48 protein-coding genes and 1 riboswitch (1 of these 49 running past the window's edge) are annotated in these 57,671 nt (G+C 68.1%); of the genes, 28 read left to right on the plus strand and 20 right to left on the minus strand.

Annotation, left to right across the window (positions count from 1 at the left end):
• A partial coding sequence (locus DB30_RS42850; protein WP_165703961.1) for an FHA domain-containing protein occupies window positions 1-1,342 on the minus strand: 1,342 nt, incomplete at its 3' end.
• A 531-nt stretch (window positions 1,343-1,873) separates the two neighbouring features.
• Here DB30_RS42850 and DB30_RS26550 point away from each other — a divergent pair.
• Together DB30_RS26550 and priA are read left to right on the plus strand one after the other, a co-directional pair.
• Window positions 1,874-2,464 (plus strand): hypothetical protein, encoded by a 591-nt coding sequence (locus DB30_RS26550; RefSeq protein ID WP_146660740.1) that lies wholly within the window; start codon window positions 1,874-1,876, stop codon window positions 2,462-2,464.
• A gap of 43 nt (window positions 2,465-2,507) precedes the next feature.
• Window positions 2,508-5,042, plus strand: a complete 2,535-nt coding sequence (gene priA, locus DB30_RS26555) for a replication restart helicase PriA (RefSeq protein WP_052553985.1) — start codon at window positions 2,508-2,510, stop codon at window positions 5,040-5,042.
• Between the two features lie 17 nt (window positions 5,043-5,059).
• On the opposite strand, the gene DB30_RS26560 is transcribed toward priA, so the two are convergent.
• Window positions 5,060-5,656 carry a hypothetical protein gene (locus DB30_RS26560; protein WP_052553987.1) on the minus strand — a complete coding sequence of 199 codons (597 nt, stop codon included), beginning with the start codon at window positions 5,654-5,656 and terminating at the stop codon, window positions 5,060-5,062.
• 502 nt (window positions 5,657-6,158) lie between these two features.
• On the opposite strand from DB30_RS26560, the gene DB30_RS26565 reads away from it, so the two are divergent.
• From DB30_RS26565 to DB30_RS26615, 11 genes are all read left to right on the plus strand, one after another.
• A complete protein-coding gene (locus DB30_RS26565) occupies window positions 6,159-8,828 on the plus strand; it encodes a DUF4388 domain-containing protein (protein ID WP_052553989.1) in 2,670 nt (889 codons plus the stop codon).
• Window positions 8,829-8,851: 23 nt separating this feature from the next.
• Window positions 8,852-9,778 (plus strand): methionyl-tRNA formyltransferase, encoded by a 927-nt coding sequence (fmt, locus tag DB30_RS26570; RefSeq protein WP_205633069.1) that lies wholly within the window; start codon window positions 8,852-8,854, stop codon window positions 9,776-9,778.
• A 98-nt stretch (window positions 9,779-9,876) separates the two neighbouring features.
• Complete coding sequence (locus DB30_RS26575) at window positions 9,877-11,877, plus strand: methyl-accepting chemotaxis protein (RefSeq protein WP_052553994.1); 2,001 nt, start codon at window positions 9,877-9,879, stop codon at window positions 11,875-11,877.
• A gap of 4 nt (window positions 11,878-11,881) precedes the next feature.
• Window positions 11,882-12,343 carry a chemotaxis protein CheW gene (locus DB30_RS26580; RefSeq protein WP_052553997.1) on the plus strand — a complete coding sequence of 154 codons (462 nt, stop codon included), beginning with the start codon at window positions 11,882-11,884 and terminating at the stop codon, window positions 12,341-12,343.
• Window positions 12,313-12,726 carry a hypothetical protein gene (locus DB30_RS26585; protein WP_052553999.1) on the plus strand — a complete coding sequence of 138 codons (414 nt, stop codon included), beginning with the start codon at window positions 12,313-12,315 and terminating at the stop codon, window positions 12,724-12,726. Before DB30_RS26580 ends, DB30_RS26585 begins: the two co-directional genes overlap by 31 nt.
• Window positions 12,723-14,666 (plus strand): hybrid sensor histidine kinase/response regulator, encoded by a 1,944-nt coding sequence (locus DB30_RS26590; RefSeq protein WP_052554001.1) that lies wholly within the window; start codon window positions 12,723-12,725, stop codon window positions 14,664-14,666. Before DB30_RS26585 ends, DB30_RS26590 begins: the two co-directional genes overlap by 4 nt.
• The gene (locus tag DB30_RS26595; protein WP_052554003.1) at window positions 14,663-15,727 is read left to right on the plus strand and encodes a chemotaxis protein CheB; all 1,065 of its coding nucleotides are present in this window, start codon (window positions 14,663-14,665) and stop codon (window positions 15,725-15,727) included. Before DB30_RS26590 ends, DB30_RS26595 begins: the two co-directional genes overlap by 4 nt.
• A complete protein-coding gene (locus DB30_RS26600) occupies window positions 15,724-17,067 on the plus strand; it encodes a CheR family methyltransferase (protein WP_052554005.1) in 1,344 nt (447 codons plus the stop codon). Before DB30_RS26595 ends, DB30_RS26600 begins: the two co-directional genes overlap by 4 nt.
• Complete coding sequence (locus tag DB30_RS26605) at window positions 17,057-17,458, plus strand: response regulator (RefSeq protein WP_052554007.1); 402 nt, start codon at window positions 17,057-17,059, stop codon at window positions 17,456-17,458. The genes DB30_RS26600 and DB30_RS26605 overlap by 11 nt, the downstream gene beginning before the upstream one ends.
• A gap of 242 nt (window positions 17,459-17,700) precedes the next feature.
• Window positions 17,701-18,597: a sensor histidine kinase gene (locus tag DB30_RS26610; protein ID WP_165703962.1), complete on the plus strand. Its 897-nt coding sequence runs from the start codon at window positions 17,701-17,703 to the stop codon at window positions 18,595-18,597.
• A 118-nt stretch (window positions 18,598-18,715) separates the two neighbouring features.
• Window positions 18,716-19,159 carry a hypothetical protein gene (locus DB30_RS26615; RefSeq protein ID WP_052554012.1) on the plus strand — a complete coding sequence of 148 codons (444 nt, stop codon included), beginning with the start codon at window positions 18,716-18,718 and terminating at the stop codon, window positions 19,157-19,159.
• Window positions 19,160-19,912: 753 nt separating this feature from the next.
• On the opposite strand, the gene DB30_RS26620 is transcribed toward DB30_RS26615, so the two are convergent.
• From DB30_RS26620 to DB30_RS26630, 3 genes are read right to left on the minus strand one after another with little or no spacing between them, the layout of a single operon-like run.
• On the minus strand, window positions 19,913-20,680 hold the full coding sequence (locus tag DB30_RS26620) for an ABC transporter ATP-binding protein (RefSeq protein ID WP_165703963.1): 768 nt from the start codon (window positions 20,678-20,680) through the stop codon (window positions 19,913-19,915).
• Window positions 20,677-21,723 (minus strand): FecCD family ABC transporter permease, encoded by a 1,047-nt coding sequence (locus tag DB30_RS26625; RefSeq protein WP_052554017.1) that lies wholly within the window; start codon window positions 21,721-21,723, stop codon window positions 20,677-20,679. The genes DB30_RS26620 and DB30_RS26625 overlap by 4 nt, the downstream gene beginning before the upstream one ends.
• A complete protein-coding gene (locus DB30_RS26630) occupies window positions 21,713-22,660 on the minus strand; it encodes an ABC transporter substrate-binding protein (RefSeq protein ID WP_052554020.1) in 948 nt (315 codons plus the stop codon). The genes DB30_RS26625 and DB30_RS26630 overlap by 11 nt, the downstream gene beginning before the upstream one ends.
• A gap of 63 nt (window positions 22,661-22,723) precedes the next feature.
• Window positions 22,724-22,948, minus strand: a riboswitch (cobalamin riboswitch).
• 209 nt (window positions 22,949-23,157) lie between these two features.
• Here DB30_RS26630 and DB30_RS26635 point away from each other — a divergent pair.
• Both DB30_RS26635 and DB30_RS26640 read left to right on the plus strand, forming a co-directional pair.
• Window positions 23,158-26,424, plus strand: coding sequence for a DNA-directed RNA polymerase subunit alpha C-terminal domain-containing protein (locus tag DB30_RS26635; protein WP_052554022.1), 3,267 nt, complete (start codon window positions 23,158-23,160; stop codon window positions 26,422-26,424).
• A gap of 31 nt (window positions 26,425-26,455) precedes the next feature.
• Window positions 26,456-26,683 (plus strand): hypothetical protein, encoded by a 228-nt coding sequence (locus DB30_RS26640; protein WP_146660744.1) that lies wholly within the window; start codon window positions 26,456-26,458, stop codon window positions 26,681-26,683.
• Window positions 26,684-26,839: 156 nt separating this feature from the next.
• Here DB30_RS26640 and DB30_RS26645 read toward each other — a convergent pair whose 3' ends face one another.
• Complete coding sequence (locus tag DB30_RS26645; protein WP_052554024.1) at window positions 26,840-27,682, minus strand: hypothetical protein; 843 nt, start codon at window positions 27,680-27,682, stop codon at window positions 26,840-26,842.
• A 313-nt stretch (window positions 27,683-27,995) separates the two neighbouring features.
• Between DB30_RS26645 and DB30_RS26650 the strand changes: the two genes are divergently transcribed.
• Complete coding sequence (locus DB30_RS26650; RefSeq protein WP_052554027.1) at window positions 27,996-28,196, plus strand: hypothetical protein; 201 nt, start codon at window positions 27,996-27,998, stop codon at window positions 28,194-28,196.
• Between the two features lie 186 nt (window positions 28,197-28,382).
• Here the strand turns inward: DB30_RS26650 and DB30_RS26655 are convergent, their stop codons facing one another.
• From DB30_RS26655 to DB30_RS26675, 5 genes are all read right to left on the minus strand, one after another.
• Entirely contained in the window at window positions 28,383-29,492 is a 1,110-nt protein-coding gene (locus tag DB30_RS26655) for a hypothetical protein (protein WP_052554029.1), read from the minus strand.
• A gap of 254 nt (window positions 29,493-29,746) precedes the next feature.
• Window positions 29,747-30,856: a hypothetical protein gene (locus DB30_RS26660; protein WP_052554031.1), complete on the minus strand. Its 1,110-nt coding sequence runs from the start codon at window positions 30,854-30,856 to the stop codon at window positions 29,747-29,749.
• 626 nt (window positions 30,857-31,482) lie between these two features.
• The gene (locus tag DB30_RS26665) at window positions 31,483-32,166 is read right to left on the minus strand and encodes a hypothetical protein (RefSeq protein WP_146660746.1); all 684 of its coding nucleotides are present in this window, start codon (window positions 32,164-32,166) and stop codon (window positions 31,483-31,485) included.
• A gap of 162 nt (window positions 32,167-32,328) precedes the next feature.
• Complete coding sequence (locus tag DB30_RS26670) at window positions 32,329-32,532, minus strand: hypothetical protein (protein ID WP_052554035.1); 204 nt, start codon at window positions 32,530-32,532, stop codon at window positions 32,329-32,331.
• Window positions 32,533-32,578: 46 nt separating this feature from the next.
• A complete protein-coding gene (locus DB30_RS26675; RefSeq protein WP_153258414.1) occupies window positions 32,579-32,728 on the minus strand; it encodes a hypothetical protein in 150 nt (49 codons plus the stop codon).
• Between the two features lie 141 nt (window positions 32,729-32,869).
• Here DB30_RS26675 and DB30_RS42855 point away from each other — a divergent pair, with 141 nt between their 5' ends.
• The 4 genes from DB30_RS42855 to DB30_RS41680 all read left to right on the plus strand — a co-directional run bounded on the left by DB30_RS42855 (window position 32,870) and on the right by DB30_RS41680 (window position 35,026).
• Window positions 32,870-33,004 carry a hypothetical protein gene (locus DB30_RS42855; protein ID WP_276204385.1) on the plus strand — a complete coding sequence of 45 codons (135 nt, stop codon included), beginning with the start codon at window positions 32,870-32,872 and terminating at the stop codon, window positions 33,002-33,004.
• A gap of 77 nt (window positions 33,005-33,081) precedes the next feature.
• Window positions 33,082-33,447 (plus strand): hypothetical protein, encoded by a 366-nt coding sequence (locus DB30_RS26680; protein ID WP_146660748.1) that lies wholly within the window; start codon window positions 33,082-33,084, stop codon window positions 33,445-33,447.
• A gap of 82 nt (window positions 33,448-33,529) precedes the next feature.
• A complete protein-coding gene (locus DB30_RS26685) occupies window positions 33,530-34,036 on the plus strand; it encodes a SpoIIAA family protein (RefSeq protein ID WP_052554040.1) in 507 nt (168 codons plus the stop codon).
• Between the two features lie 138 nt (window positions 34,037-34,174).
• Window positions 34,175-35,026, plus strand: a complete 852-nt coding sequence (locus tag DB30_RS41680) for a LamG domain-containing protein (protein WP_205633070.1) — start codon at window positions 34,175-34,177, stop codon at window positions 35,024-35,026.
• Between the two features lie 5 nt (window positions 35,027-35,031).
• Here DB30_RS41680 and DB30_RS26700 read toward each other — a convergent pair whose 3' ends face one another.
• Window positions 35,032-37,725, minus strand: coding sequence for a lytic transglycosylase domain-containing protein (locus DB30_RS26700; RefSeq protein ID WP_052554044.1), 2,694 nt, complete (start codon window positions 37,723-37,725; stop codon window positions 35,032-35,034).
• 477 nt (window positions 37,726-38,202) lie between these two features.
• Here DB30_RS26700 and DB30_RS26705 point away from each other — a divergent pair, with 477 nt between their 5' ends.
• From DB30_RS26705 to DB30_RS26715, 3 genes are all read left to right on the plus strand, one after another.
• Window positions 38,203-40,617 (plus strand): 3-hydroxyacyl-CoA dehydrogenase/enoyl-CoA hydratase family protein, encoded by a 2,415-nt coding sequence (locus DB30_RS26705; RefSeq protein WP_146660754.1) that lies wholly within the window; start codon window positions 38,203-38,205, stop codon window positions 40,615-40,617.
• Between the two features lie 40 nt (window positions 40,618-40,657).
• Window positions 40,658-41,803 carry a thiolase family protein gene (locus DB30_RS26710; protein WP_052554131.1) on the plus strand — a complete coding sequence of 382 codons (1,146 nt, stop codon included), beginning with the start codon at window positions 40,658-40,660 and terminating at the stop codon, window positions 41,801-41,803.
• Window positions 41,804-41,919: 116 nt separating this feature from the next.
• Window positions 41,920-43,116: a serine hydrolase domain-containing protein gene (locus DB30_RS26715; protein ID WP_165703964.1), complete on the plus strand. Its 1,197-nt coding sequence runs from the start codon at window positions 41,920-41,922 to the stop codon at window positions 43,114-43,116.
• 233 nt (window positions 43,117-43,349) lie between these two features.
• Here DB30_RS26715 and DB30_RS26720 read toward each other — a convergent pair whose 3' ends face one another.
• Window positions 43,350-44,039, minus strand: a complete 690-nt coding sequence (locus DB30_RS26720) for a histidine phosphatase family protein (protein ID WP_146660758.1) — start codon at window positions 44,037-44,039, stop codon at window positions 43,350-43,352.
• Between the two features lie 265 nt (window positions 44,040-44,304).
• On the opposite strand from DB30_RS26720, the gene DB30_RS26725 reads away from it, so the two are divergent.
• On the plus strand, window positions 44,305-44,781 hold the full coding sequence (locus DB30_RS26725) for a hypothetical protein (RefSeq protein WP_052554052.1): 477 nt from the start codon (window positions 44,305-44,307) through the stop codon (window positions 44,779-44,781).
• A gap of 15 nt (window positions 44,782-44,796) precedes the next feature.
• Here the strand turns inward: DB30_RS26725 and DB30_RS26730 are convergent, their stop codons facing one another.
• Complete coding sequence (locus tag DB30_RS26730; protein WP_052554054.1) at window positions 44,797-45,915, minus strand: c-type cytochrome; 1,119 nt, start codon at window positions 45,913-45,915, stop codon at window positions 44,797-44,799.
• Between the two features lies 1 nt (window position 45,916).
• Window positions 45,917-46,720 carry a peroxiredoxin family protein gene (locus DB30_RS26735; RefSeq protein WP_052554057.1) on the minus strand — a complete coding sequence of 268 codons (804 nt, stop codon included), beginning with the start codon at window positions 46,718-46,720 and terminating at the stop codon, window positions 45,917-45,919.
• Between the two features lie 238 nt (window positions 46,721-46,958).
• On the opposite strand from DB30_RS26735, the gene DB30_RS26740 reads away from it, so the two are divergent.
• From DB30_RS26740 to DB30_RS26750, 3 genes are read left to right on the plus strand one after another with little or no spacing between them, the layout of a single operon-like run.
• Window positions 46,959-48,059 carry a type IV pilus twitching motility protein PilT gene (locus tag DB30_RS26740; RefSeq protein WP_052554133.1) on the plus strand — a complete coding sequence of 367 codons (1,101 nt, stop codon included), beginning with the start codon at window positions 46,959-46,961 and terminating at the stop codon, window positions 48,057-48,059.
• Window positions 48,059-49,264 (plus strand): type II secretion system F family protein, encoded by a 1,206-nt coding sequence (locus DB30_RS26745; protein ID WP_052554059.1) that lies wholly within the window; start codon window positions 48,059-48,061, stop codon window positions 49,262-49,264. Before DB30_RS26740 ends, DB30_RS26745 begins: the two co-directional genes overlap by 1 nt.
• Before the next feature lie 2 nt (window positions 49,265-49,266).
• A complete protein-coding gene (locus DB30_RS26750; protein ID WP_052554061.1) occupies window positions 49,267-51,006 on the plus strand; it encodes a two-component system sensor histidine kinase NtrB in 1,740 nt (579 codons plus the stop codon).
• A 108-nt stretch (window positions 51,007-51,114) separates the two neighbouring features.
• Here DB30_RS26750 and DB30_RS26755 read toward each other — a convergent pair whose 3' ends face one another.
• From DB30_RS26755 to DB30_RS26770, 4 genes are all read right to left on the minus strand, one after another.
• Complete coding sequence (locus DB30_RS26755; protein WP_240480336.1) at window positions 51,115-52,131, minus strand: hypothetical protein; 1,017 nt, start codon at window positions 52,129-52,131, stop codon at window positions 51,115-51,117.
• 61 nt (window positions 52,132-52,192) lie between these two features.
• Window positions 52,193-53,107 carry a hypothetical protein gene (locus DB30_RS26760; protein ID WP_165703965.1) on the minus strand — a complete coding sequence of 305 codons (915 nt, stop codon included), beginning with the start codon at window positions 53,105-53,107 and terminating at the stop codon, window positions 52,193-52,195.
• A 43-nt stretch (window positions 53,108-53,150) separates the two neighbouring features.
• Entirely contained in the window at window positions 53,151-54,179 is a 1,029-nt protein-coding gene (locus DB30_RS26765) for a hypothetical protein (protein WP_052554067.1), read from the minus strand.
• Between the two features lie 77 nt (window positions 54,180-54,256).
• Entirely contained in the window at window positions 54,257-55,552 is a 1,296-nt protein-coding gene (locus DB30_RS26770) for a hypothetical protein (RefSeq protein WP_052554071.1), read from the minus strand.
• A 129-nt stretch (window positions 55,553-55,681) separates the two neighbouring features.
• Between DB30_RS26770 and DB30_RS26775 the strand changes: the two genes are divergently transcribed.
• On the plus strand, window positions 55,682-56,845 hold the full coding sequence (locus tag DB30_RS26775) for a hypothetical protein (RefSeq protein ID WP_052554072.1): 1,164 nt from the start codon (window positions 55,682-55,684) through the stop codon (window positions 56,843-56,845).
• A 51-nt stretch (window positions 56,846-56,896) separates the two neighbouring features.
• Here the strand turns inward: DB30_RS26775 and DB30_RS26780 are convergent, their stop codons facing one another.
• Window positions 56,897-57,671: the 3' portion of a hypothetical protein gene (locus DB30_RS26780; RefSeq protein WP_052554073.1), read on the minus strand. It continues 185 nt past the right edge of the window; only the last 775 of its 960 coding nucleotides appear in the window; its start codon lies beyond the right edge, outside the window — the gene reads right to left on this strand; its stop codon occupies window positions 56,897-56,899.

Genomic DNA, 57,671 nt, shown 5'->3' on the forward strand with positions numbered 1-57,671 from the left:
TGAGCGACGGGGCGCCGCCGTGGGCAGCTCCCAGCGAGGGCCCGCCGCTGAGCGAGGGCCCACCGCTGAGCGAGGGCCCGCCGCTGAGCGAGGGCCCGCCACCACCAAACGAAGGTGGACCACCCAGCGAGGGCCCGCCGCCGCCAAACGAAGGCGGACCGCCGAGTCCGGGCGGACCATCGAGACCGGGCGGCCCCGCTTGGATCCCAAACGCGGGCGGAGGCTCGACGCTGTCCAACCCCGGAGGCCCGTCGAACGAAGGCGGGCCATCGAACGAGGGTGGACCGTCAAACGAAGGCGGGCCGTCGAGCCCCGGAGGTCCACCAAACGAGGGTGGGCCGCCCATTCCAGGTGGCCCACCGCCGCGAAGCTTGGGCGCCGATCCGCCGAGCGAGGGCGGCATGGTGTGGCCAGCGTCGATCGGCGGTCCGCCCATGCCACCGCCGCCGCCACCACCGCCACCGCCACCCATCATGGGAGGCAACGTCTGACCACCCTGGCGAGCGGGCGGGCCTTCGGCGAAGCCCTGCAGGCTCGGCGGTCCGCCCATTCCGGGTGGCCCGCCCATCCCAGGAGGCCCGCCCATCCCGGGGGGTCCGCCCATTCCGGGTGGTCCGCCCATCCCGGGTGGTCCGCCCATTCCGGGTGGTCCGCCCATCCCGGGGGGTCCGCCCATCCCGGGTGGTCCGCCCATCCCAGGAGGCCCGCCCATCCCAGGAGGCCCGCCCATCCCGGGGGGCCCGCCCATCCCGGGGGGTCCACCAGGCCCGCGCATGTTCGGCGGTCCACCAGGCCCGCGCATGTTCGGCGGTCCACCCGGTCCGCGCATGTTCGGCGGCCCACCCATCCCGGGAGGTCCACCCGGACCGCGCATGTTCGGCGGTCCGCCAGGTCCGCCAGGTCCGCCAGGTCGCGGCGGTCCACCGGGTCCGCCAGGTCCACGCATGTTCGGCGGCCCACCAGGCCCACCAGGCCCACCAGGTCGCGGCGGCCCACCAGGCCCACGGTTCACGACCGGCTGAGCCAACCCAGGCTGCGGACCCGCTGCCTGCTGGTCCGCGACGACCTTCATGGTCCAGCGTGCGACGACGATCTCGTCGCCGGGGTTGACGGGGCTGGGCTGGACGACCTTGCGGCGGTTCAGGTAGGTGCCGTTGGTCGAACCAAGGTCCTCGACCTGAAAGCCGTTGCCGACCCGACTGATCTTGCAGTGCATCCCAGAGATGCCGGCGGTTTGGAGGCGTAGGTCGTTACCTTCACGGCGTCCGATCGTCACGGCTGGCCGATCGAAGGTCAGCAGCCGCGGGGGCTTGCCCTCTTCGCTGAGCGAAATGCGAATCATGGCGATGGCTCGGTGCAGGAGACTAACCCGCCGCCTGCCCATAGATCCACGGGGGTCACGGGGTTGTTTTTGACCCCCCCGGGGCACTTTGGACTTCGCCGACGGCAGCCGCTTCGCGTCTGGTCGCTTCGCTCCTCGGGGCCGTTTGTCCGCTGACGCATGTTTGGCCCCCTAGAAGGGGGCTCAGCTCGCTTCGGCGTGCATCTTCGACTTCGCCTTCTGCGGTCGCTTCGCTCCTCGGGGTTGTCTGTCCGCTAGAAGGGGGCTCAGGTCGCTTCGCTCCTCGGGGCTGTTTGTCCGCTAGAAGGGGGCTCAGGGGGCTCAGCTCGCTTCGGCGTGCATCTTCGCCGATGTTCCGTCGTTTCGCTGCTTGGGCCGTCTCATGCACGGGCCGGGCCGTCCGATGGGAGGGCCTCGTGGGCAGGTGCTGCGCCCATGGAGATCACCCGGAGCGGGCGGTTTAATTGCGTTGGGCGGGCGGGGCTGCGAGACCGAGGAGTGTCGGCCAGCGTCCCACCTAGCTCACAGCGCATGCGAGATGCGCGAGCCGCAGGGCTGCGTCCACGATCACCTTCGCTGGCGCTGGCCCTCGCCGCGCTGGTGTGCTTGGCGATCCTCGCGGGGCTGAGGGCGCGGGCGCCTGGTTGGATCGGGGCCGCGCTCGAGCGCGCGTTCACCCAGACCGAACCGGCGCTGCCTGATCCCAGCCTCGCCGCGGCGGCGCTCTTGGGTGTACTGGCCACGCTCGCCAGCGCGGCGATGCTGTTCCACGGTCGCCGGGCGAGCCGCCGCCGGCTCGGCGTGGTCGTCGAGGTTGGCGAGATCCCGCCATGGGTCGCGCTTGGCTCGTGTGTGACCGCGCTCGTGCTCACGCTCGTCTGGCTCCGGCCGGCGGTGGCTGGCGCCGCGCGCTGTGTCGACACGCCGGGGCTCGCCGGTCTGTGGTCGGTGTGGTCCGGGTGGCTTGGCCGCGGTCTGCTCGCCCTGGCGCTGGTGGCCGCCAGCGTCGGGGTCTTCGAGCGCCTGGTCAGCGCGCGCCGGCTGTGGCAGGGGTTGCACCTGACGCGAACGCAGCAGCGCGAGCGTGCGCGGGCGAGCGGCGCGCGAGCACGGCAGCGCTGACCCGAACAGGGCCGAACACAGGGCACGAACACAGGGCACGAGCTTGGCAGACCCGGATCGCAGCGAGCAGCAACCTTCGCGGCTGGTATCGATCGCGGTCCCGGTCGCGCTGGATCAGGCGTTCACGTACGCGGTCCCGGCGGAGCTGCCGATGCCGCAGCCAGGCTCGCGCGTGGTCGTGCCGTTTGGCGCGCGCGCGCTGATCGGTGTGGTCCGTCCGGGCGCCGCGGAGCTGCCAGACAAAGGAGCGCTGCGCGAGCTGCTCGAGCTGCTCGATCCGCCCGAGCAGCCCTCGCTGAGCGCCGACTTGGTCGCCCTGTGCGAGTGGATCTCCGACTACTACCTGGCCCCGCTCGGCGAGACCTATCGGCTGGCGCTGCCGGGCTCGGCGATGGGCGTTGACGCTCGCCGGGCGCGGCTGACCGAGGCCGGGTTGGCGGCGATCAACTCGGAGCCCGAGCTGCACGAGCACGATCGGCGGCTGCTCATGCGGCTGCGCGACGCGGGGCCGGGCTGGACCGTGGTCGCGAGCTTGACCAAGCAGCCCAAGGCGCGGCCGATCCCGGCGCCGCTGATGCGCGTCTCGGCGCTGGCGGCTCGCGGGCTGGTCGAGATCGACACCGGAGAAGCGGAGCGTCGGCGCGCGCGCACGGAGCCGCACTACCGTCGCACGGATCGGCTGCGCAGCGGCAGCGCCGACGAGCCCGCGATCGCCCAGGTCGTTGGCCGCAGCAAGCAACGTCGCGCCCTGCTCGACTATCTCGACCTGCAGCCGCCCGCGAGCTGGACCTCGGTGTCGGAGCTGCGCGGGCCCTACCCGCGGGTGCGTCAGCTGATCGGGCCGTTGCTGGACGCAGGCTTGGTCGTCGAGTCCGAGCGCCTGCGCGAGCTCGATCCCTTCGCGTCGCCGCCGATCGCCAGCACGGTGCCCCCTGCCCTCACCGCGGATCAACACGCCGCGCTCGAGCACCTGCTCGCGGCCCTGACCGCCGAGCAATTTAAAGCCGCGCTCCTGCATGGGATCACGGGCAGCGGCAAGACGGAGGTCTACCTGCACCTGATCGCACAAGCCCGCGCGCGTGGTGAGGGCGCGATCGTGTTGGTCCCCGAGATCGCCTTGACCCCGCAGCTCGCCGACCGGTTTCGGGCGCGGTTTGGCGACGAGGTCGCGGTCCTGCACAGCGGCCTGACCCCGCAGCAGCGCCTGGACGTGCAGGGCCACATCCGCGCGGGTCAACGGCCGATCGTGATCGGGGCCCGCTCGGCCGTGTTCGCGCCGGTCCCCAAGCTGCGCGTGATCGTGGTCGACGAAGAGCACGACGCGTCGTTCAAGCAAGACGAAGGGGTCCGCTACAACGCCCGCGACGTCGCGCTGGTCCGCGGTCGCAAGCTGGGTGCGGTGGTCGTGCTCGGCTCGGCGACGCCCTCGCTCGAGAGCTGGCACGGGACCCGCGAGCAGCGGTTGACGCTGTTGTCTCTGCGAACCCGACCGACCCCGCGCCCGCTGCCCGAGGTCGAGATCGTCAACCTCAAAGAGCACCTGCCCGATCCCGACACGCTGCTGTCGGCCAAGCTGCGCGCGAGCCTGATCGAGACGGCCAAGGCGGGCGAGCAGGCGATCGTGTTTCTCAACCGCCGCGGGTTCACGACCGCGCTGTCGTGCACCACCTGCGGCTCGTTTCAGCAGTGCCCCGACTGCTCGGCCCCGTCGATGACCTACCACCTCAAGCGCAACCGCTTGATGTGTCACCTGTGCGGGCACATCGAGGGCGCGCCCGAGCGGTGCCGCAGCTGCGGGGGCACCGAGCTCGAGCACGGCGCGGCGGGGACCGAGCGGGTCGAGGTTGCGATCCAGGCTGCGCTGCCCGGGGTCCGGGTCGCGCGCTTGGATCGCGACACCTCGCGCGGCAAGGCGCTGACCGAGCTGCTCGATCAATTTCGGCGGCGCGAGGCCGACGTGCTGATCGGCACCCAGATGTTGTCCAAGGGTCACGACTTCCCGGGGGTGACCTTGGTCGGGGTCCTGCGCGCGGATCAGGGCTTGGCGCTGCCGGACTTTCGCGCGACCGAGCGCGTGTTTCAGCTGCTCACCCAGGTCGCCGGCCGGGCGGGGCGGGGGGATCGCCCTGGCCGCGTGGTGCTGCAGACCTGGGCGCCGGATCACCCCGCGATCCAGCACGCCCGCACCCACGACTTCGAGGGCTTCGCCAAGCTCGAGCTCGAGCGCCGGGCCAAGCTGGGCAATCCACCGCTGGGCTACGTGGCGCTGGTGCGGATCAGCGGCGAAGATCGCTCACAGGTCAACGCCCGCGCCCGCGAGCTTGGCCGCTCGGTCGCCGGGCTCGCGGCCCGCGTCGCGCAGGCCAGCGGCGAGGCGCGGATCGAGGTGCTGGGCCCGATCGACTCGCCGATCGAGCGCATCAACCGGCGGCTGCGAATGCAGATCCTGCTGCGGACCGGCCAACGCGACGCGCTGCGCTGGGTGCTCCGGCATCTTCGCCATGAGCTCGGCGCCCACGGGCGCGGGCGGATCGGCACCGTCGCCCGGGTCGACGTCGACCCCTACACGCTGATGTAGCGCCCCGCGAACCCTGCTCAGTCGTTGTCGTCGCCGCCGCTCGCCTTGACGAGCGGGTGATCTTCCACGTGGAAGCCCAACACCAAGATGAGATCCGACAAGGTGCTCTGCAGCATCAAGATCGTCGACACCGCGAGCCCGCTCATCACCGCTGTCAGGCCCGCGGTCACGTAGAATTGGAGCACGACGACTCGTTCGGCGTCGTCGAGCGAGTCCGCCTCGATGACTGGCACCGCGAGGGTCAGCAGCAGCAGCAACGAGCCAAAGAACATCGCGCTCGCCTGCCGGCCAATCCACAGGATTCGACGGTAGAACAGCTCGGTCAGGGTCGCCTTCGAGGTCCGGCTGATGCCGAGCAAGGTGAGCATCAGGGCCAAGATCGACGCGCTCGCGCCCATGCTCGACGAGCCCAGAAATGGCAACACCGATCGCAGCGCGTCGACGAGGCGGCCGGCCTGGAAGTAGCTGCCAGAGCCCATCAGCCCGGCGGCCCCAAACGCGATCACCAAGGTCAGTACCCCGCCGACCGCCGCACGGGTGACGTCGTGGTTCCAACGTTGCTGGTGCGAGCGTTCCTTGGCGTTGTTGGTGGCGCTTGCTGGGTCTGGCGACATCACGGGCTCCGCTCGGGACGACTCGTGGCGGCCCTCCCCGCCCGGCGCGTCGCCGCGACTTGCCTTTGCATATCGCGTCCCTCGCTCAGCGCTCGCGCCGTTCGTACGGCTGCAGCGAGCTCCAGGCCGCAAACAGTTCGCTTCCCAGTTTTCGAAGGTGCCCGCCCGAGCTGACATCAGCCCGCTGCCCAGGGTGGACCAATCTACCGAGGCGTCCGCAAGCGGGCGAGAAGCCCTCGCCCGAGCTGATATCAGCCCGCTGCCCAGGGTGAACCAATCTACCGAGGCGTCCGCAAGCGGGCGAGAAGCCCTCGCCCGAGCTGATATCAGCTCGCTGCCCAGGGTGAACCGAGCTGACAACAGCCCGCTGGCGGATCTCTGAACACATTTACCGTGATCCCAGCTCGCGCTTGGCGCGGTGGCGCGCTCCCACGCCCATCCGGGGCGCGATCAGCCGACACACACTGGGTGCGACGTGCCCGGTTTGGTAATCTCTGGCCGCGTGACGCCGGAGATCCTGATCGTCGGCGACCCGGCGGGACGCCGGCAGCTCGCCGACCTGATCGCCGCGAGCGGCTACGGCGTGGTGCTCTGCTCACCGCGCGAGCTCAACCGTCGGGTCCGGGTCAGCTCGCCTCCGGCCGCGATCATCGCGTGCATCGGAGACCTCGACGCCGACGTTGTGCTCGCTGGGCTGCGGCGGACTCGAGCGGGGGCCTCGATCCCCGTGGTGCTGTACGGCCGGCTTGGGGGCAACTTGCGGGATCTTGCCGACGTGCTGGACATCGGCGCGGACCACTTCGTCGAGGAGCCGGCGACCGAGGCCGAGCTTCACGATGCGCTGGCCCAGTTTGTTCGTCCGCCAACGCGAGACTCGCGATCGCAGGGGCATGGGCCGTCTCGTGGAAGCGAGGATCGAGATCGAGATCGAGATCGGGATCCCGATCCCCGCCCGCGAGGTGCCGCGCTCGGCGAGCTGCATCGGACCCTCGATCGCCTGGAAGCCTCGCTGCGGACCGATGACCCCCGGTCTGATCCAGAGCTCGCGGAGATGGGCCTCGACCGGATCCCCAACGTGGATCCGCCCAGTGACGCGATGCTCGACAGCGATCCGCTGGTCAACGACGAGCGCGGCCACACCCGGGGTCGCCACCGAGACCGCACCCGGGACAACGTTCGGGATCAGGTTCGCGGCGATGGGGTGACGTTCCCGGCAGATCTCGTCGACGACGGACCCCCGAGCACCCCCCGCCCAGCGCTCGCGTCGTCGGCTCGGGATGGTCGGGATGGTCGGGACAGCCGGGACACCCGGGACACCCGGCCCGAGCGCGCCCGGCCGACCCGACGCGACGGTACCGATCAGCTAGTTCGCGAGCGGCGACCGCTCGACCCCGATGAGGACACGGGCTCCGCGCGGCACAGCTGGCGAGACGAGCCCCGGTATCCCTCGTCGAAGCGCGATCTCGGGTCCGAGAGCGAAGGCCAACGCACCCGCGCGTGGGAGCGACCCGAGCACGAGGGCCCGCTCCGACGTGGCCGCGAGCGCCCGGACACCACCCGCTCGAGCGCGGTGCTGCTGGGTCGTCGACCCGACCGCGACTTCGTGCGGACCGAGCCGGTCCGGTCCGAACCCGGGCGACCCGAGCGCGCGCCGCCCGAGAACACCTCGCGCTTCGATACGCACGGGCGCGACAGCCCGTGGCCAGAGGACGACTTCGACCCGAGCGAGTCCACGATGATCCGGCGCGAGCGCAGCAGCGCGACCACGCGTCGGCGCAGCTCCGAGAGCTGGGCAAGTCGCGACGGTGGCGCGGGGTCTCGACGCGGCGGTGACCTTGGTGACGGGCGTGACGCCGCCCGCCCAACCTCGCGCCTGGGTCGGCCGCCGCCACGGCGAGAGCCCAGCCCCAGCCCCAACCCCAGTCGCGAGTCGGGCGTGGATCCCGGCAGGGATTGGCCGTCGAGCTCCGCGCGCGCGCGCGAGCCCGAGCTCGGCCGCGACCGTGGTCCAAGCCGGGACGACCCGCCCAGTCCCCGCGCTCGATCGCGGGCCACCCGAGGCCGCGCCGCCCCAGCGCCCACTGGCTCGGCGCCCAGCTTGCGCATCGATCCCAGCTTGCGCGAGTCGGGCAAGCTGACCGCCGACACCGACGTGGCCACGGTCTTGTGGGCTCTGCACGAGCAGCGCTTCACCGGCAAGCTCCGGCTCAACCGCGCGCGCGTGGAGAAACAACTTTGGCTGCACGACGGCGAGGCCGTGTTCGCCCGCAGCACGGCCACCAGCGATCGCCTGGTCGACGGGCTGCTGCGTCGCGGGGTGCTCACGCGACCGCAGTACGAGACCGCCCGACGGCTCGCGGCCAAAGAGCCGCGCCGTGCCGGTCAGCTGTTGGTCGACGCGGGTTTCCTCAAAGCCCGCGAGCTCGACGTGCAGCTGCGCGACCACCTCGCGCGGGTCATCGACGCGACCTTCGTGTGGTCAGACGGCACGTGGAGCACCGAGCCGGGCGATCGCACGGACGAGCCCATCCAGCTCGAGGTCCCGATGGCCGCGCTGATCCTCGACGGCGTTCGCTACCGCTGTGACGCCAGCGATCTCGAAGATCGCCTGACCCGACGCGTCGGCGGTCGGGGGCCGCTGGTGCCCCGGCTGCGCGTAGATGGCGGGCTCGATGGCCTGGTCACCGAGATCGCCGAGAGCTTTCGGCTGCTGCCCGAGGAAGAGTCGTGGCTGCGCCGCTTCGATGGTCGTCACGGGGTCGCGGCGCTGCTGGCCGACGGCGCGGACGAGCAGGCTCTGTTTGCGCTGCTGTTCACCCTGGATCTCGCGGGCCACGTGGATCTGCGCGAGCAGCCCGAGCCGCAGGCACACAGCGATCGAGATCCAGCCCAGGTCGACAGCGATCGGATCCTCGAGCGCCTGCGTCTGGCGCGGGAGGCCGACTACTTCGATCTGCTGGGGCTCGGCCGCGACGCCTCGCGCAGTGAGGTTCGCCAGGCCCACCTCGAGCTCAGCGCCACGTTCTCGGACGACGCGCTCGAGCACGACAGCCGCCGCCGCCACGCGCGTGAGCTTCGTGAGCTGCGCGCCGCGATCGAGGAAGCCCGCGACATCCTGGCCGACGACTCGATGCGCTCGGCCTACCTCGCGCACTTGGGGGAAGGCATATGAGCAAGCAACTGCGGACGGTTTTCATGGGTTCACCGGACTTCGCGGTCTCGTCGCTGCGGGCGGTCGCGCGCCGCTGTGATCTGGTCGCCGTCGTCACCCAGCCCGATCGTCCCTCGGGGCGCGGGCGCAAGCTCAAGCCGCCGGCCGTCAAGGTCGAGGCCGCCGCGCTCGGGGTCCCCGTGCTGCAGCCCACCCAAGTTCGCAAGGGCCGGCTGCGGGCGCTGCTCGAGCCCTATGCGCCCGAGCTGATCGTGGTGACCGCGTACGGGCGGATCCTGGGCGCTGACGTGCTCGAGCTGCCGGCCCACGGCTGCGTCAACGTTCATGCCTCGCTGCTGCCACGCTGGCGGGGCGCCGCGCCGATCCAGCGCGCGGTCCTAGCTGGCGACGCGCAGACCGGGGTTGCGATCATGCGCATGGACATTGGCTGCGACACCGGGCCGGTCTATCGCATGCAGGCGACGCCGATCGGCGCCGAGGAGACCTCCGGCGAATTGTTCGAGCGGCTCGCGGTGCTTGGCGGCGAGGTGCTCGACGCGTTCTTGCTCGAGTTTCCCGACGTGCCCCCGGCCCAGGACCAATCCCAGCTCCCAGGCGAGCCCGTGCACGCGGCCAAGCTCGAGAAGGCCGAGGGCCAGGTCAGCTGGGATCGCCCCACGGCGCAGGTCGTCGACCACATCCGCGGCATGGATCCCTGGCCGGCGGCGTTCAGCTCCCACGCCGGCGCGCCGATCAAGCTCTTCGTCGCCGGGGTCAGCAGCTGGCCGCGACCAGAGGCTGCGGCGGCGGCCGGGACCGTGCTCGGCGTCGACGATCACGGCCTGCACGTTTGTTGCGCTGACGCCGTCGTCCGCGTGGGCCAGCTGCAGGCGCCGGGCAAGCGGCGGATGTCCGCACGCGAGTACGCAGCCGGGCACCCGTTCGCGGACCACGAGCGACTCGGCGCGTGACGGCTGCCAGCTGAGCCCAAACGGCCGATCATCCGAGTTGCCGGAAACCTCGCACGAAAGTGCGGGTGGCACGCCACGATCGCGTAGAATACGCAGCAATGGATGCCAACAAGAACGTGCTCACGCGTTCATTCGCGCTCATTGGCAGCATCGACCTCGTGGTCTCGGTCCAGCTGGTGTTTGTCCTTGGGTCGATCGATCTCGTCTCGGTCCCGATCCTGATCGGGCTCATGGCCGTCCGCATGCTGGCGTGGATCGTCGACTTGTTCTTCATCCTCAGATCCGTCCGCGCGTGGCAGCAAGACCCCGACACGCTCGAAGAGACGGAGCTTCGCAAGGCCGATCACGCGCTGGGCACGGTCGGGCGCCGGTTCATCATGGGCTACGCGGCGGGGTGGACCGTTGGCATGCCGCTGGCGATCGTCACCGGCACCCAGGGCATGGGCGGCTTGGCGCTGCTGGGCGCCGGACTGTTCGTCGGCGGGCTGGTCCCGATCGTCTCCGCCATCATTCACCCGTTGTTGGCGTTCTCGCTGCTGCAGCTTCGGCTCGAGCTCACCGGGCAATTGCGCGACCGCCAGATCCTGGTTCATCGGGTGCCAGGCTCGTTCACTCGACGCCAAATAATGGTTGGCTTGGCGCTGTCGTGGGGGGTGGTGGTCACCATGCTTGGGCTTGGTCTGATGGTCCACGCCGACGCGCTGCAGGCCGAGGCCAGCGCCGAGCTTCGCGGTGACGTGGCGCTGGCCGCCGCCCACCTCGAAGCTGGCCGCGACCCGTCACGACCACCGGACAACTTCGCGGTCGTGACCACCGATCAGCTTCCGTCGGTACTCGCCGAGACCGTGCTGACGCACGACCCGACCGAGCCGGCGCCCGTCGTCGCCGCTGACCCCAGCAGCGGCCAGATCCTCGCCGCCGCCCCGCTGCCAGATGGCCGCTGGGCGTTCGGCACGCAGACCGTGGATGAGCAGCTCCACCTGGTCGTGCTGTTCGTCGTCCTGTTCGTGGCAGCCACCCCATTCGCAGGCGGCGTGGCCCATTGGGCCCTCGCCAGGCTGACGAGCCTGCCGCTGGCGCGGCTCTCTGACGCCGCGAAGAGCTTGGCCACGGACGGCAAGGTCCGATCGCTGCGTCGGCTCGGGGCGCTCCACGACGATGAGCTTGGCGATCTGGTCGTGAATTTCAACAAGGTCCTGGATGTGTTCGACGAGCTCGCTACCGCCGCAACCACCGTCGCGAAGGGCGACCTGCGCGTGCAGATCGATCAGCCGGGCGATCTTCAAGACGCGTTCCGGGCCATGCTCGCGCAGCTCAACGAGGTCGTCGCGCGGATCCGCGAGACCTCGCTCGAGCTCGCGTCGGCGGCCATGGAGATCCAGGCCCTCACGATCCAACAAGACGAGGCCGCGCAAGAGCAGGCCGCGTCGGTCCGTCAGGTCAGCGCGAGCGTCAGCAACCTCGCCGCGGCCGCCGACGACATCGCCAGCTCGGCCGCCGTCGTGCTGCACAACGCCGAGCAGGCCTACGCGACCACCGACGCGCTGGTCGAAAAGAACAGCGAGCTCGATCGCCAAGTGTCGAGCATTGGTGACCTGCTGGGGCTGATCCGCGAGATCGCCGATCGCAGCGATCTGCTCGCGCTCAACGGCTCACTCGAGGCGGTCCGCGTCGGTGAGGCCGGGCGTGGCTTCGCGTTGGTCGCCGCAGAGATGCGCAGGCTCGCCGAGCGGGTGACGGGGACCGTCGACGACGTGCGTGGCCGGATCGCGCAGATCGAGAGCGCAGGCGCGGGCGCGCTCGCGGCGACGCAGGCCAGTCGAACCCTGGTCCAGGGGACGGCCGAGGCCGCACGGACGATCTCGGAGGTCACCCGCGAGCAGAGCGTTGGGGCCGAGCAGGCCTCGGGGGGCATGACGGCCGTCGCCCAAACGGTCACCGCGGCCGCGGCCGCCACCTCGCAGACCCGCGCCGCAGCCGAGGGCCTGCGCGTGCACGCGACGGCCCTCGAACGACTCACGAGCCGGTTTCGCCTCGGCGCCGACGTGCTGGACGGGCCACAATCTTCCCAACCATCCGAGACCTCTCGCCCGCGCTGAACCCATGACGACCTCGACACAGCCTGGCTCGATCGCCCTGATGCCCGTCGCGCTGGGGGGCCATCACGTGGCCGTTGACGCGCTCACGGTGCTCGAGATCCTGGGCCCGCGCGAGTGGGTGCCGATCCCCCACACGCCGCCGCTCTTGCGTGGGGCGTTGGCGTGGCGTGGTCGAGCCGTCGGCGTGTTCGACCTTGGGCCCGCCTTGCGCGCGCCAGCCCTCGAGCCCCCGCACACCCGCAGCCGCAACGCGGTGCTGCGCGTCGGCGAAGACACCCTCGTGATGTCAGTTGATCGCGTGCTCGAGGTCCGGGCCGTCGAGTCGCACGCGATCAAGCCCGTGCACGCCACGCGATGGTTGGTCGAGCGCGGGATGCCATGTCGGGGTGAGCTCGAGTTCGATGGCGACGTGATCCCCGTGTTGAACCTCGAAGCGTGGGCGAGCCTGCACCGGAGCGGGCGCTGATGCGCTTGCTGGTGCTCGAGGGTGCCGGCTTGGCGATCCCAGACAGCGTGATCGCGTCAATTGAGCCAGGCTCGCGGATCGGGCCGGGCGCGGATCGAGGGGCCCCGTGGCTCGCCGACCTCGTCCACGGACAGAAGCTCACGCCCACGCCCACCAGCTCGTCCGAGCCAGTGCGAAGAACGCTGCAACTGCAGGGCGGCGGCGCGGTCGAGGTCCCGGCAACCATGCACATCGTCGATCACGTCGAGCTGCTCGAGCTCTCGAATTTGCTGCGCCCACACGACGCCAGCGGTGCCATCCTTGGCGTCATCGAGCTGCCCGAGGGCCTGAGCCTCGTCTGCGATCCCCGTCGGCTCCTCGCCCAAGGAGCGCCAGACCGGTGAGCCGCGCCGAGCGACGCGAGGCCCTGCTCGCCCGGTTTCGAACCGGCTCGTTGGCGCGCATCGTCGAGATCCTCGCCACGCTCGAGGCCGCGGACGCGCTCGAGCCCAGCGTGGTCGCGCCCCTGCGGGCCCCCCTGCACACGCTCAAGGGTGAAGCCAGGATGCTTGGCCTGGCCTCGCTCGCGGGGTTGGTCCATGCCCTCGAAGATCAACTCGCTGTGGACGACGGCGGGCACAGCCTCGCGCCGATCCGCGCCGTGGTGGCGCTGATCCACGAGCGGCTGCAGGCGCCGCTGGTCGAGAACAGCGAGGCCGCGCGGGCGCTCGAGCGCGGGCTCGCGCTGCTCAGCGGCGTCGAGCCCCCTGGCGCCGCCACGCCTGGCAAGCCCACCGCGGCATCGGCCGCGCAGCCGCTCGCGTTCTCGCAGATCCGCGTCGACCTCGTCGAAGAGCTGTGTGAGCGCCTCGAAGTGCTGCGCGTGCGCGCCCACCCCAGCGACAGCCAGCGCGCGGCTACGCTCGACCAAGAATTCAGGCAGGAGCTCGCCGAGCTGACCGAGCTGGCCTGGAGCTTGCGGCTGGTCCCGATCGAACCCGCGCTCGAGACCCTCGCCGACCACGCCCGCGAGCTCGGCCGGCAGCTGGGTAAGCCGCTGCGGGTGTTGATCGACGCTGGCGGTGCCCAGCTCGAGCGCTCGCTGCTCGAGCGCTTGCAAGAGCCGCTCATGCACCTGATCCGCAACGCGGTCGACCACGGCGTCGAGCCCGGGCCTTCACGCGCGAACAAGCCCCTCGAGGCGACCCTGAAGATCATCGCGCGCTCGGACGGGCCCGAGGTCGTGCTCGCGGTCGTCGATGACGGGCGCGGCGTCGACATCGAGCAGGTTCGGTCGCAGGCGCAGGCGCGGGGCCTGCTCGCCGCCGCCGAAGCCGGCGCGGCCACCCCCCGCGACCTGCTCTCGCTGCTGTTCAAGCCCGGATTCTCGACCAACCAAAGCATCAACGAGCTGTCCGGCCGCGGCATCGGTCTCGACGCGGTGCGTCGCGCGGTCGAGGGTCTGGGCGGCGAGGTCTCGCTGACCTCGACGATCGACCGGGGCGCTCGCTGCGAGCTGCGCGTGCCCGCGACGATCAGCCGCGAGACCGTCGTGGTCGTTCCGTTTGGGCGCTCGCTGTGGGGCCTGCCCTCGCGCCGGGTCGCTCGCGTGACCGCCTTGAGCGAGCGCGAGTCCACCGGTGGGGCGACCTCGATCGTCGTCGATGGCGAGCACGTCCCGCTGGTCTCGCTGGCGCGGCTGCTGGGCATCCCCAACGCCCACCTGATCGAAGATCGCGTCGCGATCTGTTTTCAGCACGGCGGCCGCATCCATGCGCTGGCGAGCCCGCCAGTGCTCGGTGAATTCGAGCTGTTTCGCCGACCGATGGGCCCGCTGCTCGCCGCCGTGGGCCCGGCGAGCGCGAGCGCGGTGATGGACGACGGGCGCCTGGTGCTCCTGCTCGAGCCGGCCGCCCTGCTTGGCCAGCGGATCCGCGCCGAGCCGCGCGAGCGTCCCCCCAAGCCGCTGGCGCCGCGCTCCCGGGTGCTGGTCGTCGACGACTCGCCGATCGTTCTCGAGCTGTTGGTCGAGCTGCTGACCTCCGCCAGGCTCGAGGTCTGCACCGCCAGCGACGGCGTCGAGGCGCTCGAGCTGCTTGGCTGCCGCAACGTCGATCTCGTGGTCTCGGACGTGGAGATGCCGAACATGGACGGGTTCGAGCTGCTCGCGCGCGTGCGCCAGCTCGACTCGGAGCTGCCGGTCATCATGGTCACGACCCGGGGCTCGGCCGCCGATCGCGAGCGCGCCAGCTCGCTCGGCGCTGACGCGTACCTGGTCAAGTCAGACTTTCGTCGCCAGCACATGCTCGAGGTCGTGGCCCGCTTCGTCGAGGTCGAGCGATGAACCCGGCGAGCCCCAAGCGCTCCGCGATCCGGGTGGTCGTCGTCGACGACTCGGACATCTGCTGCGAGGTCTTGACCGAGCAGCTCGAGGCCGACGGCGACATCCAGGTGGTCGGCACCGCCCACAACGGTCGGACCGCGCTGGCCAGGCTCGCTGCGACCAAGCCAGACGTCGTCACCGTCGATCTCAACATGCCCGGCATGAACGGGCTGGCCCTGATCGAAGCGATCATGGTCGACGATCCGCGGCCGATCCTCGTCGTCACCGGGCTCGACGCAAAAGACCGAGATCTCGCCGTGGCCGCGACCGCGCGCGGGGCCCTCGAGCTGGTCAACAAGGCCCGCGCTCAGGATGAACAGGCGAGCGCGGCGCTGCGGGCCAGCGTGCGCCGGCTGGCCACGGTCGCCGTGAATCGGGTGACGCCAACCGCCTCGCAGCCGGTGATGGGCTCGACCTGGCCGACACCGCACGCGGCCGATCAACCCTACACACCGATCGTCGGGTTTGGCTCGTCCGCGGGCGGCCCCCAGGCATTGTTCGAGATCCTGACCGCGCTGCCCTCGGATCTTCCAGCCGCGATCGCCATCACCCACCACTTGCCCGCCGACTTTGGCTCGGCCTTCGCCCGGCTGCTGCGCTCACAGGTCCACTTTGATGTAGAGGTCGCCCACGAACCGATCGTGCCCTCACCCGGGCTGTTGGTGCTGGCGCCCGGCGGTATGGATCTGGTGCTCGAAGCCGGGTCGTTGCGGGCGCACCGTCCCGCCACCACGGCGCTGCTGTGCCCGAGCGTGGATGTGTTGTTGACCTCGCTGGCGGCGGCCCCAGGCGCACACGTTGGGGTCGTGCTCAGCGGTCTTGGCCTCGACGGCAGCGCCGGTCTGGCGGCCATGCTCGCCGCTGGCAAGCTCACGATCGTGCAGCATCGCGCGAGCGCGGCCGTGTGGGGGATGCCCCGGGCTGCGCTCCCGTCTGCGCTCGAGGTGCTCGACACCGCTGCGATCGGCGACGCGATCGTCCGCTGGGTCCGCGAGCGCGCCCGGCTGCGGGGGCACCGATGAGCGCGCTGGCATCGCTCGTCGAGCTGCTTCACGTCGAGTATGGCCTCGACGCCGCGCGCGGTGGCATGGCGGCCGCGGTGGCCCGCCACATCGAAGACCGAGTCGCGCGGCTAAACATCAACGAGGACGCGCTGTTCGAGCGCGTGCGAGCCAACGTCGAAGACGAGCGTGCTCGCCTGGTCCACGCCGTGACCGTTCGCCACAGCTGGTTCTATCGCGACCCAGATCAGCTCGACGCGCTGGCGCAGCTGCTGCACGCGCGGCATCTCCAAGCTCCGGAGCGCGTGCTCGAGCTGTGGTGCGCCGGCTGTGCCCGCGGTGAAGAGGCGTGGACCTTGGCCATGGTCGCCGCCAAGCTCGAGCTGCCGGTCCGCGTGCTCGCAACCGACGTCGACGCCGTGGCGATCGACCTCGCGCGGGCAGGGCGTTACGCCGCTTGGAGCCTGCGCGAGCTGCCGCCGGGCTTGCAGCGGTACTTTCAAGCCGAAGGTGAGGAGCCAGAGCGCCGGTGGGTGATCGACCCAAGCCTGCGCGACAAGGTCGAGTTCGCCGTCCACAACCTGTGTGACCCGGCGCCAGCGCGTCGCTTTGACCTGATCTGCTGCCGCAACGTGTTGATCTACTTCGGGCTTGGCCAAGCCAAGTCCGTGGTCTCACGCTTGCGCGAGCGGCTGCTGCCCGGGGGCGAGCTGGCGCTTGGCAGCAGCGACCTCTTGTGTGGAGAGGTGCAGCCCAAACCCACGCGGCCCACACCCAAGCGCCCACCACCGCCGCCGCGATCCGTGCTGGCCCCGAGCACCGCTGTCGCTGCAGCGTCTTCAGCTCGGGCGAGGGCTTCTCGCCCGCTTGCGGACGCCTTCGTAGGCGGGTTCACCCAGGGCAGCGAACGCATCGAGGACAACCCGCTCGAGCGCGCCGGTCTAGCCGTCCAGTCCGCCGAGTACGAGCACGGATTGCAGCTCGCCACGGAGCTGACTGCCCGGCAACCACTCCTCACCGAAGCGCACCTGTGGGCGGGCCTGGCCAACTACGCGTTGGGCGACTACCAAGCCGCGAGCGAAGCGCTTCGTCGCGCGCGCCTGCTGGCCCCGCAGCTGTGGCCAGCGATCTTGTTCGCGGCGCTGACCTACGAGCGACGCGGCCGCTGGCCGGCCGCCCAACGCTGCTGGCTCGAGCTCGAGCGAAGCATGCAGCTGTCCGACGACATCCCGATAGCGGGCACCACCACGCTGCGCGGCGCGCTTTCGAGCTGGCGCAGCGAAGCGCTCGAACTCGCCCGTCAACGAACCTCGACGAAAGCCTCTTCGCATCCCCGTTTGGACCGCCGCAATGATCCATGACTCCGCCCCGGGCCCAACGATCCTGGTTGTCGACGACAGCCTCCTCGTGCTCGACATCGTGCGAGACGCCCTCGAACAACGCGGCTACCGGGTCGCCACGACCCACGCCCCCCTCGACTGCAAGCGCATGCTCGATGAGTTCGAGCCCGACGTGTTCGTCGTCGATATCGAGATGCCGGTGCTCGATGGCCCCGAGCTCCTGCGCCTGGTCCGACGCAGGAGCAGCCACGACTGCGTTGTTTTGCTATTTAGCGATCGTTCGCAGGCCGACTTGGCCGCGACCGTTGCCGCTTGCGGAGCTGATGGCGGCGCCCAAAAGACGCCAGACTGCGGTGAATTGATCGCGGTGATCGAACGAACACTCGCGGCGCGCAACCAAATCGTCAGTTGATCGAATTGGCCTAATTGCCAGCGGGCGCGGTATTGAGCGCGCCATGTTTGCGCCGGGTCGGCTCAGCGACTACGCCAAGCTCGAATCTGCTAGTTTTGCGGGTAGATATGAACGTTCGGTCGCAGCACCAAACCCTGCCCAACGTGAACCGGCTCGGTCCCGAGCCTGCCGCCCCACTAGACGCCCCCGGTGCGATTGTGGATCCATCTGATCAGCAGCAAACCAGCGAGATCCTAGCGGTCATGCGGGACCTCGCCCAGGGGCGGCTCAACGCCCGCGTCCGCCGGGGGTGCAGCTGTTCCACACCCGATGCGCTGCACGAAGATCTCAACAATATCGGCGTGGCCCTCAACACCCTCGGCGAAGAGCTGCAAGCAACGGTCGTCAGCCGCGACGAGTACGAGCGCGCCCTGCGAGAGCTGGCCCAGGCCCAGGCCCAGCTCGTTCACGCAGCCAAGCTCGCGGCGATCGGCCAGCTCGCGGCTGGGGTCGCGCACGAGCTCAATCAGCCGCTTCAGATCATCGCCCTCACAATCGACGAAATGCGCGACGCCGTGCTCGCGCAAGACCAGCAAGACATCCTGGAATTCATAGATCTGATTGAGACGCAAGTTACCCGCGGCGGGGCCGTCGTGGGTCGTCTGCTCACCTTCAGCCGCAAAGATGACTCCAGCGGCTCGGCGCTCATCAACATCAACGACGTCGTGAGCAAGGCAATGGGGGTGCTCCGCGCCCAGTGTGCCTCGAGCGGGATCGGAATTGAGGTTCAGCTCGATCCAAACATTAGCCCGATCCCGTGCAAGACCGGCGAGCTGCTGCAGGTCGTGGCAAATCTAGTGATCAACGCGCGCGATGCCCTCGAGCGGACCCCGGATCCGCTCATTCGCGTTCAGACCTTCGTGGAAGACGAGGCGATCGGGATCGAGGTCGCCGACAACGGCCCGGGGATCCCCGCCGCCGATCTCGAGCGGATCTTCGAGCCCTTCTATACCACCAAGAGCATTGGCGTTGGAACCGGGCTCGGGCTGTCCATTGTTCATGGTATCGTGGATCGCCACGGCGGCGTGATCGAGGTGCTCTCCGAGCTTGGGCTGGGCGCCCGCATCCGCGTCAAGCTGCCGGGCGCGCGCCGCAGCTGATCAGACGCCGCGCGGGTTTGTGCATGGGCTAGCAACCCTTCCCACAGTTTCAGATTTCAAGTAGTGTAGCTTTCAGCCACGGTGTTGACCCGGTGTTCGAAGCACCCTGAGGCCTGCAATGACCACGAAAAGCCATGCCTTCGCCATCTCCTGGGTTTGCCTCGTTGGCTGCGTTGATGACACTGACATCTGCGTAGGTGCCTGGTATGATATGGTCATCCTAAATTTGCCGCCCGATCTCGACCAACTCGAGATTCATCTGGAGTTCGCATCGCAGACCATCAAGGCTACCTGTGGCGATCCAACTGACGAAACCATGCATACCTGTGGTGCGTCCGCGGGAGAATGGGTCTTGTCAGCTGGCCTTCAGAGCGAGGAACAGCGGGCATGGCTGTACCTCGACGATTACGAAAGGAGCACCTCCACCGTTCCACGCGAGATTACCGTCACACTCACGAGTCCAAGCAACCCCGATTTTGGCGCTCAGCGCACCTTCGTCCCAGAGATCGAGCGAACGCACGACTGCGAGTCGGCTCTCGACGTCTGGGAATTGGACCAGTGATGTGGGTGGTCGGTCGTGAACTCGAGCCGGCTCGCGGTGGTATCCCCTGGCGTGAGTCACGCCAGCTGTTCGAGTCCAGAGCGATGCCGATCAGGTCACAACTCAGCTCAGCTCGGCTCCCAGATCAGCCCACGTCTTCCTGTTCGCAGCAGCACTTGACCGCGCTTGCGAACTGCCACTCAATTGGGTCGTTGCAGTCTTGCTCGACCTCGACCCCGGGCGACTCCGCGTCTTCGCACCAGTCGAAAAACGCGAAGACCTGGTACGTGTAACCTCCGCAGCCGTTGGTTGCGCAAGTGCTTCCTTGCGCCTCGCACGCTTCCGCACAGGTCGAAATATCGGCTTTGTCGGAACACTCGGCATAAGTAGGCGTACATGCGCCCTCTTTACATTCCCCGACTCCCGGGAATTCGGGGCCCGCGGGTTGGCACATCCCATCGCAGTCAGACGTAGTGGGGCGTGAGCTACAGGCGACCGCGAGTAGCAAGAGCAGCGGGGCCAAGCGGGTCTTGTTCAGCATCAGTATCCTCCTCGGAACCCGACGGGGTACGCCCCCGCAGGTGTTGTGACCGGGGGCTCGCAGATGAAGTCTCGTTGACTTGGCACGCACCGCCACAGCAGACTTTGACGCTGTGGGTCATCAGGCTTGTACCACAGGATATCAGAGCACCCGTCGTCATCGAAATCGGCGACATACGGCGACCCGTCAAGCGTCATGATCTGCCGGTGGCGGGCCGACACGTTTCAAGGCGTTCAGGGCGCCACGCTGTGAAAGCGCAATTGCCCATCGACGATCGTCGTACCAACCTCGAATACCTCAGAGATCAACCGAGGCGTGAGTACATCCTCGGCCGCCCCCAACACATACCCGCCCACATCATCACCCCGCAGCAACAGCGCTCGATCACCATATCGCCGGGCCAGCTCGAGTTCATGCAATGACATGATCACCCCATGCCCAGACGCCGCGAGCGCCCGCGCCAATTCCAGCAACCCAAGCGCGTGCCCAACATCCAGCGCCGTGGTCGGCTCGTCCAGCAACAACATGGGCGCCTGCGTGGCGAGCAGTCGCGCCAGCAACACGCGCTGCAGCTCACCGCCGCTGAGGGTACGAACATCCCGGGTGCTCAGCTCGCTCGCCCCCACCCGCGCGAGCGCGGCCGCGACCGCCAGATCATCGGCGCGACCGGGCCCGGCAAACGCCGACAGATGCGGCGCGCGACCCAGCATCACCAGCTCGTTCGCCGGCATCCCCCACGGCAGCTCGGTCCGCTGAGGCAACCACGCGCAGGCCCGCGCCCGGGCCCGCAGCGAGTGGCGTGCGAGCGGGATCCCATCGAGCCACACGCTGCCCTCGTCGGGCGGGATCAGCCCCAACAGCGCCCGCAGCAGCGTCGTCTTGCCGCTGCCGTTTGGGCCCACGATCACGCTCACGGTCCCCGGCGAGAGCTCGAACGAGCAGCCGCGGATCAGCCAGCGCCCGGCCACGCGCAGGCCCAGGTTCTCGGCGCGCAGCGTCACGACGCCCCCCCGCCGTGGCGCCGCAGCAGCCACAGAAAGAACAGCCCGCCGATCAAGCTGGTCAACGCCCCCGGGGCCAAGAACATGGGCGTGAGCGCCCGACCCAGCGTGTCGACCCCCAGCATCAAGGCCGCGCCAATCACCATGCTCGCCGGCAACAAGCGGGCGTGGGCGTGTCCGGCCACGCCCAACAGCGCGCGCGCGACGTGAGGGACGACCAGACCCACGAATCCAATCACCCCGACCGCGGCGGTGCTGGTTCCAACCAACAGCCCAACCACCAGCGCCGCGAGCAAGCGCAGCCGGCCGCGATCGACCCCAAGCGTGGCCGCCGTCTCTTCGCCCAATACCAGCAAGTCCAGGGGCCGATGCAGCGCCCACGCGGCGATCATGCCAATGAGTATTGGCCCGCTCGCCCAGCCCAATTGCGTGAACCCGCGGCCGTCGAAGCTGCCCATCATCCACGCCATCGCCTTTTGCGCGAGGGCGTAGCGATCCAAAAACAGCGCGAGGATCACCGTTGAAGCCGCGCCGGCCAGCGCGTTGAGGGCGACGCCGGTCAACAGCAAATAGGCCAAGTCCTGGCGCCGCGAGGTCAACCCAAACAGCAGCCCCAACATCGTCAGCGCGCCGAGCCCCGCGAGCGTGGGCGTGACCCACAAGCCCTGCTCGTCCACGCCCAGGGCAAAACCCAAGACCACGGCCGCCGCGGCCCCGGTCGAGATCCCCAGCACGCCGGGGCTGGCCAGGGGATTGCGAAACAGCCCCTGGGTGACCGCGCCCGCGCAGCCAAGGCCAGCCCCAACCAACAGCGAGAGCAGGATCCGAGGCAGCCGCAGCTCCCACAAGATCGCCTCGGCCGTTGGCTCGAGCTGGCCGCCGCGCAGCTTGGTAGCGAACAGCTCGAGCACGTCACCCAACGCAAACTTGCCCGGCCCGATCGTGAGCGCCAACGCAGCGGCCAGCGTCAGCGCGAGCGCGCCCAAGCTCCACACCAGCGGGTGTCGCCAGCTTCGCGCGGGGCCGGTCGCGCTATTTGGCATGCGCCCCCAGCAGCGGGGCCTGCAACCGGGCCGCGAGCTCGAGCATGTCCTCGCCGGTCGTCGCCAGATACGGCGCGGGGATCGTGATGATCTGTCCCTGCGCGACCGCGTTGAGCTTGCCCAGACCCGGCTGCGCCGCGAGCTTGGACCGGGCTTCGGCGCAGGGCAGCTCGCCGCAGCCAACCACGATCCAGGCCGGATCCCAGGCGACCAGCTGCTCGGCGTCGAGGCGCTGGTGCCCCTCTAGACCCTCGCGCGCGGCCAAATTCACAAAGCCCGCCGTCGTCGCCGCGTCGTCGAAGCTGGTCTGGGCGCCCGGCACATAGCCGTAGTCCCACGCGATGATCGTGGGCCGCTGATCCACGGGCGGCCGCGCGGCCTCGAGCTTGGCCCGGCGCGCGACGAAGCGATCACGCATTCGCCCAGCGGCCTCGGTCGCGCCGCTGGCCTCCCCGATCTGCGCGAGGTTGGCCAAGTAGTCGTCAAATCCGGTGAAGTCCTCGAGCACCAACACCCGGACCTTGTCCTCGATCGCCGCGCGGTACTCCGGCGCGCTGAAGCTGGCGACGATCACCAGATCCGGCGCCAGCGCGAGCAGCTCTTCGGGGTTTTGCCCGACCCGAGGCGTGCTCGCCGGCCAGCGCCCCGCGACCGTCGAGTAGCGCGCGTCGTCGGCCATGGGGCTGAGCCCAACCACCCGCGCCTGCACCTCTTCACCGAGCTGCCACAGCACCTCGTCGGCGAACACCGTGCGCGAGGCGATGCGCTTGGCGGGGCCCTTGGCGGCGGTCGACTCGCGCGCCGCGTCACCGCGACACGCAGCCAGGGTGAGCGAGATACACAGCGCCAGCAACAAGCGGCCGAGGGAGCTGAGCGAGCTGAGCGAGCCGAGGGAGCTGAGCGCGATGAACGGGGACGAGCTTGCGGGCGGGATCACTTGGGTTCCTGCGTCTCCCCACGAGACTGCGGATACACCCGGACCTTCGGTGTGTGGGATGAATCGAGGCCCGGACCGCCGGCAGGTCTTCGGACTCGCGGGCGCTTCGCCGCCACCTTCGTGGCCGGTCGGCTTCCTTGGACCCGCGGCTTCCCAGGTATCCCCAGTGCCTTCGTGCGGACCTCGTTCCCGCTCACCGCTGCGGGGGCAGCTCTGGATTCGCACCAGATTCCCTCTTGTGACGCCCCTCGTTGTGACTTGGGGCGAACCGGCGGCTCGACAGACGTAGCCGGGCTGTCGTGGCCGGTCAAGCGCGTCGTCGCGGTCCTAGCGCGGACTGGCAGACTCCAACGCAGAGGGCGCGGCCGGTCGTCTCGGCGGCCGCGATCTGGATCGAATCCGCGCGCGACAACGACGATTCGGTCGCGAGCTTGGCAACAAACGCCGAGATTCGCGACCCATGATCAGATAGTCTCCCAGCGTCCCCGCCGCCGCCGATGATCGAACCACTTCCGTCCTCCGCGATCCCCCAGGCCGACCGCATCGAGCGAGCGCTCGAGTACGCAGTGCTGCTCCACTATCGTCAGTTTGCCCTGCGTGATCTGGTCTATAGAGGGCGCGACGCAATGTACTATCGCGCCGCGGCCCAGCTGCTTGGGCTGACCGACGCCTCCGGCCAGCCAACGGCGACGGTCGTCGAGTTCGCCCACGGCGGCGTCGATCCACTCGAGCTGCTGCGGGCCTGCTTCGAGCGCAGCGCGGTCGGCCTGGCCTGGGCGCGGTTTGGCAAGGGCGGGCTGTGGAGCCTCGATCCCGACTCGGCCGAGGCGTTCCTGGCCACCGCCACCGAGCTGGCCCCGGCAACCACCGAGCGGCGGGCGAAGACCCTGCGCACCTGGTGGCACGAGCTCGCGCCCGAGCACAGCGGGCCGTCGGTCGAGCAGCTGCGCGGCGAGCTGCTGGCCCGGCCGCTCTCCAGCTTTCACCTCTCGGCGCGCACCACCAACGTGTTTCGCCGGGCGGGCTTCGAATACGTGCATCAGGCCGTCGCGCTGACCAGCGCGGGCCTGCTCGAGCTGCGCTCGTTCGGCCAGATCTGCCTGCGCGAGGTCAACGGGCTGCTGGAACAGGCGCCCCCGGGTGAGACCCTCGACGAGCTCGCGGCCGCGCTGGCAGCCGCGCAGGTCAGCTGGCCCGAGGGCTTTGACAGCTCCAACGCCGCGGCGCCCGTCCCTGCCCCCGTCAACCCCGAGCTCATCGACCTCACCCAGCTCAGCTGGGACCAGCTCGCCAGCACCCTGCCCGCGCACATCCTGGCGCTGAGCATCGAGCAGGTCGACTTCCCCACCCGCACCTTCACCTTCTGCGACAACGAAGGCATCGAGACGGTCGGCCAGCTGGTCGCCCGATCCAAGGCCGAGGTTCGCGAGGCCCGGGGTGTCGGCCGCACGACCCTGGCCAGGTCGCTCGAGCAGCTGCTGCAGACCTGGCAGCGCTACCCCACGCCCGCGCACCTGCAGACCGGCACCTCGGCCGATCCCGCCCACACCTTCGACCCCAGCGCGTTCGCGACGGTGCTCGAGCTGTGGGAGGCTCGGCTCTCGCACCTGCCCGACCGCGACGCCCAGGTGGTCCTGCGTCGCAGCGGCGCGGTCGGCGAGGCCGAGACCCTCGAGGCGATCAGCGAGACCCTGGGCGTCTCCCGCGAGCGCATCCGCCAGCTCGAGGGGCGCGGCCTCACCCGCCTGCGGGCCGACCAGAGCTGGATGAGCCGGATCCGCGCAACGCTGACCGCGGCCCGCGGCGAGGCCAGCTACCTGTGGCTGAGCGACCTCGAGGACGACAGCTTCCTGCAGCCGCTCGTCGACCGGCCGGCGTTCCTTCGCTACCTGGCCAACCGCGTGATCCCCGATGACTGGCACGCCTACACGTGGGATCGAGACGACCTCCTGATCACCCACAAGCGCGAGCGCGAGCCCGAGGTCGCCTACGAGCAGCTGGCTGCGGCGCTGCGCCGGACCGAGTGGCCTGCCCCCTACTCGTCGTTCCTCGAGCTGGTTGGCGCGCAGCTGCTCGCCGACGAGGCCGATCTTCGCCCGCTGTTCATCCAGCGCGCGCAAGCCAGCTTGGTCGTCGACAACGACGATCACCCGTCGGAGGTACTGCGATTTGGCCACACCCGTGACGCCCGGGTGCTCGCGTACCTGACCACCCGCGAGGGCCCGGTCAGCGTGCGCGAGCTACACCAGCTGTTTGGTCGCGGCCAGCTGCCAGACGCGTGCGTGATCGTCACCCGCGGCCACGTCGCCTTGCCGCGCCACTTCCCCGACTTCGAACTATGGGAGCGGCGCTTGGTCCCGCTGGCCAAGCGCTTCATGGAGCAGGCGGGCCCCGGGCGACAGTGGATGGCCCACGACCTGCTCGACCTCGCGGGTGAAGAAGGCAGGCTGCCAGAGTGGATCACCTCGTGGCTGCTCAGCAGCATGCTCCGGCGCTCGGGGCAGGTCGAAGATCTTGGCCGCCAACGCTTCGCGCTGCGCGGCAGCGTCCCGCAGACGCGTGTGCACCTGGTCCCGGCGGCGGTGCAGATCCTCGAGCAGGCCGGCGCCCCGATCCCCGAGGACCAGCTGCGCGCGCGGCTCGGTGAGCAGGTCGAGGTGCTCGATGACACCTTCAACACCCTGCGGACCTCGATCCCCATGTTCCCGCTTGGCGATGGTCGCCTGGGCCTGATCGACCGCGACATCCCCGGCGGCCTCGATGCCGTCCAGGTCGCCGGCGAGCTGATCGAGGTGCTGCTGCGTCAGCGCGGCCGCGGCTTGTCCTTTCATCAGGCGCTTGGCGAGCTGCGCGAGCTCAGCCCCGAACACGCGCAGTGGACCACCGGCATGGTCGCGGTCGTCGCCCGTGCCCGACCCACGATCATCGCCAACCGCTCCGGTATTGGCCTGGACTCGTGGGATGGCGTTCGGGTCCCCACCCAGGCCGAGCTGCTGCTCGAGCTGCTCAACGCGGGCGAGGGCGTGGCCCGGGTCGACGCGTTCATGGCAACGATCCACGAGCTGCATGGCCGCGTGCCGCCGCGCGCATCGATCGCTGGCACCGCCAACTTCGTCGGCGCCCGGCTCCGCGGTGAGTTCGTGGTCCTGGCCGACCTCGCCGACGACTTCATCCCGCCCGTCGAAGCTCCCCCGCCCAGCGCGACGCCGCCCGGGCCCCGCGACGCGCAGCCCCAGCCCAACCCGGAGCACGCGACCGGGCCCACCACCGGGCCCACCACCGGGCCCACCGCGGCCCCCCCAGCTCCGAGCCTCAGCCCCGCCCCCGCTGCCCTCGCGCTTGGCCACCCCAGCGCGACGGCGCTGCCGCCCCAGTTCCCCAGCGCCCGCGACCTTCGGCTGCCCCGGGCCGCCCGCGAGCTCTACACCAAGCTCACCCAGGAGCTCCCCGGCGACTGGGCCAGCCTGCTCGGGCGCTGCCAGGTTCACGCCGCTCAGTTCGCCGCGCTCACCCAGCGCAACGAGTTCCTGCCGGTCAACGAGGCCCGCAAGCTCGCCGCCGGCCTGCCGCAGCTGGTCGAGCGCGCCCAAGCCTCTGGTGATCCGGTCGCGCTGCGCCTGGCCTGGGTCGCCGCACGCTACTTCGAGATCGCCGACGACGGCGAACTCGACTTCACGATCGGCGGCCTCGATGACGACGTCGCCGTGTTCAACGCGATCGTTGGCCACCTGGGTCTCGCCGAGCTCGCGTTCGACCTGACCTGACCTGAACCTGTGCGAAGCTCCAGCCTGCCGCATGCCTGATCGCGCCGTACCGACGCACCCGCCTGTACCTCGAGAGCTCGACGCCCTCGCGGCGCTCTCGCTCGGCATGACGATCGACGAGCTCCAGCTGATCTACCGGGTCCAGTTCCCCGTCCTCTACCAATACGAGGCGGAGACCTTCTACCGCTGCGACCGCGAGGCCGACATGGCCCAGGCCATGACCTACTTCCAAGCCGCGCTCGCGCTCCCCGGCGCCTGAGCCCGCCGCGACGCCGCCACGCTGCGGCGCGGCTTCGCTGGGCATCCCACCACGCGGAAGCCCGAAGGCGACGTGGGTGTCGGCTTTGCGGCCGCGCGGGCTCTGGCCAGCGTCAGGTCTGCTCGGACCGAGCCCCTCACCCTCACCACCAGCAGCTCAATCCAGATCAACGGGAGCAAGGTTCACCGTCGTCGGGCTCCCGGCGTAGCTGTCGTAGTCGAGCGTCGCGTGGAGCGAGAACTCGCTGTTGTCCACGCGCAGCTCGTCGATCTCGACCTCTCCGCCGGGCCCGAGCTGGCCGAAGATCGCCGCGTCGTTGGTCACGAAGAATGTCTCGGTCATCGGCGGGCCCTCGCCGATCTCCAAGGTTCCCGTCACGACCAGCTCGATCCGCTGCTCGCCAAAGTAGAACTCGCCGGTCGCCGTGTTCCACACGCCAAGGGCCGGCCGCCGGAGCTGCACGCTGACCTCGCTGATCGACACGTCGTCGAGCAGCTCGTCCGAGTAGAGCGTCCATGCGCTCGAGTCATTGGATATCGTGAGGTTGGCCAGATACAGCGGGCAGTCGAGCTCGCTGCACTCCGGCGCCGAGTATTCGACCTCGCCGTGCTCGAGCGGCGCCGCGTCCGAGCTGGGCGTGGAGTCTGGGTTGTGGAGGGTGATCGTGAGTGAGGACCGGCCGGCGACGGTGGTCGTGGACAGATGATCGGCGCCGCCCATGCCCGGGCCCCACGGCGTGGCGGTGTCGTCGTAGTAGAGGCCGACGGCGATCGGTGTGGTGAACTCGTCGGCGCAGGTCTCGAAGTCGCCGCACGCCAGCTCGACCGGCTGGCCGCTGCTTGGCCAGGTTGGCGAGCTGCTTGACGGGATGACCTTGGTCTTCCACGGGCGCATGGCGAGGTTGGCTGCGGGAAGATAGCAGTAGAGGCGGGCAGGGTCCTTGATGCGCATGAGCGGATCCGGGACGACGATATTGTTGTAATTCTTGAGCTGCCACAACGAATCCGAGGATTGCAGGCAGTTGCCTAATCCGTCGCCCGTGTTATTCAAGCAATGCTGAACGCACATGCCGCGAATCGCGCTAATGTCATCCTCGTCGTTTGTCCAACTGTCGAGATCGATGCCGCCGGTCTCGCCGGTCTCGCTCCAGTGTTCGGGACCAAGGCAAAGGCCGAAGCTGTATCGTTTGCCGTGCAGTGCATTCTCGTAGTACAGCCCGGCAGGCCCCCCGTCGCACCAAATGCGGAGGCCGTCGGGATCCTTCGTTGTACACCCCGCTGCTGAGGCTGTGAGAGCCGCAATTAGGAATGTGATGGTGGTGGTGGTGGTGATGGGTGAGTTCTTCATGGTGTTCCCCGATCGCGTCAGAGCGACGCGGCTCCGCGTCGCGCATGCTCAAGGCCAGGGTCATGAAGATTGCCGATCTGGCGCCACCAGCGGTACATTAATGGACGCCCAGGCGCGGGTCATGATGGCCGAGAACGTGATGGCACAAATGACATGGTTGAAGTGATGCAAATATCCTTGGTGCGATTCCGCCCCACGTCAACCTGCAAACATCGACGGGCTCCACGATACTCAATCGCACGACTTGCGGCGATGTCGGCGACTCGCAGGGATCGGTGCTGCGACCCAGCATTAATTCATATGAAGACTCTCTCGCTGAGCGTGGAGCAGGCCGTGCGGATCCGATGGCACCTCACGGCATCGGCTGATCCGCATCGTCGAGCACGCGCTCGAACACCACGCGCGAGAACACGAAATCACCCGCTTCGTCCATCATACTGTCCAGATGCCCGACGTAGCGCCCCCCCAGCAGCCAGGGCCGCTGGTGCCGGCCCGGGTCTTCGCCGTCTGTGGCGCCACCGACGATGTACGGCGGCCCATACACGGCATCCAGCTCGCCTTCACAAGGCACCAAGAAGATGCTCTGGGTGATCGGGTCCGTCCCGCTCGGGACCGTCACGCTCACGGAGTAGAGGGTCCGCTCGTCTGGGAACTCGAGCGCGAACAGCCAGCCGGCGCTGTTCTCAGCGAAGTTGATGATGTCATCATCTTCGCAGCGCGGCTCGCTGCGCTCGAGGACGAGCGGCAAGCCGCTCCAGGTGAAGGTCGGGAGCCCCTCGAGTGCGCAGGCCGGGTCGTCGAACGCGGACTCGGGCAAGTTCTCGGCGATCGCGGCCGACTCGGCCAGCGAGATCCCAAACACCCGCCGCGTCACCCGCTCGACACCCTTCGCCGAGGTCGCGCCGTCGAGCGCCAGGATGAACTCGGCCATCTTGGCCGGGCCGTAGGTCGACTCCAGCGCGACCCACCACGTGAGCGCGAGCGCGTAGTTCACCTTCGTGGGGTCGTTGACATCGAGCGCCGCCCGCAGCTCTGCCGCGCTGAGGAACTCGGGCTGGGTAGCGAATCCGGGGCCGGCACGCTGGATCACCCCCGAGTTCCAGCGCGACGCAAAGGCTTCGTTGATGAAGGCCGGATACCCCACAATCGGGCGGCCATGCCCACCGCGCGACGCATGGGCGAGTTCGTGGGTCTCGATCGGCTTGTTCGAGAACACGAGTGGCCGATTCAGTAAGCGGCTCTCGCAGTTGGAAATCCAGGGCGAGGAGCACGCCTGAACCGCGAGCTCTTCGTGCCAGAAGTACTCGACCCCCGGCCCGAGGTCGTCGGGCCCCCAGCCGTAGTGGCCGCCAATCAGCTCCAATACGCGGTCCACCATGGGAACGGTCCCCCCGCACAAGCGCGCCTCGGTGTCGTCCCAATGGTAGATCACGTGCTCGCCAACCTCGGTCGACAGCTCCATGCACTGACTGCAAACCAGCACAATCCCGATCGCAGAGATGGACCCGACGCGCGTCATACCTCAACAGCAAACTACGAGCATCTCAAAGCCCGGACAACCGGCGTCACGCTCGCTCGTGCGTCATTGATGGGCTGCGCAGTATATTCAGGCTTGCACGCCAGACCGCGATCGATCGGCGAACTGTCCGCACACGCGCCAACGCAAAGTTGCGTTCACGAGCGGTGCGGAGCAGGCCGCGCGGATCCGACGGCACCTCACGGCATCGGCTGATCCGCATCGTCGAGCACGCGCTCGAAGACCACGCGCGAGAACACGAAATCACCCGCTTCGTCCCTCATACTGCGCAGATGCCCCACATAGCGCCCCCGAAGGTGCCAGGGCCACGGCTGCCAGTTCGGGTCCCCCCCGTCTGTGGCGTCAGCGGCGATGTACGGCGGCCCGTACACGGCGTCCAGCTCGCCTTCGCAGGGCACCACGAAGATGCTCTGGGTGATCGGGTCCGTCCCGCTCGGGACCGTCACGCTCACCGAGTAGGGCTTCGGCTCGTCTGGGAACTCGAGCGCGAACAGCCAGCCGACAGTGTCATTACTGAAGTTGATGATGTCATCATCTTCACAGCGCGGCTCGCTGCGCTCGAGCACGAGCGGCAAGCCGGTCCACGTGAAGGTCGGGAGCCCCTCGAGTGCGCAGGCGGGGTCGTCGAACGCAGACTCGGGCAAGCTCTCGGCGATCGCGGCAGACTCGGCCAGCGAGATCCCAAACACCCGCCGCGTCGCCCGCTCGACGCCCTTCGCCGAGGTCACGCCGTCGAGCGCCAGGATGAACTCGGCCATCTTGCTCGGGCCGTAGGTCGACTCCAGCGCGACCCACCACGTGAGCGCGAGCGCGTAGTTCACCTTCGTGGGGTCGTTGACATCGAGCGCCGCCCGCAGCTCTGCCGCGCTGAGGAACTCGGGCTGGGTAGCGTATCCGACGACGCCGCCCTGGATTACCGCCGACTCCCAGCGCGAGGCAAAGGCTTCGTTGATGAAGGCCGGATACCCCACAAACGGGCGGCCGTGCCCGCCGCGCGACGCATGGGCGAGTTCGTGGGTCTGGATCGGGGTGTTCGAGAACACGAGTGGCCGATTCAGGAAGTGGCTCTCGCAGTCGGCAACCCAGGGCAAGGAGCACGCCTGAACCGCCAGCTCTTCGTGCCAGAAGTACTCGATCCCCGGCCCGAGGTCGTCGGGCCCCCAGCCGTAGTGGCCGCCAACCAACTCCAATACGCGGTCCACCATGGGAACGGTCCCCCCGCACAAGCGCGCCTCGGTCTCGTCCCAATGGTAGATCACATGCTCGCCAACCTCGGTCGACAGCTCCATGCACTGACTGCAAACCAGCACAATCCCGATCGCAGAGATGGACCCGACGCGCGACATACCTCAACAGCAACCTACGAGCATCTCAAAGCCCGGACAACCCGCGTCTCCTTCGTTCGCGCGTCATTGGTGGGCTGCGCAGCATATTCAGGCTTGCACGCCGACCGCGATCGTTCGGCGAACTGTCCGCACACGCGCCAGCGCAAAGTTGCGTTCACGAGCGGGCGGGCGTCAGCGCGGACAAGCCGGCACCTCATGGCATCGGCTGATCCGCATCGTCGAGCACGCGCTCGAACACCACGCGCGAGAACACGAAATCGCCCGCTTCGTCCATCATACTGTCCAGATGCCGACGTAGCGTCCCCCCAGCAGCCAGGGCCCCTGGTGCCGTCCCGGGTCTTCGCCGTCTGTGGCGCCAGCCTGTGGCACCGCTTCTGGCAGCTGTAGAGTGCGACGCCGGCGATCTTGGCGCGTGCTAGCCTAGCGTCGCGCGCAATCATTCTCGCCACCATCCTTTCCAACTTCTCAGCACACCTGTGCGCTGCTCGCCTCGCAGGCATCCACCAGGACATCGGCGACAACGAGCATCCGGCCTCGGTCGGCTTCGTGCAGATTTACTAGAAATCAACTCAAAGCTTTTCGTCATCGGAGAACTCGATGGTAAATTCGAATTCCACCACACCTTGCCCCTGCTCGGGCGGTTCAAATTCCATGTCGTAGGCCGACTGTCGGACGCACTCGGTGAGATCGCCCTCGATTGATGTCTTCTCGGGGTTCACATCGATCCGGTCAATCACCCCACCGAGTTCTTCATCACCAATCACGGCGACGCTCAAGGTCAAGGCACCGCCCGCGCCCTTCGCCGCGATATCTTCATAACAACTCTCGGCCGCCGGGATCAATTGATCCTGGATGATCCCCCGGGCGTACTCATCTGGCAGCGAGGACCAAGATGTTGGAGGCAGCGGAGCTGCGGGGGGCTGGGCTGGAGGTTCGACGGCCTCATGTTTCGCGGTCGGGCGACCGTAGCGATGCTGGAGCGCTCGACGTAGCTGGTCTCGCTCCTCCTTCGTTCTTGGTCGCCGGGTGACCGTGTCGGGCTCGGGCTCGACCTCGTCCATGCGTTTCGTGGCGGGTGAAGCCGGCGACGATGGAGACGCGGTTGACTGGGGAATTTCACGGTCGGGGCCCGCTACGGGGCGCTCGGCGCTCGCTCCCCCAGCGCCGCCCAACTGAGCGAAACCCAGGAGACAGATCGCCAGGACAATTGCACCGACACCTGCGAGCACGATGGGTAGTTTAGTCTCGCTCATGTGGGCACCAGTCGGCTGCAAACGCTACAATACGACATGGCCGGAGACTCGTCGCGCCGTGAAGCACCGCCGCGACGCCACCGATGATACAAAATTCGACCTTCGCGTCGCTGAGCCGCTCGAGCAGCGCGAGGTCTTGCAGAGGCCGCGTGCGCCTAGGCATCAGCGACCCACGCCAGCCATGAGGCGCAGTGCGTCCTCGAGCTGTTGCATGTGCTGCGCAGGGGCAAGCGTTCGCCCGAGCAGCAACAGGTCGACGCCGTGGGCCCCTGCGGCGCGCCAAGCGTTGCCTCGGGCCCGCGCGGACGCTTGGGCGAGTTGATCGAAGTCGAGCGTCGCCGGGCGCGAGCGCCTCCATCGCGCCAAGCGTAACAGGTTGCGGGGCCCCTGAGAAGTTCGCAAAGGGTGCAGGCTACCGCTGATCCGGGACGAACCAGCGGACGATCTGTGTGAGCGCCAACGAGTCCGAACGAGCTTCGGGATAATCCTCCTCGGTGAGCGCCGGTCGCAACTCCTCACGCTGTACCGCGACGTATGCGTCGAGCGTGGCATCGTAAGGCATGCTCGCTCTGTCGGCTCGGCGCAGCGATTGACTTGGCATTTGTCGAGGGTCCTCAGCTGCGACGGGCCCAATTTCACTGTATCGTTCGTGTTGGCGGTTGTTCTCGAAGTACTCACCTGGTGTCCAAGCGAACATCTCCTGGTGAATATCGGCATCGAACTGCAAGGACAGGTCCTCGCGCAGGACGATCAGCCGCTCTCGGGCAAACGTCTGAACACTGAAGCCGTCGGCATCTGGCTCGTCGTCGGTGATCTCGGCGATATCAGAGATGCGTAGGACGCGACGACAACAAATTCGTCGCGCGTATCCCCATCGACATCATCTCGAATCAGACCCACGAGAGCGATATCACCTTGCCAGGACTCCCGGGGTTCCGACGCCTGCGCAGCTTGACCGGGGGGCTCGTGACCAGCAGCGAGCGGCTGATCGCCAGCGAGGGCGCGCCCGAGCCAACCCGACCCGAGCCCGAGCCGCCCCCGATCGCCGAGGCAGCCGCGGGGCTGCGGGCCGAGCTCGCCAGCTTGGCCCAAGTCTATCCCGAGTGCGTTGGCTTGTTTCGGCGCCTGTCCGAGGCGGAGCTGCGGCGTGCTGGTCGTGACCGGCTGCGGCGAGGCCTCGGCGTTGATCGGGTGAGCGTCCACTACGGGCTGCGCCGCCTCGCCCGGCCGGGCTGCGCGGAGCACATCCCCCCGAGCGTGGAGCGCACCGCGATCACCTAGACGGTCGGGGCACCGAGTGACCAGAACAAGCGGGTACATGACCACTTCGATGGACCCGCTAAAGCTCCGTACTCATCGCCTGGTGGCCAACTGCCGCGTCAAGGCCGAAGCGAGCGATCTATCTACCAAGTTTTTGCCCGGCCTCGCTTCAGGCATCGAGCCGTCCCCCTACCCTGGGCTCATGCCCTACATGTTCGACAGCAAGCGCGCGCCGTTGATCTACATGCACCTGCACGGTGCGGTGACAGACAGCGACCTGCAGCGAATGCTCGCCGACATGGACAAGCTCACCGCGCAGGCTCAATCGTACGCGGTCGTGCTCGATTGCCGGGAGCTTCAGGTTCCCGAGCTCGCGCAGCTGCAGCGGCTCGCCGGGTGGTTCGCCGACAACTTCGACGTCTCGGCCCGCTATCACCGTGGCGTGGTCGTCGTGGTCGACTCAACGCTGATCCGCTCCTCGCTTCGAACGCTGATGCAGCTGCAGCGCCTGCCCATGCCGATCCACATCCTCGAGGACGTGGAGCAGGGCTACGCGTGGGCGGCCAGCAAGCTCGGCGCGGGTGACTCCCACCGATCTCTGAGCGCCTAGTCGGCGAGCATCGTGCGCGTACTCGGGCCCGACCACACTCGACAACTTGGCTGCTGCTGAACCATGCTCAAACCGCGATCGCTCATCGGCCCTACGCTCCCCCTGCTCACCCTGCTCGGCTGGGTCGGAGCCTGCCAGATGCTCAATCCTGCCTTCGACGAGCGCCTCGCTGGCGAGGAGTCCAGCGATGACCAGGACTCGACGGCCACAGATGGCAACGAGTCACAGCAGACCACCGTCTCCAGCAGCGGCGACGGCGACGACGATGGCGACACCGGCGACGGCGACACCGGCGATGGCGACGGCGACGGCGACGACGAGACCGGCGACGGCGACACCGGCGACGGCGACGGCGACGGCGACGGCAGCGACGCGTGTGCCAATGACCAGTCGCTGATCGCCTGCTATCAGTTCGAAACGGCCGATCAAGTCGTCGACGGCTCGACCCACGCCAACCATGGCTTCGCCGCCAAGCTGGGCCTGGGCGTTGGCGTCTCGGGCATGGCGTTGGAGTGTGCGACCAGCGAGGCCGTGCAGGTCCCCGACAGCGCCAGCCTCGACGTAAAATCCGCCGTGACCATGGCGATGTGGGTTCATCCACAGACAGTTCCGCAGTTTGGCCGCGACGTGTGGTTCGACAACTCTGGCCAGTACGGCATGATGTTCGACGCCAACGTGGGATTTGTGTGCCGCATCCTCACCAACCACGGTACATCTCAGATCGGCGTTGACGCGGGAGTGGTCCCCCCGGGGGAGTGGAGCCACATCGCCTGCACCTACGACGGCGCCATGACCCGGCTCTACGCCAACGGTCTCTCGTTGGCGACCCTCAGCACCACGGGGGTGATGCTGACGGGCAGCGCCGAGCCGGTCGCGATTGGCAGCAACAGCCCGCTATTCAACGAACGCTGCACCGGCAAGATCGACTCTCTGCTGATCTACGACCGCGCCCTGTCAGACGCAGAGATCGGCGCGCTCGCGGACCTGTGAACACGCTAATAGTCGATGTTCAGCTCGAACGCCGGGTCTACGACATTCGTCCAGCTCGGCAGCTCGCCGTTGTACAGCAGCCCGTAGGCCGCGCGAACCTCCATCACCCGCCGCGCATAGCGGGACGACTCGGCAAACGGGATCTCCTCGAGGAATTCGTCGAGCTCGACGCCGTTTGGCGCTTGGCTCTTGGCCGCCAGCCACCGCGCGACATTGTTGGGCCCGCCGTTGTAGCTTGCATACGCAAACGCGGCCTGACCGTGGAACTTCTTCAGCAGCTCACTAATGTAGTAAGTTGCCAGCCGGCTATTATGCTCAATCGAGAACAAGATGTCGGGATCAAAGCGATCGCCAGCCTCGAGCTCACCTAGATCTTCAACGAGCTGCCGCCCGGTCCACGGCATGATCTGCAGGGCCCCGCGCGCGCCCACGTACGACACCACGTGGCGGCGAAACCGGGACTCGGTGTACATCAGCGCCCACAGGTGGTGCGGATCAATCTCGCGCTCCCACGCGTTTTGCTCGATTGGTTCCCGGTACGCCCGCAGGTGCCAGCGCGCGCAATAGGGGTGCTCGTAGCTGGCCAGCTTGCCGAACCGGTAGGGCTCTTGGATCGCCCAGGTCAGCCGCGTGAAGTCGTCGGCCAGTCGCGCGCGGTACTCTGGGTCGCGCATGGCCTTGCGCGCGGTCTTGCCGGGGCTGGCGACGGGGTGGCGCCACTCGGGCGCCCACGCGAGCCCAGCGACCAGCGCCTCGGTCCGCGTTCCTGGCATGTCGGATCCCGAATACACGCTGTGGGCATTGATGAATTCGTCGGCGGCGACCCGCGCCTCGCGGCTGGCCTCTTCGATCCAGCCCGCCGCGAACAGCTGCTCGGCGCGGATCAGCGAGCTAAACGACTCGCCGTGCTCGGCCGCCATCGCCGTGAGCAGGGCTTGGGTGTCGGCGTGGCCGATCCAATGTTGGCCGGCGTCCTGCTCCCAGTCGAGCGGGCTGACCTGCGGCGGCGGGCCCGGATCCTCGCCCGCGTCAATGAGCCGCTGCCGGGCCATCAAGCCGTAGTAGAGCGGGTGGCCGCCGATCACCCCATTCGCGCTGAGCCGGTCGTAGCCAACCGCGACCAACCCCCGCAGGCGCGCGATCCCCTGGGCGCGAAGGTCTGGGTCTTCGCTGCGAAGCTCGAGCTTGCCCAAGAAGTACGTGATGGTTCGCTCTTGCCCGCCCGTTCGCCCGGTGTCGAGCATCTGCGTGAACGCCTGAATCGCGGTCGCGTCGTCGCCCAGGCGCATGGGCAGCCACGCGTGCAACCACCGGCGCTCGCTGCCGCGGCCCTTGAAGCGGGTCTCGTATTCCGTGAGCAGCTCGTTGGCCTTGGCATACTTGCCGGCGTTGACGGCGAGATCGATCGCGTTCCACAGCGCCGTGGAACCAAATGCACCCTTGTTGCCGTCGTACACGCCAACCCACAGCGCGATCAGTTCGTCGTATCGGCCCGCGCGCTCGAGGCAGCGGGCGAGGTCATTGCGGGTGTCCATGGCGGGGACATCCGCGTAGAGCTCATTGAGCACGTCGGCGCAGAGGCTGTATTCGCGGGCTTTGTAGTAGGTCCAGCCCAGCGAGTGACCCGCCTCGCGGTGGCGGTGCTTGGGCTGGTCCGGGTCGTTCCAGACCGCCTCGAGCAGCTCCCGGGATCGCTCGATTCGCCGCAGCACCCGCGCGGCCTGGCCGGCGGCGAGCAGCTCTTCGGTGTTCAGCGGGGACGCGCTGATCTTGTCGTTGTTGGCGGCGAGGCGCTCGAGCTCGGTCCACGCGCGGGCGGCCTCGGGCTCGCCCGCCCGATCGATCGCCACCCGCCGCAGGGCCGCGGCCGACTCCTTGGTCAGACCCGCCCGCTGCTTGGCCAGCGCCCGCTGCAGCATCCACTCGCCGACGTCGGCATGGTTGGGAAAGCTGGTGATCAGCCGCTCGAGCGCCTTGTCGGCCTGCTTGGCCGCGAGCTTGGTCGCGCGCGGGGTGTCGCCTTGGATCGCGATCATCGCCTCGCCCTGGGCGACCCGCATCAACCCCTGAATGCGATCGGGCTTGAGCGCCTTGAGCTTGCCCAGCTCACTGACGGCCTTGCGCAGCTGGATATCGGCGGCCACCGGATCGAGCCCCCCCTGGGTCGCCCACGCGGTCCGGGCCCGGGCCAGCTCATGGCCAACGATGTCGCGCGGCAGCATGTCGGCAAATTTCTTGCTGGCCGCCAGCGGCTCGAGCGAGAGCACCGCCAGCTCCCACTGTTGGGTCTGCATGTACGCACGGCCGGCGATCGCCCCGGCGATGAACCACTCGCGGGACTCGGGCTCGAGCGCGGCCTCACCCGGAAGCGTGTCGAGCTTGTTGACGGCAGCGAGCTGATCCAGCGCGGCCTGGGCTTGCCCACGCGCGAGCAGCTGCGCGGCCCCATCGACCCCCGGCAGCAGCGGTTGCTCGGGCGCCGTCCAAGGCGGTGGGCGCTCGGGCTCCGACGGTGCCGTGGTCTGCTCGACGCTCGCAACCTCGAGCTCGGCATCAGCATCGGCATCGGCGTGGGCGTGGGCGTGGACCGGGACCACGTGCTTGGAGGTCACGCAGCCCTCGGCGCTCCCGAACACCAACCCAACGGTCAGCGCCGCCGTTGCAGCGGTGAGCGTGCCGTAGGTCCGACGAGTGTTCATGCGCGAGTCCAAGTGTGGGCCAATCGTAGCAACTCACTATGGCGTGGCCATTTAGCGGCCAAACTGTCACGTTGCCCGGCGAACGCAGGCGTGCGCGCGTTTGCACATGACTGGCACGCGATGCGCGGCCCCCAAGCGACGCGCCACGGTCTGGGTCCATTCGCGGGGCTCGAGCCGGGCCTGTTTTCAGCTCGGCGAGGGCTTCTCGCGCGCTGGCGGACGCCTCCGTGGACTGGTTCACCGTGGGCAGCGGACTCTCAGCCAAGATGCGCATAAGACGCCCCTGCCTGTCGAGGAGCGAAGCGACCAGACGCGCCAGCCGCTGCAGTTGGCAAAGCACCCGTACACGTCCGCCGAAGGCTCCCGAGCCCCCTTTCAGGGGAGCGAAGCGACCAGACGCGCCAGCCGCTGCAGTCGGCGAAGTCTACCGTCCATGTGGGGGTCATAAACCGCCGGGTCTTTGCTACTGTCCGCCGCGTGACGCTCAATCGACCTCCTCACCAGCTCGTGGCGACAGTGCTGGGTGCCGGGACGATGGGGGCAGGGATCGCTGCTCACCTGGCTAACGCCGGCATCCGCACCTACCTGCTCGACATCGTACCAAGGGGGGTCGACACCGACGCCCCCAAGGCCGCCCGCAACAAGCTCGCTCTCGGGGCGCTCAAGGCTCTGCCCAAGGCCAAGCCGCCTGCGCTCATGCACAAGGACTTCGCGGCCCGGATCACCCCCGGGAACTTCGAAGACGATCTCGCCAAGGCCGTGAGCCAGAGCGACATCGTGATCGAGGCGATCGTGGAGCGCCTCGACATCAAGCAGAGCGTGTTCAAGCAGGTCGCCGCCGCGGCCCAGGATCACACGATCTTGGCGACCAACACCTCGGGTATCCCGATCGGTGACATCGCCGAGGCGCTGCCCGAAGCGGCCCGCGAGCGGCTGCTTGGCCTGCACTTCTTCAACCCGCCGCGGTGGATGCACCTGCTCGAGGTGATCCCGTCCAAGTACACGGCGCAGCGCTACGTCGACGACGTCGCGCGGTTCTCGGATCGCGTGCTGGGCAAGGGGGTCGTGCTGTGCCGCGACACGCCCAACTTCATCGGCAACCGGATCGGCATCGGCGAGATGCTGCTGACCTTCGCGGCCACGGCCGAGGGCAAGTACACGATCGAAGAGGTCGACGCCCTCAACAGCAAGCCGATCGGGCGGCCCAAGACCGGCAGCTACCGACTCGGCGACATGGTCGGGCTCGACGTCGCCGGCCACGTGATCCGCAACCTGCGTGACGCGCTCAGCGGGGATCCTGCGGCGGACAATTTTGATCCGCTCTACGACAAGATGCAGATCAGCCCCGCGCTGCAGACCCTGCTCGACAATAATTGGTTGGGCGACAAGTCGGGCCAGGGCTTCTACAAGAAGAGCAAGGACGCGCAGGGCAACCGCGCGATCCTGTCCTTCGATCTCGAGACCCGCGAGTACCGCCCGCGGATCGAGCCCGCGTTCCCGGAGCTGAAGGGCATCCGCGGCTCGGCCAGCGCGATGGTCAACAAGGCCATGCGCCTCGAGGGTCGGGCCGGCGAGTTCTACCGCAAGGTCTACCTGCCGCTGTTCAACTACTCGGCCACGCTGACGGGCAAGATCTGCGACACGCCCAAGCAGATCGACGACGCGATGAAGTGGGGCTACGGCTGGGGCATGGGGCCGTTCGAGCTGATGGACGCGGCGGGCCCGGCGTGGTGCGCCGCGCAGATGGCCGAGATGGGCATCGAGCCCGCGCCGGCGATCACCAAGCTGCTCGCGCAGGGCGAGGACGCGACCTGGTACAAGGGCCGGCCGGGCAACCAGCAGGTGTTTGACGGCGAGTCCTACGTCGACGTGCCCACCCCGGCCGGAATGCTGATCCTCGCGGCCCACAAGCCCGAGGGTGAGATCCACAGCAACACCTCGGCGGCGCTGATCGACATCGGCGATGGGGTCGCGCTGCTGGAGTTCCGCAGCAAGGCCAACGTGCTCGACGAGGGCGTGGTCAAGCTGATGGCCGAGGCGCCCGAGCTGCTGCGCGAGCGGGGGTTTGTCGGTCTGGTGATCGGCTCGCAAGACGACCACTTCTGCCGCGGGGCCAACCTGCTGCAGATCGGCATGGCCGCGATGCAAAAGAAGTGGGACGAGCTGGATCTGGCCGTCAACACCTTGCAGCAGACCCTGATGAACCTGCGCCACGGGGCGCTGCCGGTCGTGGTCGCGCCCTATGGGCAGACGCTCGGGGGCGGCTGCGAGGTCTCGATGCACGCGGACCACATCCAGGCTGGGGCCGACCTGTTCATGGGTCTGGTCGAGATCGCGGTTGGCGTGCTGCCGGCTGGCGGCGGCATGAAAGAGATCGCGCGGCGGGCTTCGGCTCACGCGGATCAGCTCAAGGCCGGCGAGGTGTTCGACTGGGTCCGCCGCGGGTTCGAAGCCGCGGCGACCGGCAACGTCTCGATGTCCGCGTTCGAGGCCCGCGCAACCGGCTGGCTGCGCCCAAGCGACGGGATCACCTTCCACAAGAACCGCGTCGTCGCCGACGCCAAGCAGGCCGCGCTGTCGCTGGCAGCCAGCAACTACGTGCCGCCGGATCGCAACGAGCCGATCCACGTCATGGGCGCGCCCGGTGGCGCCAACTTGGTCCTGGGCATCCACGAGTTTGGCTGGGGCGGCTTCGCTTCGGAGCACGACCAGCTGATCGGCACCAAGATGATCCACGTGCTGTCGGGCGGCATGAAGCCGACCGCAGGGACCGTCACCGCCCAGCAGCTGCTGGACCTCGAGCGCGAGGCGTTCTTGTCGCTGTGCGGCACCCAAAAGACCCTCGAGCGGATTCAACACATGCTCGACAAGCGCAAGCCGCTGCGAAACTGAGCGCGGGACTGACCTGAAAGGAACCAAGCAAATGGCACAAATCCGAGAAGCAGTCATCGTCGCCAGCAAGCGCTCCGCGGTCGGCAAGTCCGGGCGCGGGAGCCTGCGCAACACTCGGCCCGACGACATGGGCTCCGAGGTCCTGCGCGCCACCATGGCCACCGTCAACGGGCTCGAGCCCAGCATGATCGAGGACATCGCGATTGGCTGTGCGATGCCCGAGGCCGAGCAGGGCCTCAACGTTGGGCGCATGATCGGGATCGGGGCTGGGTGCCCCGATCAGACCGCCGCGCTCACCGTCAACCGGTTCTGTAGCTCTGGGCTGCAGACCATCGCCATGATCGCCGAGCGGATCATGGTTGGCGCGCTCGACGTGGGCGTGGGTGGCGGCATCGAGTCGATGTCGATGGTCCCGATGGGCGGCAACAAGCCGCGCGTGAGCCCCAAGATGGTCGCCGAGCGACCCGAGGTCTACGTCTCGATGGGGGTCACCGCAGAGAACGTCGCGCGCAAGTTTGGCATCAGCCGCGCCGACCAAGACGCGTTCGCGCTGCAGAGCCACCAGCGGGCGATCGCGGCGATCACCGAGGGTCGCTTCAAAGAAGAGATCATCCCGGTGACCACGATCGAGGGCGGGACCTTCGACACCGACGAAGGCCCGCGCGCCGACACCAGCGTGGCCGCGCTCGGGGGCTTGCGCCCGGTGTTTCACGTCAAGGGCACGGTCACCGCCGGCAACTCGTCGCAGACCAGCGACGGGGCCGCGATGACCGTTGTGATGTCGGCCGACAAGGCCAAGCAGATCGGCGCGACACCGCTGGCGCGCTTCGTTGGGTTTGCCGTCGCCGGGGTCGCCCCCGAGCTGATGGGCATCGGTCCCGTCGAGGCGATCCCCCGGGTGTTGAAGCAGTGCGGGTTGAGCAAGGACGACATCGATCTGTTCGAGCTCAACGAGGCGTTCGCGGCCCAGTCGCTGGCCGTGCTGCGCGAGCTGGACCTGGATCCGGCCAAGGTCAACGTCAACGGCGGGGCGATCGCGCTGGGGCATCCGCTTGGGTGCACGGGGGCCAAGCTCACGTCAACGCTGCTCGCGGAGCTGCGCCGTCGCAAGGGTCGCTACGGCATGGTCACGATGTGCATCGGCGGCGGCATGGGTGCGGCGGGGATCTTCGAGGCGCTGTACTGATCTCGCGCCGTCGCGCGTGAGCTCAAAGCACTCACTCGAACCATGGGGCCGGCCTGCGCGAGCGGGTCGGCCCTGTTTGCGTGCTCGGCTCGACTCGCGTTTGCTATGGTGGCGGCGTGCGTTGGTCGCTCGTGGCCCTGATCTCGATCGCGGGGTGTCACTCGGAGGCCGGCGAGCGGGCGGTCGTGCGCGACCCGCCAGAGGTGGCGCCATCGGTCATCGCGGCCACGTCCGACGCGCCGCCGGGTCCCGAGGCGGCCCCCCACGCAGACCGCAAGCGCGCGTGCATCAGCGAGGCGCTGGTCGGGGCGGACCCGCGGTTGCATGGGTTGATCCGAGCTGTGTGCGCCGAGTGGGTCGAGCGCGAGCTGCCCGGGCTCGCGCTGGCCGTCGCCGAGCCCGGCGCCGCGGCGTTCGAGCTGCAGCTTGGCGTGCGCTGCCTCGGCGAGGCGACGCCGGTTGGCGCTGCCACGCAGTTCCGGTTTGGCTCGATCTCGAAGCCGGTGACGGCCGCGCTGGCGCTGGGTCTCGTCGCTGATCGCCGGCTGTCGCTGACGGGCCGCGCGGGCGCGTTAGTGGCTGGCTACGACACCCCCAGCGGCGTGCCGGATCCCACGCTGGGCGCGCTGCTGTCACACCGGAGCGGGCTTGGAGAGATCGCGCCCGCGCAGCTGGTGGAGCTCGACGGCGCGTGGTTGCCAGCGCTGGCTCGCAGCGCCGCGGCCGGGGCACCTGGGGAGTATCACTACAGCAACGCAGGGTACGCCGTGATCGGAGCGATGCTGAGCGCGGCGACGAGCCAGGACTACCCGACGCTGGTTGGCGAGCGCGTGGCCGCGCCGCTCGGGCTGGGCAGCTTCACCGTTGACGCGAAGCTGGCCAGCGCGGCGGCGTGTGGTCACCTCGACGGCGCGCAGGGCCGCGCTCCCATCCGCGTCGCGGACGATCTCGAGTTCATGCCGGGCGATCCCAGCTGGATGAACCCGGGTGGCGGCGTGCTGGGTTCGGCGATCGATCTTGCTTGGTTCGCGCTCGCGCTTGGGAGCGAGCGGCTACCCGGAACAGCGGCGATGCTCGAGCCCGGTGAGCCGCTCCCGCAGGCGCGGCGCCCGGACGAACGCTACGGCTACGGCCTGCGCTCGTGGTCCCTTGCGGACCGGACCACGGCATACGGCCACAGCGGCAACAACGGCGCGTTCGCGGCGGAGTTGATGTTCGTGCCGGGGCGACGCGCGATCGTGCTGCTGACGAACTGCGGGGCGGAGCTGCCGGCCAGCGTCGCCGCGGCAGATCAGCTGCTGACGGTGCCCTAGAGCGCCGATCAGTTTGGAGTCGCGTCGTCAGGTGCGTCTGGGGCCGTTCCTGCCTAGGAGGGAGGCCGAAGCTGTATCCGGCATACTGCGAGCGCCGACCGACAACGGCAGGAGCGGCCCCAGATGTGCCTGGCGTCGTGAATTCAAACTGATTGGTGCTCTAGACTCAATCAGCGAAGACGGCCTCGAGCGTGTCGGCGCTGCGCTCTCCGAATGTTGGCCACCCTCATGCCTCATGTCCCGCGGGCGAACCCGGGGAACACGGTGCCCCGATCCTCGGAACCGACCACCAATCGAATCGCGCAATTATGTGGATTGGGCTCGTCCTCAAACCACTCGGGCGAGCGATGCAGCCACATCATCAAGAACGCCCGCAGCGTGACACCGTGACAAACCACGATCAGGTGCTCGATCCCATGCCGCTCGGCGTCACGGTGGAAGGTCCCAAACGCCTGATGCACGCGGGTCGCAACGTCAAACCGGCTCTCGCCCAAGGGCATCCGCGCCCAGAACCGGCCCTCGAACGCCTCTTGCTTGGCGTAGTGAGCGTGCTCGGCCGGAAACAGCTCAGCGAGCTCCTCGTCGGGGACACCGTCGAACAACCCAAACTGTTGCTCGCACAAGAGCATGTGCTCGCGGCGATCCGTCACCCAGCCGCCGGCTTCGGCGACGCCGGTCTCGATCCCGTCTGCGGTCTCGCGGGTCCTTCGGTAGGGGCTGACCCACAGGCGAACGTGCGGCTGCGCCCCCTCATAGGAGCCGTCGCGCAGCTGGGCCAGCGCCTCGCCCAAGAACCGACCCGCGGCCACGGCCTGCTCGTGGCCGCGGCTCGACAGCGGGATCGCGTGGTCCGCCATCTCACGGTGCACGTCCCTGTCAACGTTCCCGCGAGACTCCCCGTGCCGCACCAGGTAGATCCGCATGGCCAAATCCTACCCCAGGAGCCCGTGGCGCAACGCATCACGCCGCCTCGCTTGGTCTTTCCGCCGAGCTCTTCGTCGCCGAAACTTCCAGTAGGAGCCCGCGGGTCGCGGTCACGCTCCTGAGTCGCGTACCATCGGATCCGTGCACCGACGTCGGCGAATCCTGCTCTTGATCGCGTTCGCGGTGATCGTGCTGCTGGCGATGTGCGCCGAGCTCTGATGCGCTGCGCTTGCCGTGGGCCCATTCGGCAGTGACACTGCGGGCGTGGGCGAGCTCGGCAGCGTGTTCGAGGACGACGACGGGGAGCTCCCGCGCGGGCCGGATCTGCGCGTCAGCGTGGAGATCCCCCGGGCCGCGCTGGGGGCCACGCTCCGCGCACCGGTCCCCGCCCGGATCGCCGTGGATGGCGAGCTGCTCGAGCGGGTGGTCCTGCACGGGGAAGACCCCAACACGATCGAGCTGCACCTCCCCGAGCAGCTGCCCGAGCGCGCGATGCTGCGGCTGCGTGGCCAGGGCGCGGCGAGCGAAGATGGGCGCGCTGGGGATCTTCTTGTCGTCGTCGAGCTTGTCGATCGGCCCCCGCGGGACACCGAGGTGATCAGCTTCCCGACCCAGCAGCTGAGCCGGCGAGCAGACGACAGCGTGGCCGGCAGCGCGGGCGGTGAGACCGACATCACCTGGTGGGTGCTGATGGGCCTGGTGCTGCTGGGCGGCGGCGCGCTCTTGCTGCTGGCGCTGTGACAGACCCCGGTCTGCCTACTCGCCCTGCGCGGTCGGATACCCGCGATCGACCCACTCGTAGTAGCCCTCGTCCAGCACGGCGATCTGCCCAAACCCGGCGGCATCCAGGGCGTCAAAGGACTGCCCCGAGACCGCGTGCGGGCAGCCACAATAGTTGACGATCCACACGTCCTTCGGCAGCTCGTCGATCACCAGCTCGAGATCGAAGAAGGGGATCGACACCGCCCCCGCGAGGTGGCCTTCAACAAAGTCCGCGTGCGGCCGGGCGTCCAGCAAGATCATCTTGGCGCCAGCATCGAGCGCGGCCTTGACCGCGTCGACCCCAATGTAGCGGCCGTCGATGAGCGTGAACGCGGGATCGGGCCCGTCGGGGTTGAGCACCGCGTCGGACACATCGGGCACGAAGGGCGGCAGCGGATCGGTGTCGGGCTCGCGCTCCCAGCTGCGGATCAGCTTGATGACGTCGTCGATCTGGGCGGGCGTGAGGTCGTCCATGCCGCCGTCGGCGTAGCTGGCCATCGGCGTGCCCGGGCGCCCGTTCACGATCGACTCGCGCAGGTAGCCGTCGCTGGCCATGGTCAAGAACCACGGGTTCTCCAGGCTCATGTACGTGCCGCCCACGCCCAGCTCGCCGTGGCAGTCCTCGCAGCCGTACACCGCGTAGTAGGTCTCGCCGCGGAACACGGACGACGCGGGGTCGATCTCGTAGCCATCGACGTCCGCGTCAGGCACGGTCTGCCACGACTTGATGAACGCGACCAGGTGGTCGATCTGCTGATCCGACAGCGGCCCGGCCTTGACCGCGCCCCAGGCCGACATTGATGTCCCCGGACGCCCGTAGCGGATCGCGGCGGCCAAGAACGCCTCGTCGGCGAGGCGCAGGAATTCTTGGTTGGCGAGCGCGTTGGCGTTGTCGGCGGCGTAGCCCTGGCCGACGTCACCGTGGCAAAACCCGCAGTATTGCTCGTAGAGCGCGGCCCCCTCGGCCTCCGGGCTGAGCTCGCCGGTCTCCGACTCGGCCTCGGTCCCGGCCGACTCGCTGGCCGACTCGCTGGCCGACTGGGCGGACTCATCGGCGGGGCTCGACACGCACGCGCCCACGCACAGCAACGACGCGAACCATCCCCGGCGCATGTCAGCCCTCGAGCGCAGCGATCACCGCGCCATACACGGTATCCCAGCCACTTTGGGTGTTCAGATCAATGCTGGGGTTGGCGTCGGCGTAGTTGAAGTAGCTGTGCAGAACTCCGTTGGAGTCGTAGATGTAGATGTCGTCGGTGCCAAGGCCAATCTCGTTCATCAAGCCCCACGCGTTGGCCTGGGCGGTGTCCTGCACGAGCGGGAACGAGGCGCGATCAATGAATTCCTGCTGCGTGTCGGCGTAGCCGTCTTGGTTGAGCGCGACAAACCACACCTCGTGGCCCTTTAGCGTCAGCTGGGCCTGCATCTGCTCGAGCTTCTCGAGCGTGCCCTGGCAGATCTCGCAGGTCGAGCGCATCAGGGTGAACAGCGTGACGCGACCCTTGAAGGTCTCGAGGCTGTAGGTCTGGCCAAAGTTGCAGCTCTGCGGCTGGAAGTCCTCGAGCTCGAAGTAGGCCCAGGTCGAGCCGGGGCTCATCGGCGTGTCGGGCTGGGCGGCGTTGGCGGGGATCGGTTGGGTGCCGTTGGGGCCAGTGCAGTTGGGATCGCCGTCGCCATCCCCGTCCCCGCTCGGGTCGCCATCCCCGTCCCCATCGCCGCTCGGATCCCCGTCCCCATCGCCGCTCGGATCCCCGTCCCCATCACCGCTCGGGTCGCCATCCCCGTCCCCATCGCCGCTCGGATCCCCGTCCCCATCGCCGTCTCCGCTGGTCTCCGTGTCGGCGTTGTCGACCTCGCTGCTTGGGCAGGCGAGCAGCAGGGGGACACACATCAAGACAGCGCGCAGAGGATCGTTCATGCCGGGCTCCGGGGGGGCGAGAGTACCACCCCGCACAACGCGTCCCAGGTCGGTGTGCCTCGCAGCTCGCTGTCACTCGCTGCTCACGCGTGCACCGGCGGATGCCTTGGACGGCGCCAATTCGCGCGGCCGGAGCCCAGCGCTGCAGCCCGCGGGGCCAGGCCGGCGACGACAACGACAACAAGTTGGCCAAAGCGCTCCACCCTCTGTACCCTGAAACCGAATCGCCTCGATGTCGATCCCCAACCTCCATCAGCTCCTCAAGGCCATGCTCGATCAGGGGGCGACGGATCTGCACGTCACCACCGCCTCACCGCCGATGCTGCGGCTCGACGGTCGGCTGGTCCCGCTGCGCACGCCCCCGTTCAGCCCCGACGACTGCAAGTCGCTGTGCTATTCGATCCTCTCGGACAAGCAGAAACACCGGTTCGAAGAGGAGCAAGAGCTCGATCTCTCGTTCGGGGTCAAGGGCCTGGCCCGGTTCCGCGCCAACCTCTACATGCAAAAGAGCGCGGTCGCCGGGGCGTTTCGCCTGATCCCCTACAACATCCGCACCTTCGACGAGCTCAAGCTGCCCCCGGTCATCAAGGAGCTGGCCCGAAAGCCGCGCGGGATGGTGTTGGTCACGGGCCCAACCGGCTCGGGCAAGAGCACCACGCTCGCGGCGATGCTCGATCTGATCAACCGCGAGCGGCGCGAGCACATCATCACGCTCGAAGATCCGATCGAGTACATCCACCAGCACCAAAAGTGCCTGGTCAACCAGCGCGAGATCGGCTCGGACTCCATCAGCTTCACCCGCGCGCTCAAGTCGATCCTGCGCCAGGATCCCGACGTGGTCCTGATCGGCGAGATGCGTGACCCCGAGACGATCGGGGCCGCGCTGACCGTGGCCGAGACCGGCCACTTGACCTTCGGCACGCTGCACACCAACAGCGCGCTGCAGACCATCAACCGTATCATCGACGTGTTCCCGCCCCACCAGCAGAGCCAGATCCGCGCGCAGCTGAGCTTCGTGCTCGAGGGCGTGGTCTGTCAGGCGCTGCTGCCCCGCAAGGGCGGCGGTCGGGTGCTCTCGGTCGAAGTCATGATCCCCACCCCCGCGATCCGCAACCTGATCCGCGAAGACAAGGTCCACCAGATCTACTCGCAGATGCAGGTTGGCCAGGGCGAGCACGGCATGCAGACATTCAACCAATCGCTCGCCGAGCTCGTGCTCACCGATCAGCTCGAGCGCGAAGAGGCCATGGCTCGCTCGAGCCAACAGACCGAGCTCGACTCGATGCTCAAAGCGGGCAAGGGCCTGTCACACATCCAGCGAAAAGACAGGGGATACTGATGGCAGCGTGGATTTGGGAAGCGTCGACCCGCGCGGGCGAGCACCGCTCGGGCACCATGGAAGCCGACAGCGAGAACGTGGTCCGCGACCGCCTGTCGGCGCAGGGCATGGTCATCAACAGCGTCAAGAAGAAGCCGGTCGCGCTCAAGCTGCCCACGCTCGGCTCCGGCGTCTCGCTCAAGGATCTGGTCGTCTTCACCCGCACCTTCTCGACCATGGTCGACGCTGGCCTGCCGCTCGTGCAGTGCCTGGACATGCTGTCCAGCCAGGCAGAGAACAAGCACTTCGGCGGGATCTTGGCCAAGGTCAAGGCCGACGTGGAGTCAGGCAAGTCGCTGAGCGAGTCCATGGCCAAGCACCCCAAGGTGTTCGACCAGCTGTTCTCGAACTTGGTCGCCGCGGGCGAGGCCGGCGGCATCTTGGATCTGATCTTTCGCCGGATGGCGACCTATCTCGAGAAGTCGGCAAAGCTCGCTCGTCAGGTCCGCGGCGCGTTGGTCTACCCAACCGCGATCGTGGTCGTGGGTGTTGGCGTCATGATCATCATGATGACCTTCGTGCTGCCCACCTTCGAGACCATGTTCAAGGATCTCGGGGCCGGCTCGCTGCCGGGCCCCACCCGGGTGGTCCTGGGCATCAGCCACTTCATCACTGGCAACGCGCTGATCCTGATCCCGCTGGTCGTCGCGGCCGGCTTCGGGATCTCGGCGTTCAAGCGGACCACGCAGGGCCGCTACATGTGGGACAGCATGCTGCTCAAGCTGCCGATCTTCGGCAACGTGGTGCGCAAGGGCGCCGTCGCCCGGTTCACGCGCACGCTTGGCACCTTGCTGGCCTCGGGTGTGCCGATCCTCGACGCGATGGACATCGTCGCGCGCACGGCCGGCAACGCCGTGATCCAAAAGGGCATTCTCTACGCCCGCGAGAAGGTGTCCGAGGGTAAAGACATCGCCTCGCCGCTGCTCGAGACCGGCATCTTCCCGCCCATGGTCGTGCAGATGATCGGCGTGGGTGAGCAGACCGGCGCGATGGACGACATGCTGCAGAAGATCGCCGACTTCTACGAAGAAGAGGTCGACGCAGCGGTGGCCGCGATGTCGGCCATGCTCGAGCCGCTGATCCTGGTGTTCCTCGGGGTCGGCGTCGGCGGCATGCTGATCGCCATGTACCTCCCGATCTTCGACGTCGCAGGCGGCATCAAGTAGCCGTGGCCCCCGACGCCGAGACCTCTGGAGTCGCGATGCTCAGCGCGGAGCTGCAGGTCAATCTCGGCACCGAACTCAAAGACGGACCTGGGCCCCCGCCGCGCAGGCCCGACACCGGGCCCGAGGCGATGCGCCGACGCATCTCCTACTTCATGTTCTTTCGGCTGGTCCTGGTCGCGCTGTTCGCCCTGATCTTGACCTACACCACCTGGCTCGCCGAGCAGCACACGCTCACCCCCGGTGAATGGCTCGGCTGGACCGCGGTCGCCAGCGGCTTCGTCGTCACCTTGGTGTTCGCGTGGCAGATCCGGCCGCAGCCTGGCGTCCGGACCTCGAGCAAGAGACTGCGCGCGATCAGCTGGGCGCAGTCGGCGTTTGACATCGTGTTCGCGATGATCGCCGTTGGCCTGACCGGCGGCGTCGACTCGGACCTCGCGTTCTTGTTTCTCATCGCCGTGCTCGGGGCGGCGACGATGGGCGACCGACGGCAGATCCTCGCGGTCGCGACCGCGTGCGGGCTGCTCTACGTCAGCCTGAGCATGGCCCAGTTCGTCGGCGTGCTGAGCGGCCTCACGGGTCCCGGCGTCGGGGCGGTGATCGAGCCGGCGCAGCTGTGGGTCGCGCTGTTGCGCAATGCTGGGGCGATCGCGGTCGTAGCGATGCTGTCGAGCTACCTCAACACCCAGCTGTTGTCGTCGGTCATGCAGCTCGGCAGCCTGCGCACGCTCAACGAGAACATCGTCCGTTCGCTCAGCTCGGGGCTCCTGACCGTCGATCAGTCCGGGATCGTGTTGTTCGCCAACCCCACCGCCGCGGCCTTGCTCGGCCGGACCGGCGACCTCGTTGGGTGCGACTGCGAAGCGCTGCTGCCTGGAGTGCGTGGGCACCTCGACGACTCGGGCGGCGTCCGCAACCGCTTCGAGCTGACCGTCAACCGCGTCAACGACAACCGCCGCGTCAACCTGGGCCTCGCGTGCAGCACCCTGCTCGACGCCGAGGGCCTGTTCTTGGGTCACATCGTCAACTTCCAAGACGTCACGGATCTGCGCGAGATGGAGCGCGTGCTGCGACGCAACGAGCGGCTGACCGCGCTCGGGACCTTGGCGGCCTCGGTCGCCCACGAGGTCCGCAACCCGCTCGCCGCGATCTCGGGCTGCGCCGAGCTGCTCGAGGACGACGTTGGCGAAGAGGACCAGCGCCTGATCCGGGTGATCCGCAGCGAGTCGGCCCGGCTCGCCGACATCGTGTCCGAGCTGCTCGACTACACCCGCCCGCGCGAGCTGGTGCGCTCCAACATCGAGCTTGGCCGCGCGCTCGTCGAGCTCGCCGACAGCTTTCGCGCCGACCCGACCAACGCCAGCGTCGAGCTCGTCGTCACTGTCCCCAAGCAGCCGGTCCCCGTCGAGCTCGACATCTCGCAGCTGACCCAGGTGCTGTGGAACCTGGTCCGCAACGGCGCCCAAGCCATGGACGGCGAGGGCCGGCTCGAGCTCGAGCTCGAGCCGCGAGACGACCACGTATACCTGCGCGTACGCGACTTTGGCAGCGGGATCGAGGCCGCGGCGCTCGGTAAGATCTTCGAGCCCTTCTACTCGACCAAGAGCGGCGGGACCGGGATTGGCCTGGCGCTGGTTCACCGGATCGTTGAAGAGCACGGCGGCGTGATCAAGGTCGAGTCGACGGTGGGCAAAGGCACGGTGTTCACCGTGAAGCTGCCGCGCCGGGCCCCTACGCTGAGCTGAGCTGAGCTGAGCTGAGCTGAGCTGAGCTGAGCTGAGCTGAGCTGAGCCCAACCCGTTTGCCCGCCGAGGCTTCTGTGGAAGCCTCGGCTTCGCCGGTGCAGACCCCAGCTATTCCCACGCCAGCGTGCTCAGCGACGCGTCAACCAGCGCGCCCATGGTCTGGCAGCGCTCGAAGCGACGGTCCCCGTACGCGTCGATCAACCCGGCCCGCAGCGCCGCCACGTTGGCCTCGGGCGCGAGCTCGTCAAACCGCATCACATCCAGCAATTGCCGCAAGCGCTCCGCTTCACTGGTCGCCCGGTGGCGGATCAGGCTGCGCTCTTCTTGCTGATATTGCCGCGTGGTCGCCTGCTCCATGCAGCGCATGCCCAATTTGATGATGGGATTGTTCTCTACATAATAATTGGGCTGATACACGCGAATGTTGCCCTCGTAGCTCTGCTGATCAAAGTCGATCGCGCGCAGCCGGTAGCTGGTCTCGTCAAAGTCTGGCGTGATGTCGACGACGAAGTTGCCGGCGTGCATGTCACCGAGCAGGCGAATGAAGCAGCGCTCACAGAACTTGACGAATTCCTTGGCGAGCCGGACCTCGTCGAGGTGCTTGTCCTCGAGGTGGTCACGCATGAACACGTCGCCCGGGATCCCGGCGATGTGCGACTCGACCAGGGTGTCGTCGTGGGTCATGAACTCGAGCCGGTTGGGCGACAGGATGTGCTCGAGCTCGAGCCCGTAGACCCGCGAGGCGTCGGCCCGCTTGACGTAGAAGTAGTCGAAGTTCTCGTTGAGGGTGTTGAGGATCCGGACCCGGAACGGCTGGGTGTTGCCGTAGGAGCACACGTCGACCCGGTCGGTCACGAGGTGCTGCATCAGCGAGAGATCACCCGTCACCCGCAGCGTCGCGTAGGTGTCGACCAGGGCCCGGTTGATCCGCTTGCGCTCGCTCGCGGGGTACAGCACCGACTCCCACAGCGTGTCGCGGCCGCGCTTGTCGTAGACCGGGACGGTGTCGCCGTAGTAGGTGAGATCCTCGTAGCGGATCGGTAGCCGCAGCTCACGACCGTGTCCGACCAAGTAGCGACGCAGCGCGTCGGACACCCGGTAGGGCTGCTTCTTGCGCGAGATCATCGGCACCGGCTCAGCATCGCACGACTGGCTGGTTTCGGCTCGGTGCCCCGGTGACGATCTTCTAGCCGCAGGGCGTCTCGGCTTGCGCCTCGGCCTGGGCGAGCTCGTTGCTGACGTCTTCACGGTGGACGACGACCCGGTCGAGCAGCAAGTAGTCCGCGCGCGCTGACAGCTGCATGGTGTAGGCCCCCGGCGCATCGAACTCGACGTAGATGTCGTGGGCGTCGTTGTCGCTGGTGCGTGTCGACCACTTCCACTCGGTCGCGCCCGACGAGTACACCTTCATCCATCCGTCGACGCTCGAGCCCTGGGCGCACCCCGCATCGCCAACCTCGGGCAGCGCCTCGATCATGCTGATGAAGTTGGCGTCCTCGCAGATCGGCTTGGGGTACCGGCGGGTCTCGGGATCGTTGCCGGCCTTGCCGTAGTAGTCGGCGACGCCCATGAACCGCAGCCAGACGTCGTTGTGTTCGGTGGCGTCTGCACCCATGCCGATCCGGTTGCGCCACTGCACGCGGTAGCGGCCGGGCTCGTGGATGCCAAGCTCCACCTCGATCAGCCCGTTGCCCGGCTGGTTGTTGAAGCTTGGACCCGACCAGAAGATGTAGCCCGAGCCGTAGTGACCGGGCATGTCGGCGGCGATCTGCCAGTCTTCGACGATCGCCAGCGACTCGGCCTCGAACATCAGGACCCCGTCTGGGCGGACCTCGTAGTCGCACTCGAAGCCGTCGCCATCGCCGTCGCCGTCGCCGTCCCCGTCGCCGTCGCCGTCCCCGTCGCCGTCGCCGTCGCCGTCGCCGTCTCCATCGCCGTCGCCGTCGCCGTCGCCGTCGCCGTCCCCATCGCCGTCGCCGTCGCCGTCGCCGTCGCCGTCGCCAGCCGTCTCGGTTTCAGCGCCGACCTCGCTGCCGCTCGAATCGCCGCAAGCGACGAGGCCAACGATCAAACACAGACTCATGAGCGCAACCCTGGACATGGTGCACATCATACTGTGCCCACATCCCTGCGCGTTGGTGCGGCTACTCTGGCGGCGTGAAATTGTCGCAGGCGTCGTCGATGACGGCGATCGCGTCGTTGAAGAAGGTTTCGTAGCTGGGCGCACAGATATCGCCGACCGAGCCGTTGAAGAACCAGTTCGTCAGCGCGATCAGGCGCGAGCAGTTGTCCGCGCCGCAGCTGTTGTCCCCGTCACCGACCAACGCCAGCACCACGATGTTCTCTTGGATGCCGTTCTTGTAGGCCTTGAACTTCTCGAACCAGTCGACGGGGTCGCCCTCGGACCCACCCATGCAGCCAAAAAACGGGACGCAGACCTCTTGATCGTTCTCGTCGCTGATGATGACCACGACCAGCAGCGCGTCGTCGCGGATGAAGCCCTCGTTGCAGGCCCCCGGGCCGTTCATGAGCGGGGACAGGGCGTGGTAGCCAGCCTGGGCCTGAATCTCGTCACCCGAGCCCGAGATGCCGACCTGCGCGATGCAAGAGAACTTGGCGGCCAGGTCCGGCTCGGTCTCGTCGAGGTAGCGCGCGCCCGAAGAGAAGGGCTCGCAGTTGGTGTTGCTCGACGCGTCGCCGCTGGTGCTGGTGACCAGCGCGCCCAGGGTGTTGCAGCCAGACCCGTTGCCGCTGTAGGCGTCGGTCGTGACCACCCCAATGTGGTAGCTCTCCGCTTGGCTGAGCTCCGCCTGAATGCCGGCGACGAAGCCCTCGAACGAGGCGACCAAGCTGGCCTGCTCGTCCTGCATGCTGCCCGAGTTGTCGATCACGAACAGAAGATCGACCTTCTGGCACTCGCCCATGGGGCCGCCGTCGTCGGCCGAGCCGCTGTCGCCGCTGCCGTTGCTGACGTCCAGCTTGTCGCTGCTGTCGTCGCCCAAGCTGTCGCTGCTGGTGGCGTCTTGATCGCCGCTGTCGTCCTCGCCCAGGGTCACGCTGCTGACCCCGTCGCCGGTTGGGGTCTGCTGGGTGTCGTTGCCACCGCAGCCAAGCGCCAGGCACACGGGCAAACACAGCGACAAGACCAGCGGCTGAGCTTTCGTCTCCGGCATGCGCAACCATTGCACAGAGTGCCGGGCAAAGATCGGATCAACCCCATCCTGGCGGTTTGTGCCAACTCACTACCGGATCAGCCCGACGCAGGCCTGAAGATCAGCCCGTCGAAGCGCAGGGCCCAGGGTCCAAAGTGGGGCTCCTCGTAGACGAGCTCGAAGGGATCAAACACCCACTCCCCAGCAGGCCCCTTGCGAAACACGATCGGGCCCTGGTTGACCATGTCGATAATCCGGCTGTCGCCCTCGACGACCTCTCCGCCACCCTCGAGCACGGCCGTAGCGACAAAGTTCGCCGCCCCAGGAGCGACGGTGTACTCACCTTCGTCCTCGCTGGGAACGATGGGATTGCGCAGGGTCACGGACGCGCGCTTCAGCTGGACATGTTCTTCGAGGACCATCATCGCCGAATAGCCAGCGCGCAGTTGCAGGCCCGAGATCCGCACGCTCATGTCGCTCATGTCTGCGATCGTCAGCGACGAAGCGAACGCCCAAGGCACGATGACGCCGCTCGCTTCGAGCGGCCCAACCCCCGTCATGATCGAGCCTGGCACCAAGACCGCCCGGGTGGTCTCGCTGGCGCCGGGCAGCTTGAACGCGGTCGTTGGGATCACGGCGTCGTCGTTCTCGAACATGCCACTGCAGGTCCTCCAGGGGAGATCGCCAGCCTGGGTCCAGTCGTGGATCTCGAGCCCGTCGATCGTGATCGTGGCGTCTGTCACCGGGGACCACGACGTGCCGGCCAATTCACTGGTGGAGGTCCCGCCAGGACCTGGCGGGCCCCCGGCCCAGAGCGCCTTCAAGCACTCTTTTGTCTTGTTGTCGACGCTGGCGGCCAGCGCGTCAATCTGAGCCTTCTTGGCGTCATCACTCTCTTCCTCTGCTTGTTTTCGTAGGAAGTAGGGGAGCCCTTGGCAGACCTGTTGAACGGCATCGAACATGCAGCTGCTGACGTAGGGGGCGTTGTCCTCTGGGGTGGGGTTGGTGTAATCGAACGACCCGCAGCACGCCGCCACGAGGGGCTTGTCGTAGCTATCGGGGTCGACCCAATACTTGTCATTTGACACCTTGGGTCCGAACATGAAGGACTCCTGTCCTTCAATGTCGCCGGCCCCAAAGCTGACGGAGATCTCGCCTTCGCACTGATGCTGGTAGCCATACACTTTCGACACTGGCACTTGCACGCATTCACCGGCGGGCAAGAGCACCGGCTCCATCTTGTCGGTGGACCCACTCGCAATGTCGGACTGAAGCAGCCCGGCGTCATCGATGGCCTCCAAGTCTTCTTCGGTAACGAGATCGCCCTCGGCTTTGCTGCAGGCACAAGCTGCCACGATTGAGCAGATGAGAATTCGGTTGCGGATGATTGTCATGGTGCATTTTGCCTACCATGACGTACATGGATGTACAGCGTCTTTGTTCGTCGTCGAGACCGCAGTTGATGCGTCGCTGAAGTGGCATCGAGCTGGGAATCAACGCCGCCGCTCGTGCGTGCGAGGGCCGTGCGACGCCGAGAAGGTCTGGAGTTTGCGGTTGGAGGGGGCCTGCTGCTGGGCCCGCTGATGTTTGCGCTGACACTCCCGCAGCCGAGCGCAGCGCCGGCGAGCTGCGACGCCGAGCTGCCGATCCAGGCCGCGCCAACACCCGAGACGATCGTCGTCGAAGTGTGCGAGCGCGCGCCCGAGCCCGCGCCGCAGCCACAGCCAGCACCCGAGCCGGCGCAAGCGCCCACCGACGAGCTGTCCGCGTTCTTGTTCGTGACCGCAAACGGCCTGGTGCTCAGCACCGAAGCCGCGCCCGAGTGGGGCGCCGGTCGGCTCTACGAACCCAAGGGTGACGCCACCTACCGAGTCGCCAAGCGGGCCGCACCGACCGAGGTACCCGCGGCGCTGTGGGCTCAACGCGGGCGATCCTTCGACCTCTACAACCGCGACGGCAAGGTCTGCAGCGCCCGGATCGGCGAGCTGCACGTCGTCAGTCAATATGATGGATGGAGCCTCGACGGGGTCATGGGTGATGACATCTGGGAGCGCTACGAGGACCCCGCGGACATCCCGAGGCGGCTGTGGCGTCCCGCGCTGTGGGCCCGCGCAGGCCACTGGCTGGTAGCGGACATCGAGTCGGACGAGAGCTGCGAGGGCGCGCTGTGGGCCCGCGACGCTGCCCTGCCCGCCCCCGTGATCCTCACCCCGATGACCCGCGAGACCGCGGAGGGCAAGGCCCAGCTCGCCGCGTTCGAGCGCTCGGCGGTCTTGCAAGAGACCCGCGCCGACTACCAGCGCTGGTACGACGAGCTCTCGGCCGAGGGCCGCGAGTACGAGCAAAGCTGGGGGTCGATCGCCGCGCGGTACCCCGCGAAGGTGACATCATGGGTCGACGCCGCCGCGCGTGTGCGCCTCGTCGAGCTCGACTTTGGTGCTGATCTTGGAGGCTGCGGCGACGGCTACCCCGCGCGCATCACCAAGCTCGAGCGCGTGGCCGGCGACAGCTTCGAGGACACCGAGCAGTCCCCCGATGTCGACGCGATCTTCGACGCCGACCTCGACGGGGAGTATGAGTATTTGTACGTGAACAGTGGTGGCTGGAGCTCGATGACGCTGACCAGCGACGGCGAGGGGCTCGATCGCTACTTGGAGATCGACCGCGACTTCGTGTGCCCCTGCTAATCGAGCGCCAATCCGGTTGAATTCACGAGGCGCGACTAGCAGGAAATTGCGCTACGGTCGACACAGGCCGACCCGCGGAATCTGTTGGGCCAGCTCGGGGTCGGGGGCGTCGTTTGGGGAGATCGGCGTACACGTTCCACACTGCGGGTCGTTGGGGTTGGGCTGCGTGCACAACGAGCGACAGATTCCGTCTTCAGCGCAGATGCCGAGGGCGCGGGCGCCATCGTCCGCGCACCGCCAGTCGCTCGTGGTGCAGACCTCGGCGGGATCGATTGGATCCGCGGTGCAGATCGGGCTGGTGGTGTGGCTCGAGCCATCGCTGGGGACCAGCTCGTACCCGCAGCGCTCCCCGGCCTCACAACCGCTGGGATCTGCGCTGTACAGGTCACAGGGGCGGCGGCAAGCCCCGCCCGCACACAGGAAGCCCGAGACGCAACCGGTGCTCACCTCCGTTGCGACGCAGGCAGCTCCGGATCCGCTGTCCCCGGCAGGGACGCAGTGTGCCCCGAGCGCGTTGTTGATCGGGTCGTACGACCCTGCACCGTCACACTGGGCACCCGCCCCGCAGGCGTCGGGTTCGTAGAACTCACAGGCGGGGACGCACACACTCGGCGAGCTTCGCCAGCCCGGGATCGGCTCGCCGACACACACCTCGTCGTCGCCGCAGTCCGAGCACACCACCGACGGCATGCAGGCTCGAGATCCTGGATCACACACGAGCGGTACCGGCTGGACCCCGCCCTCGACCGCGGGCTCTGAAGCCGGGTTGCACTCGGCCGAGAACGCGCACGACGACGGAACGCAGCCGTGCGTTGACGAGTCGCAC

The sequence above is a fragment of the Enhygromyxa salina genome (genome assembly GCF_000737335.2).
Lineage (GTDB): Bacteria > Myxococcota_A > Polyangia > Nannocystales > Nannocystaceae > Plesiocystis > Plesiocystis salina_C.

Coding starts and splice junctions, on each gene's coding strand:
- DB30_RS26595 (WP_052554003.1), top strand. CDS start 14,663: ATGAACCCGGCGAGCCCCAAGCGCTCCGCGATCCGGGTGGTCGTCGTC.
- DB30_RS26660 (WP_052554031.1), bottom strand. CDS start 30,856: ATGGAGCTGTCGACCGAGGTTGGCGAGCATGTGATCTACCATTGGGAC.
- DB30_RS26635 (WP_052554022.1), top strand. CDS start 23,158: ATGATCGAACCACTTCCGTCCTCCGCGATCCCCCAGGCCGACCGCATC.
- DB30_RS26655 (WP_052554029.1), bottom strand. CDS start 29,492: ATGGAGCTGTCGACCGAGGTTGGCGAGCACGTGATCTACCATTGGGAC.
- DB30_RS26640 (WP_146660744.1), top strand. CDS start 26,456: ATGCCTGATCGCGCCGTACCGACGCACCCGCCTGTACCTCGAGAGCTC.
- DB30_RS26605 (WP_052554007.1), top strand. CDS start 17,057: ATGATCCATGACTCCGCCCCGGGCCCAACGATCCTGGTTGTCGACGAC.
- DB30_RS26700 (WP_052554044.1), bottom strand. CDS start 37,725: ATGAACACTCGTCGGACCTACGGCACGCTCACCGCTGCAACGGCGGCG.
- DB30_RS26755 (WP_240480336.1), bottom strand. CDS start 52,131: ATGATCTCGCGCAAGAAGCAGCCCTACCGGGTGTCCGACGCGCTGCGT.
- DB30_RS26575 (WP_052553994.1), top strand. CDS start 9,877: ATGGATGCCAACAAGAACGTGCTCACGCGTTCATTCGCGCTCATTGGC.
- DB30_RS26745 (WP_052554059.1), top strand. CDS start 48,059: ATGGCAGCGTGGATTTGGGAAGCGTCGACCCGCGCGGGCGAGCACCGC.
- DB30_RS26560 (WP_052553987.1), bottom strand. CDS start 5,656: ATGTCGCCAGACCCAGCAAGCGCCACCAACAACGCCAAGGAACGCTCG.
- DB30_RS26650 (WP_052554027.1), top strand. CDS start 27,996: ATGGTGGTGGTGGTGGTGATGGGTGAGTTCTTCATGGTGTTCCCCGAT.
- fmt (WP_205633069.1), top strand. CDS start 8,852: ATGGGTTCACCGGACTTCGCGGTCTCGTCGCTGCGGGCGGTCGCGCGC.
- DB30_RS26760 (WP_165703965.1), bottom strand. CDS start 53,107: ATGTCCAGGGTTGCGCTCATGAGTCTGTGTTTGATCGTTGGCCTCGTC.
- DB30_RS26580 (WP_052553997.1), top strand. CDS start 11,882: ATGACGACCTCGACACAGCCTGGCTCGATCGCCCTGATGCCCGTCGCG.
- DB30_RS26770 (WP_052554071.1), bottom strand. CDS start 55,552: ATGACAATCATCCGCAACCGAATTCTCATCTGCTCAATCGTGGCAGCT.
- DB30_RS26615 (WP_052554012.1), top strand. CDS start 18,716: ATGACCACGAAAAGCCATGCCTTCGCCATCTCCTGGGTTTGCCTCGTT.
- DB30_RS26600 (WP_052554005.1), top strand. CDS start 15,724: ATGAGCGCGCTGGCATCGCTCGTCGAGCTGCTTCACGTCGAGTATGGC.
- DB30_RS26665 (WP_146660746.1), bottom strand. CDS start 32,166: ATGAGCGAGACTAAACTACCCATCGTGCTCGCAGGTGTCGGTGCAATT.
- DB30_RS26625 (WP_052554017.1), bottom strand. CDS start 21,723: ATGCCAAATAGCGCGACCGGCCCCGCGCGAAGCTGGCGACACCCGCTG.
- DB30_RS41680 (WP_205633070.1), top strand. CDS start 34,175: ATGCTCAATCCTGCCTTCGACGAGCGCCTCGCTGGCGAGGAGTCCAGC.
- DB30_RS26765 (WP_052554067.1), bottom strand. CDS start 54,179: ATGCCGGAGACGAAAGCTCAGCCGCTGGTCTTGTCGCTGTGTTTGCCC.
- DB30_RS26675 (WP_153258414.1), bottom strand. CDS start 32,728: ATGCCTTACGATGCCACGCTCGACGCATACGTCGCGGTACAGCGTGAG.
- DB30_RS26735 (WP_052554057.1), bottom strand. CDS start 46,720: ATGAACGATCCTCTGCGCGCTGTCTTGATGTGTGTCCCCCTGCTGCTC.
- DB30_RS26610 (WP_165703962.1), top strand. CDS start 17,701: ATGCGGGACCTCGCCCAGGGGCGGCTCAACGCCCGCGTCCGCCGGGGG.
- DB30_RS26730 (WP_052554054.1), bottom strand. CDS start 45,915: ATGCGCCGGGGATGGTTCGCGTCGTTGCTGTGCGTGGGCGCGTGCGTG.
- DB30_RS26550 (WP_146660740.1), top strand. CDS start 1,874: ATGCGAGATGCGCGAGCCGCAGGGCTGCGTCCACGATCACCTTCGCTG.
- DB30_RS26720 (WP_146660758.1), bottom strand. CDS start 44,039: ATGCGGATCTACCTGGTGCGGCACGGGGAGTCTCGCGGGAACGTTGAC.